54 protein-coding genes and 1 tRNA gene are annotated in these 55,111 nt (G+C 61.3%); 29 read left to right on the forward strand and 26 right to left on the reverse strand.

Features of this window, described 5'->3' with window-relative positions; all coding sequences use genetic code 11:
- Positions 1-164: 164 nt before the first annotated feature.
- Positions 165-1,127 (reverse strand): thioredoxin-disulfide reductase, encoded by a 963-nt coding sequence (trxB, locus tag ACIPQ1_RS16035; RefSeq protein WP_207964420.1) that lies wholly within the window; start codon positions 1,125-1,127, stop codon positions 165-167.
- Between the two features lie 311 nt (positions 1,128-1,438).
- Between trxB and cysZ the strand changes: the two genes are divergently transcribed.
- Positions 1,439-2,194, forward strand: coding sequence for a sulfate transporter CysZ (gene cysZ, locus ACIPQ1_RS16040; protein WP_186729782.1), 756 nt, complete (start codon positions 1,439-1,441; stop codon positions 2,192-2,194).
- A gap of 40 nt (positions 2,195-2,234) precedes the next feature.
- Positions 2,235-3,434 carry a glycosyltransferase family 4 protein gene (locus tag ACIPQ1_RS16045; protein WP_411385607.1) on the forward strand — a complete coding sequence of 400 codons (1,200 nt, stop codon included), beginning with the start codon at positions 2,235-2,237 and terminating at the stop codon, positions 3,432-3,434.
- A 137-nt stretch (positions 3,435-3,571) separates the two neighbouring features.
- Here ACIPQ1_RS16045 and ACIPQ1_RS16050 read toward each other — a convergent pair whose 3' ends face one another.
- The 3 genes from ACIPQ1_RS16050 to ACIPQ1_RS16060 form a co-directional block, all read right to left on the reverse strand.
- The gene (locus ACIPQ1_RS16050; RefSeq protein WP_446534427.1) at positions 3,572-4,675 is read right to left on the reverse strand and encodes an NADH:flavin oxidoreductase; all 1,104 of its coding nucleotides are present in this window, start codon (positions 4,673-4,675) and stop codon (positions 3,572-3,574) included.
- 259 nt (positions 4,676-4,934) lie between these two features.
- Positions 4,935-5,417: a glutathione peroxidase gene (locus ACIPQ1_RS16055; protein WP_186705041.1), complete on the reverse strand. Its 483-nt coding sequence runs from the start codon at positions 5,415-5,417 to the stop codon at positions 4,935-4,937.
- A gap of 113 nt (positions 5,418-5,530) precedes the next feature.
- Positions 5,531-6,016, reverse strand: coding sequence for an FKBP-type peptidyl-prolyl cis-trans isomerase (locus ACIPQ1_RS16060; RefSeq protein ID WP_018612607.1), 486 nt, complete (start codon positions 6,014-6,016; stop codon positions 5,531-5,533).
- Between ACIPQ1_RS16060 and ACIPQ1_RS16065 the strand changes: the two genes are divergently transcribed.
- The 3 genes from ACIPQ1_RS16065 to ACIPQ1_RS16075 are packed head-to-tail and all read left to right on the forward strand — an operon-like array spanning position 5,985 to position 9,386.
- Positions 5,985-6,323: a DUF3565 domain-containing protein gene (locus ACIPQ1_RS16065; RefSeq protein ID WP_250964045.1), complete on the forward strand. Its 339-nt coding sequence runs from the start codon at positions 5,985-5,987 to the stop codon at positions 6,321-6,323. The two genes, ACIPQ1_RS16060 and ACIPQ1_RS16065, sit on opposite strands and share 32 nt — an antisense overlap.
- 54 nt (positions 6,324-6,377) lie before the next feature.
- Positions 6,378-8,477 (forward strand): phosphate acetyltransferase, encoded by a 2,100-nt coding sequence (pta, locus tag ACIPQ1_RS16070; RefSeq protein ID WP_053125134.1) that lies wholly within the window; start codon positions 6,378-6,380, stop codon positions 8,475-8,477.
- On the forward strand, positions 8,478-9,386 hold the full coding sequence (locus tag ACIPQ1_RS16075; protein WP_446534428.1) for an acyltransferase: 909 nt from the start codon (positions 8,478-8,480) through the stop codon (positions 9,384-9,386). It abuts the gene before it with no gap.
- Positions 9,387-9,570: 184 nt separating this feature from the next.
- On the opposite strand, the gene cysN is transcribed toward ACIPQ1_RS16075, so the two are convergent.
- The 3 genes from cysN to ACIPQ1_RS16090 all read right to left on the reverse strand — a co-directional run bounded on the left by cysN (position 9,571) and on the right by ACIPQ1_RS16090 (position 13,422).
- Positions 9,571-11,469, reverse strand: a complete 1,899-nt coding sequence (gene cysN, locus ACIPQ1_RS16080; protein ID WP_411385610.1) for a sulfate adenylyltransferase subunit CysN — start codon at positions 11,467-11,469, stop codon at positions 9,571-9,573.
- 9 nt (positions 11,470-11,478) lie between these two features.
- Complete coding sequence (gene cysD, locus ACIPQ1_RS16085) at positions 11,479-12,396, reverse strand: sulfate adenylyltransferase subunit CysD (RefSeq protein WP_003178041.1); 918 nt, start codon at positions 12,394-12,396, stop codon at positions 11,479-11,481.
- 267 nt (positions 12,397-12,663) lie between these two features.
- The gene (locus ACIPQ1_RS16090; protein WP_411385612.1) at positions 12,664-13,422 is read right to left on the reverse strand and encodes a Nif3-like dinuclear metal center hexameric protein; all 759 of its coding nucleotides are present in this window, start codon (positions 13,420-13,422) and stop codon (positions 12,664-12,666) included.
- 104 nt (positions 13,423-13,526) lie between these two features.
- On the opposite strand from ACIPQ1_RS16090, the gene algW reads away from it, so the two are divergent.
- The 3 genes from algW to ACIPQ1_RS16105 all read left to right on the forward strand — a co-directional run bounded on the left by algW (position 13,527) and on the right by ACIPQ1_RS16105 (position 17,768).
- Positions 13,527-14,687 (forward strand): Do family serine endopeptidase AlgW, encoded by a 1,161-nt coding sequence (gene algW / locus ACIPQ1_RS16095; protein ID WP_411385613.1) that lies wholly within the window; start codon positions 13,527-13,529, stop codon positions 14,685-14,687.
- A 245-nt stretch (positions 14,688-14,932) separates the two neighbouring features.
- On the forward strand, positions 14,933-17,038 hold the full coding sequence (locus ACIPQ1_RS16100) for a TonB-dependent siderophore receptor (RefSeq protein ID WP_446534429.1): 2,106 nt from the start codon (positions 14,933-14,935) through the stop codon (positions 17,036-17,038).
- Between the two features lie 10 nt (positions 17,039-17,048).
- Positions 17,049-17,768: a DUF4198 domain-containing protein gene (locus tag ACIPQ1_RS16105; RefSeq protein ID WP_250964052.1), complete on the forward strand. Its 720-nt coding sequence runs from the start codon at positions 17,049-17,051 to the stop codon at positions 17,766-17,768.
- 306 nt (positions 17,769-18,074) lie between these two features.
- On the opposite strand, the gene ACIPQ1_RS16110 is transcribed toward ACIPQ1_RS16105, so the two are convergent.
- The 3 genes from ACIPQ1_RS16110 to ACIPQ1_RS16120 are packed head-to-tail and all read right to left on the reverse strand — an operon-like array spanning position 18,075 to position 19,192.
- Positions 18,075-18,698 carry an SOS response-associated peptidase gene (locus ACIPQ1_RS16110; protein WP_207964445.1) on the reverse strand — a complete coding sequence of 208 codons (624 nt, stop codon included), beginning with the start codon at positions 18,696-18,698 and terminating at the stop codon, positions 18,075-18,077.
- A 39-nt stretch (positions 18,699-18,737) separates the two neighbouring features.
- The gene (locus ACIPQ1_RS16115; RefSeq protein WP_186705031.1) at positions 18,738-18,998 is read right to left on the reverse strand and encodes a putative signal transducing protein; all 261 of its coding nucleotides are present in this window, start codon (positions 18,996-18,998) and stop codon (positions 18,738-18,740) included.
- 11 nt (positions 18,999-19,009) lie between these two features.
- The gene (locus ACIPQ1_RS16120; protein WP_250964054.1) at positions 19,010-19,192 is read right to left on the reverse strand and encodes a CPXCG motif-containing cysteine-rich protein; all 183 of its coding nucleotides are present in this window, start codon (positions 19,190-19,192) and stop codon (positions 19,010-19,012) included.
- 139 nt (positions 19,193-19,331) lie between these two features.
- On the opposite strand from ACIPQ1_RS16120, the gene ACIPQ1_RS16125 reads away from it, so the two are divergent.
- Positions 19,332-20,498, forward strand: coding sequence for a 1-acyl-sn-glycerol-3-phosphate acyltransferase (locus tag ACIPQ1_RS16125; protein ID WP_060740673.1), 1,167 nt, complete (start codon positions 19,332-19,334; stop codon positions 20,496-20,498).
- A gap of 237 nt (positions 20,499-20,735) precedes the next feature.
- Here the strand turns inward: ACIPQ1_RS16125 and ACIPQ1_RS16130 are convergent, their stop codons facing one another.
- Positions 20,736-21,017 carry a hypothetical protein gene (locus tag ACIPQ1_RS16130; RefSeq protein WP_411385615.1) on the reverse strand — a complete coding sequence of 94 codons (282 nt, stop codon included), beginning with the start codon at positions 21,015-21,017 and terminating at the stop codon, positions 20,736-20,738.
- A 225-nt stretch (positions 21,018-21,242) separates the two neighbouring features.
- Here ACIPQ1_RS16130 and ACIPQ1_RS16135 point away from each other — a divergent pair, with 225 nt between their 5' ends.
- Positions 21,243-21,449, forward strand: coding sequence for a hypothetical protein (locus ACIPQ1_RS16135; RefSeq protein ID WP_058544127.1), 207 nt, complete (start codon positions 21,243-21,245; stop codon positions 21,447-21,449).
- Between the two features lie 239 nt (positions 21,450-21,688).
- Here ACIPQ1_RS16135 and ACIPQ1_RS16140 read toward each other — a convergent pair whose 3' ends face one another.
- Entirely contained in the window at positions 21,689-22,273 is a 585-nt protein-coding gene (locus ACIPQ1_RS16140; RefSeq protein ID WP_003205489.1) for a YajG family lipoprotein, read from the reverse strand.
- 364 nt (positions 22,274-22,637) lie between these two features.
- Between ACIPQ1_RS16140 and ACIPQ1_RS16145 the strand changes: the two genes are divergently transcribed.
- Together ACIPQ1_RS16145 and mqo are read left to right on the forward strand one after the other, a co-directional pair.
- Positions 22,638-22,871 carry a hypothetical protein gene (locus tag ACIPQ1_RS16145; RefSeq protein ID WP_014340171.1) on the forward strand — a complete coding sequence of 78 codons (234 nt, stop codon included), beginning with the start codon at positions 22,638-22,640 and terminating at the stop codon, positions 22,869-22,871.
- A 738-nt stretch (positions 22,872-23,609) separates the two neighbouring features.
- Positions 23,610-25,115, forward strand: coding sequence for a malate dehydrogenase (quinone) (mqo, locus tag ACIPQ1_RS16150; protein WP_446534430.1), 1,506 nt, complete (start codon positions 23,610-23,612; stop codon positions 25,113-25,115).
- A 63-nt stretch (positions 25,116-25,178) separates the two neighbouring features.
- Here the strand turns inward: mqo and ACIPQ1_RS16155 are convergent, their stop codons facing one another.
- The 3 genes from ACIPQ1_RS16155 to ACIPQ1_RS16165 all read right to left on the reverse strand — a co-directional run bounded on the left by ACIPQ1_RS16155 (position 25,179) and on the right by ACIPQ1_RS16165 (position 26,661).
- Positions 25,179-25,637, reverse strand: a complete 459-nt coding sequence (locus ACIPQ1_RS16155; RefSeq protein WP_446534431.1) for a hypothetical protein — start codon at positions 25,635-25,637, stop codon at positions 25,179-25,181.
- 189 nt (positions 25,638-25,826) lie between these two features.
- Positions 25,827-26,114: a PA4642 family protein gene (locus tag ACIPQ1_RS16160; RefSeq protein WP_411385618.1), complete on the reverse strand. Its 288-nt coding sequence runs from the start codon at positions 26,112-26,114 to the stop codon at positions 25,827-25,829.
- Between the two features lie 61 nt (positions 26,115-26,175).
- A complete protein-coding gene (locus ACIPQ1_RS16165) occupies positions 26,176-26,661 on the reverse strand; it encodes a hypothetical protein (RefSeq protein WP_411385619.1) in 486 nt (161 codons plus the stop codon).
- Between the two features lie 329 nt (positions 26,662-26,990).
- Between ACIPQ1_RS16165 and dauA the strand changes: the two genes are divergently transcribed.
- Entirely contained in the window at positions 26,991-28,733 is a 1,743-nt protein-coding gene (gene dauA, locus ACIPQ1_RS16170) for a C4-dicarboxylic acid transporter DauA (protein WP_411385620.1), read from the forward strand.
- Between the two features lie 173 nt (positions 28,734-28,906).
- Here the strand turns inward: dauA and ACIPQ1_RS16175 are convergent, their stop codons facing one another.
- Together ACIPQ1_RS16175 and ACIPQ1_RS16180 are read right to left on the reverse strand one after the other, a co-directional pair.
- Positions 28,907-29,380: a WbuC family cupin fold metalloprotein gene (locus ACIPQ1_RS16175; RefSeq protein WP_446534432.1), complete on the reverse strand. Its 474-nt coding sequence runs from the start codon at positions 29,378-29,380 to the stop codon at positions 28,907-28,909.
- Between the two features lie 3 nt (positions 29,381-29,383).
- On the reverse strand, positions 29,384-29,941 hold the full coding sequence (locus ACIPQ1_RS16180) for a hypoxanthine-guanine phosphoribosyltransferase (protein ID WP_053125250.1): 558 nt from the start codon (positions 29,939-29,941) through the stop codon (positions 29,384-29,386).
- A 162-nt stretch (positions 29,942-30,103) separates the two neighbouring features.
- Between ACIPQ1_RS16180 and upp the strand changes: the two genes are divergently transcribed.
- Positions 30,104-30,742 carry a uracil phosphoribosyltransferase gene (gene upp / locus ACIPQ1_RS16185; protein ID WP_186705021.1) on the forward strand — a complete coding sequence of 213 codons (639 nt, stop codon included), beginning with the start codon at positions 30,104-30,106 and terminating at the stop codon, positions 30,740-30,742.
- A gap of 2 nt (positions 30,743-30,744) precedes the next feature.
- Positions 30,745-32,019, forward strand: a complete 1,275-nt coding sequence (locus tag ACIPQ1_RS16190; protein ID WP_411385621.1) for a uracil-xanthine permease family protein — start codon at positions 30,745-30,747, stop codon at positions 32,017-32,019.
- 144 nt (positions 32,020-32,163) lie between these two features.
- Here ACIPQ1_RS16190 and hemH read toward each other — a convergent pair whose 3' ends face one another.
- Together hemH and ACIPQ1_RS16200 are read right to left on the reverse strand one after the other, a co-directional pair.
- Positions 32,164-33,189, reverse strand: a complete 1,026-nt coding sequence (gene hemH / locus ACIPQ1_RS16195; protein WP_411385622.1) for a ferrochelatase — start codon at positions 33,187-33,189, stop codon at positions 32,164-32,166.
- Positions 33,190-33,202: 13 nt separating this feature from the next.
- Positions 33,203-34,102: a TIGR01777 family oxidoreductase gene (locus ACIPQ1_RS16200; RefSeq protein WP_446534433.1), complete on the reverse strand. Its 900-nt coding sequence runs from the start codon at positions 34,100-34,102 to the stop codon at positions 33,203-33,205.
- A 196-nt stretch (positions 34,103-34,298) separates the two neighbouring features.
- On the opposite strand from ACIPQ1_RS16200, the gene ACIPQ1_RS16205 reads away from it, so the two are divergent.
- From ACIPQ1_RS16205 to ACIPQ1_RS16230, 6 genes are all read left to right on the forward strand, one after another.
- Positions 34,299-35,285, forward strand: a complete 987-nt coding sequence (locus tag ACIPQ1_RS16205) for an NAD(P)/FAD-dependent oxidoreductase (protein ID WP_186705017.1) — start codon at positions 34,299-34,301, stop codon at positions 35,283-35,285.
- Positions 35,286-35,461: 176 nt separating this feature from the next.
- Positions 35,462-36,424 (forward strand): YbgA family protein, encoded by a 963-nt coding sequence (locus ACIPQ1_RS16210; protein WP_411385624.1) that lies wholly within the window; start codon positions 35,462-35,464, stop codon positions 36,422-36,424.
- Positions 36,424-37,368, forward strand: coding sequence for a MerR family transcriptional regulator (locus ACIPQ1_RS16215; RefSeq protein WP_411385625.1), 945 nt, complete (start codon positions 36,424-36,426; stop codon positions 37,366-37,368). The genes ACIPQ1_RS16210 and ACIPQ1_RS16215 overlap by 1 nt, the downstream gene beginning before the upstream one ends.
- A gap of 12 nt (positions 37,369-37,380) precedes the next feature.
- Positions 37,381-38,832 carry a deoxyribodipyrimidine photo-lyase gene (gene phrB, locus ACIPQ1_RS16220; RefSeq protein WP_446534434.1) on the forward strand — a complete coding sequence of 484 codons (1,452 nt, stop codon included), beginning with the start codon at positions 37,381-37,383 and terminating at the stop codon, positions 38,830-38,832.
- Between the two features lie 121 nt (positions 38,833-38,953).
- On the forward strand, positions 38,954-39,727 hold the full coding sequence (locus ACIPQ1_RS16225; RefSeq protein WP_250964069.1) for an SDR family NAD(P)-dependent oxidoreductase: 774 nt from the start codon (positions 38,954-38,956) through the stop codon (positions 39,725-39,727).
- A gap of 27 nt (positions 39,728-39,754) precedes the next feature.
- The gene (locus tag ACIPQ1_RS16230) at positions 39,755-40,060 is read left to right on the forward strand and encodes a YkgJ family cysteine cluster protein (RefSeq protein ID WP_250964070.1); all 306 of its coding nucleotides are present in this window, start codon (positions 39,755-39,757) and stop codon (positions 40,058-40,060) included.
- A 134-nt stretch (positions 40,061-40,194) separates the two neighbouring features.
- Here the strand turns inward: ACIPQ1_RS16230 and ACIPQ1_RS16235 are convergent, their stop codons facing one another.
- The 6 genes from ACIPQ1_RS16235 to hemA form a co-directional block, all read right to left on the reverse strand.
- Entirely contained in the window at positions 40,195-40,713 is a 519-nt protein-coding gene (locus ACIPQ1_RS16235) for an acyloxyacyl hydrolase (RefSeq protein WP_186705011.1), read from the reverse strand.
- A gap of 114 nt (positions 40,714-40,827) precedes the next feature.
- Complete coding sequence (gene murI, locus ACIPQ1_RS16240; RefSeq protein ID WP_411385627.1) at positions 40,828-41,619, reverse strand: glutamate racemase; 792 nt, start codon at positions 41,617-41,619, stop codon at positions 40,828-40,830.
- Positions 41,612-42,367: a molybdopterin-synthase adenylyltransferase MoeB gene (locus tag ACIPQ1_RS16245; protein WP_186705009.1), complete on the reverse strand. Its 756-nt coding sequence runs from the start codon at positions 42,365-42,367 to the stop codon at positions 41,612-41,614. Before ACIPQ1_RS16245 ends, murI begins: the two co-directional genes overlap by 8 nt.
- Positions 42,361-43,191, reverse strand: a complete 831-nt coding sequence (prmC, locus tag ACIPQ1_RS16250) for a peptide chain release factor N(5)-glutamine methyltransferase (RefSeq protein ID WP_411385628.1) — start codon at positions 43,189-43,191, stop codon at positions 42,361-42,363. Before prmC ends, ACIPQ1_RS16245 begins: the two co-directional genes overlap by 7 nt.
- Positions 43,192-43,205: 14 nt before the next feature.
- On the reverse strand, positions 43,206-44,288 hold the full coding sequence (gene prfA / locus ACIPQ1_RS16255) for a peptide chain release factor 1 (protein ID WP_250964074.1): 1,083 nt from the start codon (positions 44,286-44,288) through the stop codon (positions 43,206-43,208).
- Positions 44,285-45,574 (reverse strand): glutamyl-tRNA reductase, encoded by a 1,290-nt coding sequence (gene hemA, locus ACIPQ1_RS16260; RefSeq protein ID WP_186705006.1) that lies wholly within the window; start codon positions 45,572-45,574, stop codon positions 44,285-44,287. Before hemA ends, prfA begins: the two co-directional genes overlap by 4 nt.
- A 172-nt stretch (positions 45,575-45,746) precedes the next feature.
- Between hemA and ACIPQ1_RS16265 the strand changes: the two genes are divergently transcribed.
- The 8 genes from ACIPQ1_RS16265 to ychF all read left to right on the forward strand — a co-directional run bounded on the left by ACIPQ1_RS16265 (position 45,747) and on the right by ychF (position 52,664).
- Positions 45,747-47,471 carry a tetratricopeptide repeat protein gene (locus ACIPQ1_RS16265; RefSeq protein WP_186705005.1) on the forward strand — a complete coding sequence of 575 codons (1,725 nt, stop codon included), beginning with the start codon at positions 45,747-45,749 and terminating at the stop codon, positions 47,469-47,471.
- Between the two features lie 4 nt (positions 47,472-47,475).
- Positions 47,476-48,093: a lipoprotein insertase outer membrane protein LolB gene (gene lolB, locus ACIPQ1_RS16270; protein ID WP_186705004.1), complete on the forward strand. Its 618-nt coding sequence runs from the start codon at positions 47,476-47,478 to the stop codon at positions 48,091-48,093.
- A 1-nt stretch (position 48,094) separates the two neighbouring features.
- A complete protein-coding gene (ispE, locus tag ACIPQ1_RS16275) occupies positions 48,095-48,946 on the forward strand; it encodes a 4-(cytidine 5'-diphospho)-2-C-methyl-D-erythritol kinase (protein ID WP_446534435.1) in 852 nt (283 codons plus the stop codon).
- A gap of 37 nt (positions 48,947-48,983) precedes the next feature.
- Positions 48,984-49,058, forward strand: a tRNA-Gln gene (locus ACIPQ1_RS16280).
- Positions 49,059-49,105: 47 nt separating this feature from the next.
- Positions 49,106-50,047: a ribose-phosphate pyrophosphokinase gene (locus tag ACIPQ1_RS16285; RefSeq protein WP_003171603.1), complete on the forward strand. Its 942-nt coding sequence runs from the start codon at positions 49,106-49,108 to the stop codon at positions 50,045-50,047.
- A gap of 140 nt (positions 50,048-50,187) precedes the next feature.
- The gene (locus ACIPQ1_RS16290; protein WP_060740648.1) at positions 50,188-50,790 is read left to right on the forward strand and encodes a 50S ribosomal protein L25/general stress protein Ctc; all 603 of its coding nucleotides are present in this window, start codon (positions 50,188-50,190) and stop codon (positions 50,788-50,790) included.
- Between the two features lie 166 nt (positions 50,791-50,956).
- Positions 50,957-51,541: an aminoacyl-tRNA hydrolase gene (gene pth, locus ACIPQ1_RS16295; RefSeq protein ID WP_003185374.1), complete on the forward strand. Its 585-nt coding sequence runs from the start codon at positions 50,957-50,959 to the stop codon at positions 51,539-51,541.
- Positions 51,542-51,563: 22 nt separating this feature from the next.
- On the forward strand, positions 51,564-52,664 hold the full coding sequence (ychF, locus tag ACIPQ1_RS16300) for a redox-regulated ATPase YchF (protein ID WP_411385630.1): 1,101 nt from the start codon (positions 51,564-51,566) through the stop codon (positions 52,662-52,664).
- A gap of 94 nt (positions 52,665-52,758) precedes the next feature.
- Here the strand turns inward: ychF and ACIPQ1_RS16305 are convergent, their stop codons facing one another.
- Positions 52,759-54,822: a calcium-binding protein gene (locus ACIPQ1_RS16305; RefSeq protein WP_446534436.1), complete on the reverse strand. Its 2,064-nt coding sequence runs from the start codon at positions 54,820-54,822 to the stop codon at positions 52,759-52,761.
- Positions 54,823-55,111: the final 289 nt, after the last annotated feature.

A 55,111-nucleotide genomic window follows, 5' to 3' on the forward strand; every position in this document is an offset into this window, starting at 1 on the left:
GCCGGTGGGGGCGGGGCGCAGGCCCCCGGCGGGTGTTTGTATCACACCCCCCCCCCCCCCCCCCCCCCCCCCCCCCCCCCCCCCCCCCCGCTCCCACAGGGTCCACCGGCAGATATCCAAGCACAAAAAAACCGGCCGAAGCCGGTTTTTTTGTACCCGATGAATCAGAACGATGCGTTCTGCAGGCCATCCAGGTAACGCTCGGTGTCCAGGGCTGCCATGCAACCGGCACCGGCCGAGGTGATCGCCTGGCGGTAGACATGGTCAGCCACGTCGCCGGCCGCGAAGATGCCTTCGACACTGGTGGCGGTGGCATTGCCGTCGCGGCCGCCCTTGACTACCAGGTAGCCGTCCTTGAGTTCCAGTTGGCCTTCGAACAACGAGGTGTTCGGGGTGTGGCCGATGGCGATGAAGACGCCGTCCACTGTGATCTCGTCAAAGCTGCCGTCGTTGTTCTTCAGGCGGGCACCGGTCACGCCCATGTTGTCGCCCAGCACTTCGTCCAGGGTCGCGTTGAGCTTGAGGATGATCTTGCCTTCGGCGACGCGGGCGTTGAGCTTGTCGATCAGGATCTTCTCGGCGCGGAAGGTTTCGCGACGGTGGATCAAGGTGACCGTGCTGGCGATGTTGGCCAGGTACAGGGCTTCCTCGACGGCGGTGTTGCCGCCACCGACCACAGCCACTGGCTTGTTGCGGTAGAAGAAGCCGTCGCAGGTGGCGCAGGCCGAAACACCTTTGCCCATGAACGCTTCTTCCGACGGCAGGCCCAGGTAACGAGCGCTGGCGCCGGTGGCGATGATCAGGGCATCACACGTATAGGTCGCGCTGTCGCCGGTCAGGGTGTACGGCTTGGCGGCGAAATCCACGGCATTGATGTGATCGAAGACGATCTCGGTCTCGAAGCGCTCGGCGTGTTCCTTCATGCGCTCCATCAGGGCCGGGCCGGTCAAGCCGTGGACGTCGCCCGGCCAGTTGTCGACTTCGGTGGTGGTGGTCAATTGACCGCCGGCCTGCATGCCGGTGATCAGCAACGGCTTGAGGTTGGCACGGGCCGCATAGACCGCAGCGCTGTAACCGGCAGGGCCGGAACCAAGGATAATCACTCGCGAATGACGCACTTCAGACATGACCTGCTCCTGTTGACCGGACCTTGCGGGCCGGAACGCCGGGTGAGCGGCGCGAATAAAAAAGGACCGTTGACGCACTTGGGGAAGGCTTGGGTTCGACAGTCCTGGAAAAGAATGGGTGCAGCGTATCGAGGGAGCGAAGATTAAGGAAATACGGTTTAACAATCCAGCTCATAGGTGAGCTCTATCCCCGGCGGTCCTTTTAATAGGCGCCTTCGCCTCAAGAAACGTTGTTACACGCCATGTCGCCGCTTTCCCGGGCGGGGCAAAGCCGGTAAGGTCGGCGCGTTCATCTTCGCTCGGAGCCACCTATGCCCGCCCCCGTCCTGTCCGGCCCGCAATATCTGCGAGAAGGCCTCAAGCTGGTCTTGAGCCCGGGCCTGCGCCTGTTCGTCCTCTTGCCCCTGGCGATCAACCTGGTGCTGTTCGTCGGATTGATCTACCTGGCCGGCCATCAGTTCAGCCTGTGGGTCGATACGCTGATGCCGTCGCTGCCGGAATGGCTGAGTTTCCTCAGCTACGTGCTCTGGCCATTGTTCGTGGTGCTCGTCGTGTTGATGGTATTTTTCACCTTCACCATGCTCGCCAACATCATCGCGGCGCCGTTCAACGGTTTTCTCGCGGAAAAGGTCGAGGTGGTCATCCGTGGCACCGACGATTTTCCGGCCTTCAGCTGGGCCGAGTTGATCGCCATGATCCCCCGGACCCTCAGCCGGGAGGCGCGCAAGCTGGGTTATTTCCTGCCCCGCGCCCTGGGGCTGTTCGTGCTGTCGTTCATCCCCGTGGTCAATCTGGTGGCGGCGCCACTGTGGCTGCTGTTCGGCGTGTGGATGATGGCGATCCAGTACATCGACTACCCGGCGGACAACCACAAGTTGGGCTGGAACGAAATGCTCGCCTGGCTGCGGGAAAAACGCTGGCAGAGCCTGGGCTTTGGCGGCAGCGTCTATCTCGTGCTACTGATCCCGGTGGTGAACATCCTGATGATGCCGGCGGCGGTGGCTGGGGCGACATTATTCTGGGTGCGCGAGCAAGGCGCCGAGACCGCGTTGGCCCGTCAGGGCTGAGCCGGTCACAAATCCATCATCCAGGCGTCACAATGACGAAATGGCCCCGGTCGACACTGGGGTCATGACCACACCCCTGCACATTACCCTGATCACCGAAACCTTCCCGCCGGAAATCAACGGCGTGGCCAACACCTTGGGCCGCCTGTACGACGGCTTGCGCGCCCGCGGGCATCAGGTCGAGCTGATACGACCTCGCCAGGCCGACGACCCGCGCCAGGCCAGTGACGACCAACTGCTGCTGTGCCGGGGCTGGCCGCTACCGGGTTATCCGGGCTTGCAGTGGGGCCAGGCGTCGATGCACAAACTCCTCCGGCGCTGGAAACGCCATCGTCCGGACGTGCTGTACATCGCCACGGAAGGGCCGCTGGGTTTGTCGGCACTGCGGGCGGCGCGTCGCCTGGGCATCTCGGTGGTCAGTGGTTTCCACACCAATTTCCAGCAATACACCCAACAGTACGGCCTCGGGCTGTTGAGTCGCGGGCTCACCCATTACCTGCGCTGGTTTCACAACCGCTCCAGCCTGACCCTGGTGCCCAGTCTCAGCCAACGCCTGGAATTGGAGCGGCGCCATTTCGAGCGGGTGGCGTTGTTGTCCCGGGGCGTGGACAGCCAACTGTTCCATCCAATCAAGCGCTCGGCGAGCCTGCGCGAAGCGTGGGGCCTGGGTGACGATGACATCGCCGTGATCCATGTCGGACGCCTGGCACCGGAGAAAAACCTCGGGCTGCTCAAGCGCAGCTTCGACACGCTGTGCAGCGCTTTCCCGGGGCGCCGGATGAAACTGGTGGTAGTCGGCGACGGCCCGCAGCGGTCCGCATTGGAGCAGGCATTGCCCGAGGCGATCTTTTGCGGTTCGCAACGCGGCGAGGCGCTGGCCAGCCACTATGCGTCCGGGGATGTGTTTGTCTTTCCGAGCCTGACCGAAACCTTCGGCAATGTGGTGCTGGAGGCGCTGGCGTCCGGGCTCGGGGTGGTGGCCTACGACCAGGCCGCCGCGGCGCAACATATTCGCCATGGCTACAACGGCGTGCTGGCGATGCCGGGGGATGAAGAGGCGTTCTGCGATGCTGCCCGTTGGCTGCTGGAAGAGCGCGAGACCTTACGTTGCGTGCGACTCAATGCGCGCCAGCATGCCAGTCGCCAAGGCTGGGCGTCGGTGATCGAGCAATTTGAAGCGCAGTTGCGAGGGGTTTGCGTGGGTGAGCAGGTGATGCCTGCTGCGCCGACTGTGCGCTGATTGTTTGGTGATGCTGAGGCCGCCATCGCGAGCAAGCTCGCTCCCACAGGGGTTCTCGGCTAAACACAAAATTTGTGCGCGCTGAAGATCAAATGTGGGAGCGAGCTTGCTCGCGATGGCGTCGGATCAGGCGCCGCTTAGACCAGGGTCATCAACGCCTCGCGACTGAACGGCAAGATCTCTTGCTCCCGCCCTTCACGGACTTTTTGCGCCCAGTCCGGATCCACCAGCAGCGCACGCCCCACCGCCACCAGATCGAACTCATCGTTGTTCAAGCGCTCCAGCAGCTTTTCCAGGCTGGCCGGTTGCGCGACTTTGTCGGTGTTGACCATGAACTGCAGGAACTCGCCATCCAGGCCGACGCTGCCGACGGTGATGGTGGGCTTGCCGGTGAGCTTGCGGGTCCAGCCGGCCAGGTTCAGCTCGGAGCCTTCGAATTCCGGCTCCCAGAAACGTCGCGTCGAACAGTGGAAAATATCCACGCCCGCTTCGGACAACGGTTTGAGGAATTCGCCCAAGGCTTCAGGCGTCTGCACCAGGCGCGCGGCGTAATCCTGCTGTTTCCATTGGGAGAAGCGGAAAATGATCGGGAAGCCCTCGCCCACCGCCGCACGCACGGCACGGATCAATTCGATCGCAAAGCGCGAACGGTTGGCCAGGCTGCCGCCGTAGCCGTCGGTGCGCTGGTTGCTGCCTTCCCAGAAGAACTGGTCCACCAGGTAACCGTGGGCACCGTGGATCTCCACTCCGTCCATGCCGATGCCCTGGGCGTCTTTTGCCGCTTGGGCGAAGGCCGCGATGACATCGTCGATGTCCGCCTGGGTCATGCCGTGGACCACCACCTGGCCGTCCTTGAGCTTTTCGGTCGGACCGTAACCCGGCACGCTGGCGTCCGGCTCGGTGCCGATGCGTCGCACGCTGCCCACGTGCCACAACTGTGGAACGATCTTGCCGCCTTCGGCATGCACCGCATCGACCACCTGCTTCCAGCCGGCCAACGCTACATCGCCGTAGAAATGCGGCACGTTCGGGTAGCCGTTGGAGGCCTTGTGCCCGACCGTCGTGCCCTCGGTGATGATCAGGCCGACCCCGGCCGCCGCGCGACGACGGTAGTACTCGATCACCTTGGCGTTCGGCACGCCGCCCGGCGAAAAGGAACGGGTCATCGGCGCCATCACCACCCGGGTCGGCAACTCGAACGCGCCGAGGTGGAAGGGTTTGAACAGGGCTTTTACAGGCATGGGGCACTCCACGGAACGAAGTCACAGGTCGGATATGACGACGATAATATGGAGCACGAGGGGCGCTGGACAGCACTATTGATTTGAATGATCAAGGATCAAAAGGGAGCGGTGAGTACCACAGCCTCAAGCACGCTCCCTGTGGCGAGGGTGCTTGCTCCCGCTCGGTTGCGCAGCAACCGCAAAAAGCCAGGGCCGCTTCGCAGCCCAGCGGGAGCAAGCTCCCTCGCCACAAAGGGACCGCCATACATTATTGGGATCAAGCCAGCGCTTTTTCGATCGCCTGGATCACGGAAGGATCATCCGGCGCCGTGCGCGGTGAGAAACGCGCCAGCACCCTGCCGTCCTTGCCGAGCAGGAATTTTTCGAAGTTCCAGGTGATGTCCCCGGGGAACTCGGCCCCCTCGCCCGCCAGCAGGCGGTACAACTGATGACGATCATGACCATTCACGTCCAGCTTGCTGGACAGCGGGAACGTCACGCCATAGTTGAGGCTGCAGAACTCCTGGATTTCCTGCTCGGTCCCCGGCTCTTGCCCGGCGAACTGATTGCAGGGCAGGCCCAGCACGCTGAAACCCTTGTCCTTGTATTGCTGATAGAGATTTTCCAGCGCCGCGTACTGAGGCGTAAGGCCACATTTGGAGGCGACGTTGACCACCAGCACGACTTGCCCCTTGAAAGGCGCCAGAGGAAGCTCCTGACCATCCAGGGCTTTCAGTTTAAGGTCGTGGAAAGCACTCATGACGAACTCCAGGTTTGCGGATCTTTTCGAAACAGCCATGGGTGATGCTAACAGCAGCGACTAAAAAGGCGCCATAGGGCGCCTCTCCAGTCAACTTGAGCGTAGCGCAGAAATCAATGGTGATGGCCGCCTTCACCATGGACGTGACCATGGGCGATTTCTTCCTGGCTGGCGTCACGGATGTCAACGATCTTGACTTGGAAGTTCAAGCGCTGACCGGCCAACGGGTGGTTGCCGTCAACGGTGACGTCGTCGCCTTCCAGGTCGCGAATGGTGACGATCTGCATCTGGCCATCGGGCGCCGAGGCGTGGAACTGCATGCCCACTTCCAGCTCATCCACGCCTTCGAACATGCTGCGGCTCAAGGTGCTGACCAGTTCAGCGGAATATTCGCCATAGGCGTCTTCCGGCTCAACGGCGACTTTCAGCTCGTCACCGACGGCTTTGCCTTCCAGGGCCTTCTCCAGGCCTGGAATGATATTACCCGCGCCTTGCAGGTAGACCAGCGGAGCGCCGCCGGCAGAGCTGTCGATGACCTCACCAGCGTCGTTGGTCAGGGTATAGTCGATGGAGACAGCCTTATTGGCGGCGATCAGCATGGGGCGAGACCTTTTGCATAAGAATGAAGAACGGACAAGTCTAAACAAGGATTTGCCCGAAAGCGAACGGAACCCGGACAAACGGGCTAGCTCGAACAGACCGACGGTCACCGGTTTCCATCAGGACGAGGACGGACACTGGGTGGCCGAGCTGTCCTGTGGCCACACCCAGCACCTGCGTCACCAACCGCCGTGGCAGTCTCGGGCCTGGGTGCTGGACCCTGCGCAACGTATTGGAAAAATAGGCCAGCCCTTTGATTGCGGCTGGTGCGCTCAAGGCCCGGTTAGCGATAACCTTGGCGACTGAATCGTGGGTAGACGGCCAGTCATAGGTCGCGCCATTCCCCCTTAGAGAATTCGCATGCAAACTTTTTTTATCGCGCCCACCGATTTTGGGGTGGGTCTGACCTCCATCAGCCTCGGGCTGGTGCGTACCCTTGAACGGGCCGGGCTGAAAGTCGGCTTTTTCAAACCTATTGCCCAGCCGCATCCCGGCGACACCGGGCCAGAGCGCTCCACCGAGCTGGTGGCCCGCACCCATGGTCTCAAGCCGCCGCAACCCCTGGGCCTGGCCCATGTGGAGCGCATGCTCGGCGATGGCCAGCTCGATGAACTGCTGGAAGAAATCATCACCCTTTACCAGCAAGCGGCCATCGGCAAGGACGTGCTGGTCGTCGAGGGCATGGTCCCGACCCGCAACGCCAGCTACGCCGCCCGGGTCAACCTGCACCTGGCCAAGAGCCTCGACGCCGAGGTCATCCTGGTGTCGGCACCGGAAAACGAAGTGCTGACCGAGCTTTCCGGGCGGGTGGAGTTGCAAGCGCAGTTGTTCGGCGGGCCGAAGGACCCGAAAGTCCTCGGGGTGATCCTGAACAAGGTCCGCACCGACGAAAGCATGGAAGCGTTTTCCGCACGGCTCAAGGAGCACTCGCCCCTGTTGCGCAGCGGCGATTTCCGCCTGCTCGGTTGCCTGCCGTTTCGCCCCGAACTCAATGCCCCGCGCACCCGCGACGTGGCCGACCTGATGGGCGCACAGGTGCTCAATGCCGGCGACTACGAAACCCGGCGCATGAGCAACATCATCATTTGCGCCCGCACCATGCGCAACACAGTGGAACTGCTCAAGCCCGGCGTGCTGGTAGTGACGCCTGGCGATCGCGACGACATCATCCTTGCCGTGAGCCTGGCGGCAATCAACGGCGTGCCACTGGCCGGCCTGTTGCTGACCAGCGACACGCTGCCCGACCCACGCATCATGGACCTGTGCCGCGGCGCCTTGCAGGCAGGGTTGCCGGTGCTGTCGGTGAGCACCGGCTCCTATGACACCGCCAACCTGCTCAACGGCCTGAACAAGGAAATCCCCATCGATGACCGCGAACGTGCGGAGATCATCACCGATTTTGTCGCCAGCCACCTGGACGCCAAATGGTTGCACCAGCGCTGCGGCACGCCACGGGAAATGCGCCTGTCGCCAGCGGTGTTCCGCTATCAGTTGATCCAGCGCGCCCAGGCCGCCAACAAACGCATCGTCCTGCCCGAAGGCAGCGAACCGCTGACCGTCCAGGCCGCCGCCATCTGCCAGGCCCGGGGCATTGCCCGTTGCGTGTTGCTGGCCAAGCCGGCCGACGTCGAGGCGGTGGCCCGCGCCCAAGGCATCGAACTGCCGCCAGGGCTGGAGATCCTCGATCCGGACTCGATCCGCGAGCGCTACGTCGAGCCGATGGTGCGATTGCGCAAGAGCAAGAGCCTGAACGCGCCGATGGCCGAGCAGCAACTGGAAGACACCGTGGTTATAGGCACCATGATGCTGGCCCTGGATGAAGTGGACGGACTGGTCTCCGGGGTCATCCACTCCACCGCCAACACCATCCGCCCAGCCTTGCAACTGATCAAGACCGCGCCAGGCTGCTCGCTGGTGTCCTCGGTGTTTTTCATGTTGTTTCCCGAAGAAGTGCTGGTCTACGGCGACTGCGTGATGAACCCGCACCCCAGCGCTGCGGAGCTGGCGGAAATCGCCCTGCAAAGCGCCGACTCGGCCGCCGCGTTCGGCATCACCCCACGGGTGGCGATGCTCAGTTATTCCAGCGGCGAGTCGGCCAGTGGCGAAGAAGTGGAAAAAGTCCGCGAAGCCACCCTGCTGGCCCACGAAGCCCAGCACGGCTTGCTGATCGACGGCCCGCTGCAATACGACGCCGCCGCCAACGAAACCGTGGCCCGGCAACTGGCGCCCAACAGCCAAGTGGCCGGCCGGGCGACGGTGTTCATCTTCCCGGACCTCAACACCGGCAACACCACCCACAAGGCCGTGCAGCGCAGCGCCGATTGCGTCAGCCTCGGGCCGATGCTGCAAGGCTTGCGCAAACCGGTGAATGACTTGCCCCGTGGCGCCCAGGTCGACGACATCGTGTACACCATCGCCCTGACTGCGATCCAAGCCGCCAACCGACCTTTGGATATTTAAATGCTGGACTTCCTGCCTGCCCCCTTGCGCGGCGTCATTGCTTCGCTGCTGTTGGCCCTGAACACCATCGCCTGCTGCACACCTCTGTTCATCGTGGCGATCTTCAAGCTGGTGCTGCCCTTCCCCGCCGCCCAGCGCTTCACCGACTGGCTGATGAGCCACATCCATGAAGCCTGGATCAGCAACAACAAGGCCTGGATGAACCTGGTGCGGCGTACCCGCTGGCACCTCAGCGGCTTGGAGGGCCTGGATTACCAGCACTCGTACCTGATCACCAGCAACCACCAGAGCTGGGTCGACATCATGGTGTTGCAGTACGTGTTGAACCGGCGCATCCGGCCGTTGAAGTTTTTCCTCAAGCAAGAGCTGATTTGGGTGCCGGTGATCGGCCTGGCCTGGTGGGCCCTGGGTTTCCCGTTCATGAAGCGCTACTCCAAGGCTTACCTGGAAAAGCATCCGGAGAAGAAAGGCAAGGACCTGGAAACCACCCGCAAAACCTGCGCGAAGTTTCGCGACAACCCCGTGGGCATCTTCAACTTCGTCGAAGGCACGCGTTTTACCGAAGGCAAGCACGCCCAGCAGCAGTCACCGTTTCGCTACCTGCTCAAGCCCAAGGCCGGTGGCATCGCGTTCGTGCTCGATGCCATGGGCGAACAATTGGAGTCGATCATCAACGTGACCATCCATTACCCGGGCGGACGTCCTGGGTATTGGGATTTGCTCTGCGGCAACGTTGGCGAGGTGGTGGTGCATTGCCAGGCGCTGACGATCCCGCCGCAGTTCATTGGTAAAAGCTACGACCAGGACGGTGCCTATCGCCTGGAGTTCCAGGGCTGGATCAATCAGTTGTGGCAGGACAAGGATGCGTTGCTTGCGCAGATGCATCGGGAGTATCCCGCCAAGTCTTGAGGTGGCTGCACCGGCCTCATCGCGAGCAAGCTCGCTCCCACAGGTATTTGCCTCAGCGCTGACCATTGTGGGAGCGAGCTTGCTCGCGATGGCGCCCCTCCAGACAACAAAAAAGCCCGCCGATGATCACTCATCGGCGGGCTTTTACTTGCCGCTTGAAGCTAGAAGCTTGCAGCTGTTTCCCTTAGATCGCCCCACGCTTGCGCAACAGATCCAGCACCTGCTTGACGCTTTCTTCCAGGGTCAGCGCCTGGGTGTCGATCACCAGGTCGGCATCCAGCGGCACGTCATACGGGAAGGACTCGCCCGGGATGTTGTCGCCGGCCGCGGCATAGAGCCCTTGCGGATCACGCTGGGCACACACCGTTGGCGAGGCCTGGACGTAGACCGTCAGCAGACGCTCACGGCCGATCAGGTCCTTGGCCTGCTCGCGCCCTTCGGCACTCGGCGCAACGAACGCGGCCAAGGTCAGCAGCCCCGCTTCGTTGAACTGACGAGCGACATGCGCCGCACGGCGCCAGTTCTCGGTCCGCCCGGCACGATCCTGCGGCAAGCCCTTGTTCAGGTCATGACGCAGGTTCTGGCCATCGAGGACAAAGACCGCACGGCCCGAGTCGAACAACTTGCGCTCGACCGCATAGGCCAGCGTGCTCTTGCCAGCGCCCGACAGGCCACTGAACAAGATTGTCGCCGGCTGCTGGCCGAAACGCTGGGTGCGTTCTTCCACCGACACATGGGCCAGTTTGCCGTGGTGCGTGCTGCTGCCGTGGGTCAGCGGCTGGGCGACGATCATGCCGGCGCCGACCGTACCGTTGGTCAGGCGATCGATGACGATGAACGCGCCAGTGGTGCGGTTGCTCTCGTAACCGTCCAGGGCGATCGGCGCATCCAGGGCGATCCTCACCTTGCCGATTTCGTTGAGCTGCAACGCGCTGGCCGGACCTTCTTCCAAGGTGTTCACATCGACCTTGTTGACGATGCTGGCAATCGAGCCCGGCACGTAGCTGGTGGCACGCTTGATGTCATATTTCTTGCCCGGCAGCATCGGCTCTTCGGCCATCCACACCAGCATCGCTTCGAAGCTGTCGGTGACCGGCGGCACGTTGTCGGCATGCACCAGCAGGTCGCCACGGGAGATGTCGATCTCGTCTTCCATGGTCAGCGTCACTGCCTGGCCTGGACCGGCGTGTTCCAGCTCGCCTTCGAAGGTGACGATGGATTTCACGCGGCTGCTCTTGCCTGACGGCAGCACCACCACTTCGTCGCCCTTGTGCACGATGCCGCTGGCGAGGGTGCCGGCGAAACCGCGGAAGTTGAGGTTCGGACGGTTGACGTACTGCACCGGGAAACGCAGGTCGGTGAAGTTGCGGTCGCCCGCCACTTCCACGGTCTCGAGGATTTCCATCAGCGACTGGCCGGTGTACCACGGCGAACGCTCGGACTTGTTCACCACGTTGTCGCCCTTGAGGGCGGACATCGGCACGAAGTGCATGCTGGTGGGCTTCATCTTCAAGCCTTCGGCGAACTTCAGGTAGTCGGCCTTGATTGACTCGAACACGCCCTGGTCGAAGTTCTTGAGGTCCATCTTGTTGATGGCCACGACGATGTGCTTGATGCCCAGCAACGAGGCGATGAAGCTGTGGCGACGGGTCTGGGTCTGCACGCCGTAGCGGGCGTCCACCAGGATGATCGCCAGGTCACAGGTGGAAGCACCGGTGGCCATGTTGCGGGTGTACTGCTCATGGCCTGGGGTATCGGCGATGATGAATTTGCGCTTGGCGGTGGAGAAATAGCGGTACGCGACATCGATGGTGATGCCTTGTTCGCGCTCGGCCTGAAGGCCATCGACCAGCAACGCCAGGTCGATGTCGTCACCGGTGGTGCCGACTTTCTTCGAATCGCGGGTGATAGCTTCCAGGTGATCTTCGTAGATCATCTTGGAGTCGTGCAGCAGGCGCCCGATCAGGGTGCTCTTGCCGTCGTCGACGTTACCGCAGGTCAAGAAGCGCAGCAGCTCTTTACGCTCGTGCTGGCCCAGGTAGGCGAGGATGTCCTCGCTGATCAAATCAGATTGATGCGACATGACAGCCCCTTAGAAATAACCTTGACGTTTTTTATCTTCCATCGAGCCTGCGCCATCGTGGTCGATGACCCGGCCCTGGCGCTCGGAAGTTCGCGTCAGGAGCATTTCCTGGATGATGTCCGTCAGGCTTTCGGCCTCGGACTCCACCGCGCCCGTCAACGGGTAGCAGCCAAGGGTACGGAAACGCACTTTCTTCTTGACGATACGGGCCTTGTCTTCGTCGGACAGGTGCTCGAGGATGCGCTCGTCGTCGATCATGATCAGCGTGCCGTTCTTCTCGATCACTTCACGCTCGGCGGCGAAGTACAGCGGCACGATCGGGATGCCTTCGAGGTAGATGTACTGCCAGATGTCCAGCTCGGTCCAGTTCGACAGCGGGAAGACGCGGATCGACTCGCCCTTGTTGACCTTGCCGTTGTAGACGTTCCACAGCTCCGGGCGCTGGTTCTTCGGGTCCCAGCGGTGCTTGCTGTCACGGAACGAGTACACGCGCTCCTTGGCGCGGGATTTCTCTTCATCGCGACGGGCACCGCCGAACGCAGCATCGAAACCATACTTGTCCAAGGCCTGCTTGAGGCCTTCGGTCTTCATGATGTCGGTGTGCTTGGCACTGCCGTGGGTGAACGGGTTGATGCCCTGCGCCACGCCGTCCGGGTTCACATGAGTGATCAGGTCCAGGCCCAATTCCTCGACCATGCGGTCGCGGAACTTGTACATTTCCTGGAATTTCCAGCGGGTGTCGACGTGCATCACCGGAAACGGCAGCTTGCCGGGGAAGAACGCCTTGCGTGCCAGGTGCAGCATCACGGCGGAGTCTTTACCGATGGAGTACAGCATCACCGGGTTATCGAACTCGGCGGCCACCTCGCGGATGATGTGGATGCTTTCCGCCTCCAGCTGTTTCAGATGCGTCAGTTTGTCGACCATGGCTACTCACGAAAACTTTCTTATGAACGGCCAGCGGGCCGTGTTCGAGCGGGGAATCCTAGCACAGCGACCTCTTCTAATCAGGGCGCCAACTAGATCGAAACAGCATATGGATATGCCCAGTGGTTCGGGCCCCGCACCGGTCTTTTTGTGGGAGCGAGCTTGCTCGCGATAGCGGTGTGTCAGCCACATTAATGTCGACTGATCCGCCGCCATCGCGAGCAAGCACGCTCCCCACGGGGTTAGTTACCAAAGGGTTATAAAAAGTCAGATCGGATTCGGGCAATCGATGAAGATGTGTTCCAGGGCAAAGCGTCGCGCCAGGTAGTCACCCAGCGCCTGGACGCCGTAGCGCTCAGTGGCATGATGCCCGGCGGCAATGAAGCTGATGCCGTTCTCCCGGGCGCTGTGGAAGGTCTGCTCCGAGGCCTCGCCGCTGAGGTAAAGGTCGACACCTGCCAGCACCGCCTGATCGATATACCCCTGGCCGCCACCGGTGCACCAGCCGACCCGGCGGATCATCTGCTCGCCTTCGATCAGCAAGGGCTCGCGGCCCAAGGCTTCCTGGACCTTGCGCGCGAAATCCCGGGCCGTCATCGGTTCGGACAGAGAGCCGACCAGGCCGACGATCTTGGGATTATCCGGATCCAGCGGCCCCTCGACGGTGATGTCCAACTGGCGGGCCAACTGCACGTTATTGCCCACTTCGGGGTGCAGGTCCAGGGGCAAGTGGTAAGCCAGCAGGCTGATGTCATGCTTGAGCAACGTCTTGAGACGACGCTGTTTCATACCGGTGATACAAGGGTTCTCGCCCTTCCAGAAATAACCGTGATGCACCAGCACCAGGTCGGCCCCGGCCTCGACAGCCGCATCGAGCAAGGCCTGGCTGGCGGTGACGCCGCTGACGATGCGCATCACCTGGGGCACGCCTTCGACCTGCAGGCCGTTGGGGCAATAATCGGCAATCCGGCTGCTGGCCAGGTAACGGTCCGCTTCTTCTACCAGGGTGTTCAGGGCGACGGCCATGAAAAGACTCCTAAATATCCCGTTCAGAGGCGCGCGCGGCCTCGTATAATGCGCGACATTATGGGCGGTCTCATACCGCCTGCAACCTTTGTAGGACGTGCTTAATGCTCAAGGCGCTGCGTTTTTCCGGCTGGCCGCTATTGGCCGGTGTGCTTGTCGCTCTACTGATTATCCAGCGCTACCCGGAGTGGGTTGGCCTGCCGAGCCTCGACGTCAACCTGCAGCAGGCGCCGCAAACCAAAGCGGTGATGCAGGGGCCGGTGTCCTATGCCGACGCCGTGACCACCGCCGCGCCGGCCGTGGTGAACCTGTACACCACCAAGGTCATCAACAAACCCAGCCATCCGCTGTTCGAAGATCCGCAATTCCGGCGCTTTTTCGGCGACAACTCGCCCAAGCAGAAGCGCATGGAGTCGAGCCTGGGGTCGGGCGTGATCATGAGTCCGGAAGGCTACATCCTGACCAACAACCACGTCACCAGCGGTGCCGACCAGATCGTGGTGGCCCTCAAGGACGGCCGTGAAACCCTGGCCCGGGTGATCGGCAGCGACCCGGAAACCGACCTGGCGGTACTGAAGATCGATCTCAAGAACCTGCCGGCCATCACCATCGGCCGCTCCGACAGCATCCGCATCGGCGACGTGACCCTTGCCATCGGCAACCCGTTCGGCGTTGGCCAGACCGTGACGATGGGCATCATCAGCGCCACCGGGCGCAATCAGTTGGGCCTGAACAACTACGAGGATTTCATCCAGACCGACGCCGCGATCAATCCCGGCAATTCCGGTGGCGCGCTGGTGGATGCCAACGGCAACCTCACCGGGATCAACACGGCGATCTTCTCCAAGTCCGGCGGCAGCCAGGGCATCGGTTTCGCCATTCCGGTGAAACTGGCGATGGAGGTGATGAAATCCATCATCGAACACGGCCAGGTAATCCGCGGTTGGCTGGGGATTGAAGTCCAGCCGCTGACCCAGGAACTGGCGGAATCCTTCGGCTTGTCCGGGCGGCCCGGCATCGTGGTGGCGGGGATCTTCCGCGACGGTCCGGCGCAGAAGGCCGGCCTGCAACTGGGCGATGTGATCCTGAGCATCGATGGCGAACCGGCCGGCGATGGCCGCCGCTCGATGAACCAGGTGGCGCGGATCAAGCCCACCGACAAGGTGACGATCCAGGTCATGCGCAACGGCAAGGAGCTCAAGCTCACCGCCGAAATCGGCCTGCGCCCACCGCCGGCGCCGGTGGCGGTCAAGGAAGAACAATAACCGCGCAGCACCGTGGCGAGGGAGCTTGCTCCCGCTGGGCTGCGAAGCAGACCCAACAGGATTGAATGCAATCGGTCTGGTGTTTTTGAGGTGGCAGGTTTAGGGCTGCTGCGCAGCCCAGCGGGAGCAAGCTCCCTCGCCACAAAAACGGCGTTCGGCTCCACGTTTTCAGAGAAAGATAAATAGCATAAATTCTCATTAGTAGTGTTATATTGTTTCAATCTCAAGGTTTGGAACAACATAACATGTCATCCCTGAAACGGATTTCCATCGCCAGCCTCACCCTGGGCCTGCTCGGCGATCCGACCTACGCCGAAGAAATCCAGCCGCTGGAGCTGGACGCCATCACCGTAACGTCCGACTACGAATCCGCCACCGGGCCTGTCACGGGCTATCGCGCCACCCGCTCCGCCAGTGCAACCAAGACCGACACGGCCCTGCGTGACATCCCGCAATCGATCAGCGTGATTCCCGCCAGCGTGCTCAAGGACCTGGGCAGCACCAACGTCGAACGGGCATTGGAATATGCCGGCGGCGTGTCGAAGCAGAACAACTTCGGTGGCCTGACGCTTTACGAATACAGCGTGCGCGGTTTCACCACCTCGGAGTTCTACAAGGACGGTTTCAGCGCCAACCGCGGTTATCCAAGCACCCCGGACGCCGCGAACATCGAACGCATCGAAGTACTCAAGGGCCCGGCGGCCAGCCTGTATGGCCGAGGCGACCCTGGCGGCACGGTGAACATCGCCACCAAGAAACCGCAACCGGAAGCCTTCACCACGCTGCAAACCAGCGCCGGAAGCTGGGATCGCTACCGAACCGCGCTGGACGTCAACACGCCACTGGACGCCGAAGGCAACGTGCTGTCACGGGTCAATCTGGCGGTCGAGGACAACAATAGCTTTCGCGACCATGTCGGCAGCAAACGTGTTTTCGTTGCGCCTTCCATCAGTTGGCAACTGAGCCCCGATACGCGGTTGCTGGTGGAAAGCGAAATCGTGCGCCACAGCTCGACGTTCGACCGCGGCATCGTCGCTCCGAACAATCGCTGGAGCGGGGTTTCCCGCTCGACTTTCCTGGGCGAGCCCAACGACGGCGACATCGACAACCACAACAACATGCTCCAGGCCGCCCTCGAGCATCAGCTCAACGACGCCTGGCAACTGCGCCTGGCCAGCCACTACAAGCAGGGTGAGCTCTGGGGTTTCGCTTCCGAAGCGCAGCCGTTGAACGCCGATGGCCGCACGGTGAACCGCCGCTACCGCGAACGCGACAACAACTGGCACGACAGCATCACTCAGTTTGAATTGCGTGGCCTGTTCGACCTCGGACCCTGGCAGCATGAACTGCTGATCGGCAGCGAATACGAGGACTATCGCAAGAACGAGCGCGTGACCAGGATCCTCGGTGGCAGCTACCCCATCGACATCTATCAGCCGGTCTACGGCCAGCCGAAACCCAATGGTGATCGGATCGGCACGGATTTCTTCGAGCGAGTGCAAAGCCGCGCGCTGAACCTGCAAGACCAGATCGTCTTCACCGACAAGCTGCGGGGCATGCTTGGCGTGCGCTACGAGCATTTCGAGCAGAGCATCGAAGACCACAACACCAATCTCACCAGCCGCCAACGCCACGACGCCCTGACCCAGCGGGCCGGCCTGCTGTATCAATTGACGCCCGAGGTCGGCCTGTTCGCCAACGCCTCCACCTCGTTCAAGCCCAACAACGGCCTGGATGCCGGCGGCAAGACTTTCGATCCCGAGGAAGGGGTCGGCTATGAAGTTGGGATCAAGAGCGAGTTGTTCGACGATCGCCTGAGCACCACCCTGGCGGCGTTCCGTATAGAAAAGGAAAACGTTCTGGCTCAGACCGCAGGGACTGATTTCTACAGTGCCATTGGCAAGGCCCGCAGCCAGGGTATCGACTTGCAACTGACCGGGCAGGTGACCGACGCCGTGCGGGTGATCGGCGCCTATGCCTACATCGACGCCGAAGTGACCAAGGGTGACCCGGGAAATCCCACCGGCAGCCGGATCCTCGGCGTCGCCAAACACAGCGGCAGCCTACTGGGGGTCTACGAATTCCAGGATGGGCACCTGCGCGGCTCGGATGTTGGCGCGGCGTTTACGTACGTCGGTGATCGCTCGGGCGAAGCCGGCAAGGATTTCGAACTGCCGGCCTACCACACCGTGGACCTGCTGGCCCATTACAAGGCCAGCGATGACGTCACCGTGGGCCTGAACCTGAATAACGTCTTCGACGAAAAATACTACGAACGCTCCTACAGCAATTACTGGGTCACTCCCGGCGATCCGCGCAACTTCACTGTCAGCCTCACCCTCGATCTATAAGGAAGTCAGCATGAAATACCCCAAGACCTTCGCCCTGCTTGGCCTGCTCCTGGCCGCGCAGGCCTCGGCCCATGGCCTGTGGACCGAACAGCGTCGCGGCAACATCGAAGTGATCTACGGCCACGGTGCCGAAGACAATGCCTTCAAGGCGCAGAAAATCAGCGGTGCCTGGGCCTATGACCTGGGCGGCAAGATGATTCCGGTCACCGTAGAACGCCTGCCGGACCACGCCCGCCTGCAACCGCTCAAGCCGCCAGCCGTATTGGCGGTGGCGCTGGACAACGGCATGTGGTCCCAGACGGCGGACAAGAAGTGGATCAACGAAGGCCGCAGCAAAGTGCCCGGGGCGGTCGAAGCGACCCAGACGTTCAAGTACAGCCTGGCGATCTATGAGCCTGGGGCGAAACTGCCAGCGCTGGAACCGATCAAGTTCGTGATCCTGCCGGAAGTCGACCCGCTGACCGTAGGCCCAGGCCAGCCATTGCCGGTCCGGGTGCTGCTGGACGGCAAACCGGCGGCCGGGGTGAAACTGGTGGGCGACTACCGCAGCGCGCCGAACACCGTCTCGACGGAAACCGACGCAGAGGGCCGGGCCAAGGTACTGGTGCGCAACGAAGGCCTGAATGTGATCGCGGCGCACATGGAAATCAAGCTCAAGGACAACAAGGACGTGGACACCCGTGGCGTGTTCACCTCGCTGACGTTCCTGGGTGAGCCGCATCACGAGTAACCTCAGAACCTATGGGAGCAAGGTTGACTGACACGATGCCATCGCGAGCAAGCTCGCTCCCACAGGGGATTGGCGGGGACCACACTTTTGTGAACACCCGCAGCCTAGTGTGGGAGCGAGCTTGCTCGCGAAAGCGGTGGGTCAGTTTGCATGAATGTTGGATGTCACGCCCCTTTCGCGAGCAAGCCCGCTCCCACAAGGGATGGTGGGTGTACGAGAAATTTGAATACACCTGTAATCCACTGTGGGAGCGAGCCTGCTCCGGGCGGCGATCCGACTATGGGGCCAATACAAGCGCCGCAAAACTCAAGCCGGCGTCAAGCACTCCGGCCCATTGAGCTTCGGATCATTGACCATGTTGGCCAACACCCGCTCGCGCAGTGGCGCCGGCTCGCTGGCCAACAGCCCTTGCAAGGCATGCAGCGGGGTCTCGGGGTCGAGCCACAGGCGCTGGCCTTCTTCGTCCAGGATCAACGGCCGGCGTTGACCCGCCGCCGGTTGGGTGATTACCGCCGTGCTCAACCACACCTGTTCCTGCACCGGATACGCTTCCCAGATCGCGGCAAAAAACAACGACGAGCCCTCTCCCGGCGTCAGCCAGTACGGACGCTTGCGCGTGCCCCCGCGCCACTCGTAGAAGCCGTTGGCCGGCAGCAGGCAGCGGCGCAGGCGCAAGGCCTCGCGGAACATCGGTTGCTCGGCCACGGTTTCGGCCCGGGCATGGGCCGGGGTGCGGGACAGGTCGGTCAGCCACGGCGGCGTCAGGCCCCAGCGCGCCCGGGCCAGCTCGCGCTGCCCCTCGGCGCCGGCCCGCAGCATCAGCACCGAATCGTTGGGCGAAATATTCCATTGGGCCTTCTGATCGGCGGGAAAACCGGGCAGGGCCGCGAAGGCGGGGTTCCAGCGAAACAGGGCATAACGTCCACACATGGGGCAACACGACTCTTGATCGAACGAACGACCGCCAGCCTAACAGACCAGCGTGCCGGGATAACTGTCCGGTTCGTCACCCGGCAGCGGCAGCGCCGCATTGTACGCGGCGATCAACTCCCGGGCGTATTGCGCCTGGTCGTCTTCCACCGCCAGCCCGAGCAATCCATGCATCGGCAACTCCCCCACGCCGCCGACCAGGTCACGCCCCACCAGGTGCGCGGTGACGCCTTCGCTGGCGAGCATGCCTTGCAGCAACTCACCTTCCATCAAGTTGTCCAGCTCGTAGATTCGCTGCATGGGCGCCCCCTTCACTCGTTTTCGCTGAAGACTTCGAGATGCCACTCTTCTTCATGGACTTGCAGTACAAAGGTGATCGGCCGACAACACACCTGACAGTCCTCGATGTAGGTCTGGTCACCGCCGGACAGGTCCACGGTTGTCTCTATTTCCTCCCCACAATAGGGACAATCATAACTAGCCTCTTCCAGCATCGCGGTCTCCCAAGTGACTTGTGCGTATAATCGCCGGTCTATTTGCAGGGCTATTTTCGTCTGGCTTATCTTCCAGGCCGTGCCCCGTCGTTTTTTCGATCGAACCTTTACTTACCCTAGCCGTTTCCAACAAGAGAGCATGATGGGCGAATTCGATGCCATCCGACCTTACGACGACAGCGAAGTCCCAGCGGTGCTGGCACGGCTGCTCGGCGACAAGGCGTTTCTAGATATCCTCACCCACTTCCGCTTCCCACGCCTGGCCGGCGCCTTCGGCTGGATGCTCAAACCCCTTATAGCGCAAAGATTGCGCCGTGAGTTCGCCGGTGTGACCTCGGTCGCTACGTTGCAGGACAAGGTGGAGTTCTACGTCGACCACACCATCGAGCGCGCCACCGATGGCGTGACCTACACCGGGGTGGAGCAATTCAAGTCCGGCAGTGCCTACCTATTCATCGCCAACCACCGCGATATCGTGATGGACCCGGCCTTCGTCAATTACGCCGTGTACCACGCCGGCCTGCCGACGCCGCGCATCGCCATTGGCGACAACCTGCTGCAAAAGCCCTTTGTCAGCGACCTGATGCGCCTGAACAAGAGTTTCATCGTGCACCGCTCCATCACCGGGCGGCGGGAAAAAATGGCGGCGTACCAGTTGCTGTCGGCGTATATCAACCATTCGATCCGCAACGACTGCGCCTCGATCTGGATCGCCCAAGCCGAAGGGCGGGCCAAGGACGGTGACGACCGGACCGAATCGGCGATCCTCAAGATGTTCCACATGAGCCGCAAGGACGAGCCGTTCGGTGAGGTGATCCAGTCACTGAACCTCACGCCGGTATCGATCAGCTACGAATACGACCCGTGCGACCAGGCCAAGGCCCGCGAGTTGTACATCCGCGCCACCACCGGCACCTACACCAAGGCCCCGGGCGAAGACGACGTGAGCATCGCCAAGGGCATCACCGGCTACAAGGGCCGGGTCCATGTGAACTTCGCGGCGCCCATCACCGAGCTGTTCGAGGACACCAAGCAATTGGCCCTGGAAATGGACCGGCAGATTCTCGGCGGCTATCGGCTGTTCCCGGTGCATTACCTGGCCTACGCCCAATGGGCCGACGCCGACCCGCAGTTGCAGGTGCCGACGGCGGCCGAGGTGTTTGGTGCTGATGAGTTGGCCAAGGCCCAGGAAGAATGGCAACGCCGACTGGACGCATGCCCGCCGGAACACCGACCGTTCCTGGTGCTGCAATATGCGACGCCGGTGCGTAACCAGTATCGGGTCAAGGCCGGGTTGGCGCTTTAAAGCCGGGCTTGCGAGGGCCTGGTTTGGCCTCTGTGGCGAGGGAGCTTGCTCCCGCTCGATTGCGCAGCAATCGCAAAACGGGCTTGCAGTGATTTGAGTTGACCTTCGACGGGGGCTGCTTCGCAGCCCAGCGGGAGCAAGCTCCCTCGCCACAAAAGCACTTTTGCCAGGCAACCCTCATTTGCCCTGCAAACACTTTTGCAAAGCGATCCTCGATTGCCTTGCAAGGCTACTGCGTTAGAACTGCGTGCTGATCCACGACACCAGCAACGCCAGCGCCAGGCAGCCGAAGCCAAACCGGTAGAAAAACCGGTTCATGCGCTGGGTGGCCAGGTCCAGCAATGCTTCGAAGCGTTCCTCGCCATTGCCACTGCGTGCTTGCAGGCAGGCCCGCGCCCGTTGTTCCCGGCGACGCGTCGCATGCAGCACCCAGCCGCCCGGGCAGGCAAACAGCAGCGCGAGCAGGTTGATCAGTTTGGCGGGGTGGGCGGCGAACAGCGAAAACAGATGCGACGACATCACGAACCTCAAGGGAAAAACGGACAGGACATGCCCGTGGCCTACGAACAGGGCGCGGATTCTACCGAAAGCCTGTCGCCCTGCGCCGTTTTTTCCGACCAGTAACGATCCCATCGCGGCGCTGGGTTCCTTTGTGGCGAGGGAGCCAAGATTAATTTCCCCCGTCACCGTTTCGTCATCTGATTAGGCCACTCTGTCGCCCTTCAAACCTTCACGGAACCCGTCATGCTGCACGCCGAAAACCAGGATCGCCTCTATCTCATCAGCCCGAGCGACGAACAACAGAACCTCGTCGACAGCTTGTCCTTCAATGTGCAGGACCGCCATTGGCTGGTGTATTGCGCCCTCGGCGGCCATCCACACGCCGACCTGCCGGAGACAGACCTGCTGACCGGGATCAGCGTGCTGGAGTTCTATTCCCAGGCAGCCTGAGAATTTCGCCCATAAAAAACCCCTGTGGGAGCGAGTCGGGGGGGGGGGGGGGGGGGGGGGGGGGGGGGGGGGGGGGGGGGGGGGGCGGACGCCCACACAACACCCCGCCCACACCCACACCCCGCCCCCCCCCCCCCCACCCACCCCCCCCCCCACCCCCCCCCCCCCCCCCCCCCCCCCCCCCCCCCCACCCCCGCTCCCACACAAGCTCGCTCCCACAGGGGATAGGGGTTCGTTACTTACTCAGCCAGCACCTGGCCAATGGTCGGGTCCTTGAACAGCCGGGTCAGGGCATCGCTCAAGACATCGCTGACCAGCTTGGTATTGGTGTCCTGGTTCGGTGCCATGCCGAAGCGCTGGTCCAGGGACGCACCGTAGCGACCGCTGTAGCGCCGGTTGGCGTTCTGCACGTCGGAGCGGAAGGTCGCGCCGATGGTGGCTTCGGTCACGTACATGCCTTCCTTGGGCGATTGGTACTTGAGCTCGGCCAAGGTCACGGTCAGTTGCGGTGCATTCAAGGCATTGGCGGTCGGCGTGAAGCCCAGCAGACGTACTGCGGCTTCAGCCTGGGCCTGCAACTTGGGCAGGATCTGCGCGCCCTGCACCGTGATCACGCTGGTTTCCGGGTACAACCCGCCGCGGGTGCCGAGTGTCGGCGACGGACGACCGTCCACGACCCGCACCACCACCGGCTGGCCACGCCCCACAGGGGCCAGTTGGGCATTGAGCTTGGGCTCCGGGTTAAGTTGTTGCGGGCTGTGGGCGCAGCCGACAAGGGTCAGACTGGTCACAGCGATCAAACCGAACAACAGGCGTTGCAACATGCTCTTCTCTCCAGAATCGGGCACAAACAGGCCGGCAGTATAGCGGTGCGCCATCGCGGTGAACTAGTGGCCTGTACGGTTAATTCGAGTACTCAAATTCGAGTGCCAGGGCTTGCCAGGCAAGGCGCCATGACGAGTCGTAGCCCGCTACGGCGAGGAATGGCAACGCAGGCTGGCAAGTTCTGGCGCCGAAGTTGAGTGCACGAATTAGCCACACAGGCCACTAAGACTTGCGATGGATACTGAAATGTCTGACACGAGCCGTGATTGGCGGTTCCTGTCACCCCATTGTCACGATCCTTACACCGGTATGTCATGGCTCGCTGTCAGGCTTGCTTCAAGCTTCCTGACCCGGTATCCGCTCATGCGCTTCCTCATTTCGCTGTTCACCCCGCGCCCTCATCACCGCAGCTTCGCCCTGCTCGATCGCAACGGCCGTTGCCAGGCGTTCAAGCAGTGCAGCCTGCAACCCATGGGCGAAGGCTGGGTGGAAATCGATGAGATCCGTCTCAACTGGTTGCACCAGCCATTGCCCGCCAGCGCCCGCGTGCAACCGCTTCGTGCCCGCGCACGCAACCGGCAACTGTTGACCATCTGACCGGACGGCTAATAAAAGTCATTAAACACGACCATTTCCCTGCGTTTCTTCGATACAATCTCCCCCCGATTATAAGGACGTCTCCTGATCGGGCCGCGCAACACCGCTGATGCGCTGGTATTGGCACCCCGCACCGCCCACAGAGAGCCGCCCACACAGATCGAGTGAAGCTGGCGCGCTTGCTGTTCCTCCAGGCAAATCACCACTTTTCGCGAATCTGCAGAGCTGTCATTACGCTCGGTCACTGAGCTGTCTGCCCGTTTTGCCTGTCATGTATTCCATGGGGGCAACCAAACCGGGCGCAGTGCCAGGCTGGGACAGCCCTTTTTTGAGGTTCACGTCTTCAAAAGAGCGTGAAAAAACGGGTTTTCACAACTTCACGAGAGTGTGGCGAGCAAATGAAGAGTTTTGCGTCTGAACAAGCACCATTGGCGTCTGAAACAGCCCAACGACACAGGACCGGATATCGCTCAAGAACCGGCGCCTGAAGCCTGTCCGCTACGGATTTGGTTGCACGAACGGATGTCTCGGCCATAAGTCGAATTGCCCGCCCGGCGCTTAAATGAGTTCATGTGACTCTTGAGGCCAGGCTGCATGCATCCGCAGTAGGTGCGAAAAATTGCGAAGATTCGGACATGGCGATCCTGGCCATGGATCACTGGGGCGCAACTGACCTGCCCCGCCACTCCTGGCCGCTATGCCGACAATTTGGTGCTGCAGATTTTGGAGACGCGTTAAATGGCGCATAACGAAGCAGTCGATGTAGTTCTGGTAGGGGCCGGCATCATGAGTGCCACCCTGGCCGTGCTGCTCAAGGAGCTCGACCCCGCGATCTCGCTGGAAGTCGTCGAGTTGATGGATTCCGGTGCCGCGGAGAGTTCCAACCCGTGGAACAACGCCGGTACCGGCCATGCCGGGCTGTGTGAGCTCAACTACACGCCCCAGGCGGCCGACGGCACTGTCGACATCAAGAAAGCCGTGCACATCAACACCCAGTTCGAGGTGTCGAAACAGTTCTGGACGTACCTGACCAAAAAAGGCACGTTCGGCTCCTCCAAGTCTTTCATCGCCCCGGTGCCACACCTGAGCTTCGTGCAAGGCGAGAAAGGCGTGGCGTTCCTGAAGAAGCGTTTCGAGTTGATGCACCAGCATCACGCCTTCGCCGACATGGAATACACCGAAGACAAGGCCAAGATGGCCGAGTGGATGCCGTTGATGATGCCTGGCCGGCCAGACGATGAAGTCATCGCCGCCACCCGTGTCATGAACGGTACCGACGTCAATTTCGGCGCGCTGACCAACCAATTGCTCAAGCACCTGACCAGCGCCCCGGACACCCAAGTCAAATACTGCAAGCGCGTTACCGGGCTCAAGCGCAACGGCAGCGGCTGGACCGTGAGCATCAAGGACGTCAATTCCGGCAGCACCCGCGAAGTCGACGCCAAGTTTGTATTCCTCGGTGCCGGCGGCGCGGCGCTGCCGCTGCTGCAAGCCTCGGGCATCGAGGAAAGCAAGGGCTTCGGCGGCTTCCCGGTCAGCGGCCAGTGGCTGCGTTGCGACAACCCGGAAGTGGTCAAGCACCACCAGGCCAAGGTCTACAGCCAGGCCGCGGTGGGTTCGCCGCCCATGTCGGTGCCGCACCTGGACACCCGCGTGGTCGACGGCAAGAAATCCCTGCTGTTCGGACCCTACGCCGGTTTCACCACCAAGTTCCTCAAGCACGGCTCGATCATGGACTTGCCGCTGTCGGTACGTGCCGGCAACATCGGCCCGATGCTGGCCGTGGCCCGGGACAACATGGACCTGACCAAGTACCTGATCAGCGAAGTGATGCAGTCCATGGAACAGCGCCTGGAATCCCTGCGCCGCTTCTACCCCGAGGCGAAAGCCGAAGACTGGCGCCTGGAAGTGGCCGGCCAACGGGTGCAGATCATCAAGAAAGACCCAAAGAAAGGTGGCGTCCTGCAATTCGGCACCGAACTGGTGGCAGCCAAGGATGGCACCCTCGCCGCCCTGCTCGGCGCATCGCCGGGTGCATCGGTGACCGTGTCGATCATGCTGGAACTGATCGAACGTTGCTTCCCGGACAAGACCAAGGGCGAGTGGGCTACCAAGCTCGCGGAGATCTTTCCGGCTCGGGAAAAAGTGCTGGAAACCGACGCGGCGCTGTATCGCAAGATCAATGCGCAGAACAACATTGCGTTGGAGTTGGTCGAAGACAGCAAGGCGCACAGTTACGCCTGATACCTTGCCGTCAATATAAAAAGCCTCCCGTGCAAAACGGGAGGCTTTTTATTTTCCGCGGCGTTATTTCATGGTGAATTTGATGCGTGTTCCGCCGTTACGAACATAGTCGTCATCATCTTCTACATCAATCAATTGAGCGACACAATAATCCGTCGGCTCCGCGTTGACCCAGCGACGAAAAGGCATTGCCCCTTCGCTGATCGGTCTTCGTGCGACATGTCCAAAACTGAAATGGCAGATGCGACTGTCTTGCGTGTAGCTAAAAGCCTCTTCCTTGGAGCGTGACTGAGGCAGGTAGTACGTCAGCTCCTGGCTCTCACTCGGACTTATCCAAAAGTTGTGGCCCGAACCGGCCCAATAATCAGTCCAGCTAAAGCCGCTCCCAGGAACAATATCGTCTACCGTGGCATTGTGAATCTCGACATTGACAACTTCATCCCGCGCACAGGCCGCGGAACTTGCCAGACACGCCGCCAAGGACAATAGCACGCTTGCGATACACTTTTTTTGATCTTCCATGACCAATACAACTCCATTAAGACAATAACGTAAAAGCCACTTGGCTTCGAACGCAAAAGTAATGGAATTTCAAATAAAACAGAACAGCCCGAATGGTGACATAACCTTTCAGAGCGATGTAAAAAAGAAGAAGTTAATTGCGTTCAAGCGGAGTATTCAACGCTCCGAAGAGCGTTGATAGACGTTGATTCAGCCGCGCGCCTTGTTGATCAACGCGATGTATTCTTCGGCATTACGCTGGTCCTTGATCAGCGCAACGAAATCGTTGCCGTGCTCATCCTTGCCGTTGAGGTCATGGCCGGCCTCGACGAAGAACGTCAGGAAGCGCTCGAAATCGTCGACCCGCAGGCCACGGTAGGCCTTGATCAGTTTGTGCAGCGACGGCGAAGTGGCATCGACCGGTTCGAAATCGAGGAACAGCTTGATCTGTTCATCGCCAATCTCGTCGCCAATCACTTGTTTCTTGTCTTTACGCATTGCCGGCTCCAACTCGCACAATTCACGGGGCGGGCAGTTTACCCCCGGCAGGCCCCGGGGCTCAACGCGGGCGTTCGGCGCCGGTGTGCAGGTCGGCCCAGATATGGCCGTTGGCGTAAGTGAGGAACTGCACATAGACCGTGTTGTTGCGCAACAGATCGATGACCACCCGGTACTGGGCCTGTGGATAAGACAGCGTCAGGGTCTTGCTCGCCTCGTCGAAGGCCGGTTTTTTCAGGCTTTTGCTTTCGCCGTCGAAGTTGAGGATCACCTGGCTGACGGTCGCTCCTTTGTTCAAGGGCTTGCCCTTGAGACGGACCAGCAGGGGCGAAGTGACCGGGATCGGTTGCTGGTTGGACTGGCGCTGGTTACCCAGCACCACCGAATATTCGGTCACTTGCAGCAACTGCTGCTGTTCAGGTTGTTCCTGGCGCACCACCAGGTCATCCGGTGGCAGGAACTGGCTGTGCATCGGCGCGGCCACGGCCGTCAAAGGCAGACTGGCGATCAACAACAAAATGGCGCAACGGCGGATCGATACACGCATGGCAAGCTCCAGGGTCTTGGCCGGGCACTCTAGCATGAGCACCGACGGTAAAAATAAGCGATCCGGATCAATACATCCGGGCAGCGGGCGCGGCATACTCAAAGAGCCATCAGCGTCGATCTCACTGGCGCATGCCTGTGTGGCGAGGGAGCTTGCTCCCGCTGGGTGGCGCAGCCGCCCCAACAACAGGCGACTGCGATTCCCCTGGCAAACCGCGTCGACCCGTTTTACGACGGCTGCGCCGCCGAGCGGGAGCAAGCTCCCTCGCCACAGGGATCGTTGTTCGGCAGGTCCAGATGTAACGCCCGTTCATTTTGTGTGGAGTGCCCATGTCCTTCTCCGCCCCACCGCTGTTCGCCGCCTGGCGCCAAACCTGGCGGGCCGGTTACACCCTCGAACGCCTGCGCGGCGATCTGGTGGCCGGGCTGACCGTCGGCATCATCGCCATCCCCCTGGCCATGGCCCTGGCGATTGCCGTCGGCGTGCCGCCGCAGCACGGCCTGTACACGGTGTTGGTGGCAGCGCCGCTGATCGCCCTCACCGGCGGCTCACGCTTCAACGTGAGCGGGCCGACAGCGGCGTTCGTGGTCATCCTGCTGCCCATCACCCAGCAATACGGCCTGGGCGGCCTCTTGTTGTGCACCATGCTCGCCGGCCTGATCCTGATCGCCCTGGGCCTGATCCGCGCCGGCCGCTTGATCCAGTACATTCCCTACCCGGTCATCCTCGGTTTCACCGCGGGCATTGGCGTGGTCATTGCTACCCTGCAACTGAAGGACCTGCTGGGGCTGACCACCGCAGGCCAAGCCAAACACTACATCGAACAACTGGGGGAATTGATCGTGGCGCTGCCCGGTGCCCGTCTCGGCGATGGGCTCATCGGCGCCGCGTGCCTGGCGGTACTGATTGCCTGGCCGCGCTGGGTGCCCCGGGTGCCCGGGCATCTGGTGGCCCTGCTGGTGGGTACGCTGCTGGGGCTGGCGATGGAACGCGGCGGATGGCCGATCGCGACGCTTGGCGAACGGTTCAGCTACGTTGTCGATGGCATCGCTCACCCGGGCATTCCGCCCTTTCTACCGAGCTTCGACTGGCCCTGGAACCTGCCGGACGGCCAGGGGCATCGGTTGATCCTGTCCTATGACCTGATCCGCCAACTGCTGGCGCCCGCCTTTGCCATCGCCATGCTCGGCGCCATCGAATCCTTGTTGTGCGCGGTGGTGGCGGATGGCATGACCGGCAGCAAGCACGACCCCAACGCCGAGCTGCTGGGCCAGGGCCTGGGCAATTTGGTGGCGCCGCTGTTCGGTGGCATCACCGCCACCGCCGCCATTGCCCGCAGCGCCACCAATGTGCGCAGCGGCGCCTCTTCACCGCTGGCCGCGATCATCCACAGCCTCGTGGTGCTGGTGGCGATTGTGCTGCTGGCGCCGCTGTTCAGTTACTTGCCCATGGCCGCACTGGCCGCGCTGTTGGTGATGGTCGCCTGGAACATGAGCGAAGCCGGGCATGTGCTGCACACCCTGCGCATCGCCCCGCGCAGCGACGTACTGGTGCTGCTGACCTGCCTGGGCCTGACGGTGCTGTTCGACATGGTCCTGGCCGTCGCCGTCGGCCTGCTGCTCGCCGCCGGGCTGTTCATCAAGCGCATGAGCGAACTGACCGACAGTGCCGAACTGCCGCGCCACTTCCACCAGGCCCTGCTGGACATGCCCGAACATGTACGCTGCTACGGGATTCGTGGGCCGCTGTTCTTCGGCGCGGCGGAAAAGGCCCTGGATGTGCTGCGCCGGTTCGACCCGGGCGTTCGTGTAGTGGTCGTGGACATGAGCGCCGTGCCGATGCTGGACATGACCGCCCTGGCCGCGCTGGAAAATATCCTGAAGGATTACCGCAAGCACGGCATCGGCCTGATCCTGGTCGCGACCGCACCCCGGGTACGCCTGAAATTGCGACGCGCCGGCATTCATCGCGAACAGCGGCAATTGGCGTATGTGCAGACTTTGGAGCAAGCGCGGGTCAAAAGCGAAAAATGGCTGGCTGCTGGCAGCACGGCCCATGCAAGACTGGCTTGATCGGTGGTCAGAGATTGCACGCACCAAGGGCGGATACGCCAACAACTGTGGGAGCGAGCTTGCTCGCGATGACGTCGGCACGTTCGACATCCAAGTAATCTGACACTCCGCTATCGCGAGCAAGCTCGCTCCCACCCAAGCGGGAGCAAGCTCCCTCGCCACAAAAGCAGGTGCTAGTCGAACTGGGCGCGCATCCAGCCGTGGTATTGCGCCGCGCCGGCCTCGCCTTCGCGGGGCGCCCAGTGAGCCAGTTCGCCCTCGCCCACGGGCCGGTAAGGGCCGGCCTTGCATTCGAACATCAGGCTGTCGGCTTCCAGCACCACCAAGCCGTGATACACGCCAGCCGGCAAGTCGACACCGAGGCAATCGCCGCCGGCCTGCAGGATGCGCTTGTCCACCACCGCACCGGCCTCGTCAAAAATCAACACCCCCAATCGGCCCTTGAGCACCAGCAAGGTTTCCGCCTTGTCGGCGCTCAGGTGACGGTGCGGCGGGATGTAGGTCGAAGGCTGCAGCCCCACCGCCATGCGATGGCACGGCTCATCCATCCCATGGAAATTATGGTGCTGCCGCCCGCGAGGATTGGCCGCGGCTTTCTCGGCCAACTCATCGAACAGCGCTTGTTCCAGAAAGCTTGGCCGAGTCATCGATTACATGCCCTTGACGGCGAAGATGCCATTGGCGTTGCGCCAGTAACCTTTGTAGTCCATGCCGTAGCCGAAGATGTAGCGGTCGATGCACGGCAGGCCGACGAAATCGGCTTTCAAGTCCGGCCGCGCCTTGCGGTCATGGTCCTTGTCGATCAGCACGGCGGTGTGCACGGCACGGGCGCCGGCGTGTTTGCAGAAGTCGATGATCGCGCCCAGGGTGTGCCCTTCGTCGAGGATGTCGTCGATGATCAGCACGTCGCGGTCGATGAACGAGACTTCTGGCTTGGCTTTCCAGAACAAGTCACCACCGCTGGTTTCGTTGCGATAACGAGTGGCGTGCAGGTAGGACGCTTCCAGGGGGAAGTTCAGGTAGGTCAACAGCTTGCCGGAGAAAATCAGCCCGCCGTTCATCACGCAGAACACCACCGGATTGGCATCGGCCAGTTGCTCGTTGATTTGCGCACCGACACGGGCGATGGCCGCTTCGACTTCGGCTTCGGTGTACAGGCAGTCAGCCTCTCGCATGATTTGACGGATATGCTCGAGATCAGCGGACATGGCGCTCTCCAAGGGGCAGGGTTCGGAAAAGCCGGCAAAGGTACGCATCCCGCCCGGCCAGATCAAGCGTTTGTGGACTAACGTTCTGTATTGTCTATAGGACAACACCCTCGGATAGATTAATCTAGGCCGGTTTTTTTGCCCGCCGCCGGAGCCTTCCCCATGCCCATCCTCGAGATCCGCCACCCGCTGATCAGACACAAACTCGGCCTGATGCGCCGCGCCGACATCAGCACGAAGAACTTCCGTGAACTGGCCCAGGAAGTCGGTGCCCTGCTCACCTACGAAGCCACCAAGGACCTGCCGCTGGAATCCTATGACATCGACGGTTGGGCCGGGACGGTCCAGGTCGAGAAAATCGCTGGCAAGAAAATCACCGTGGTGCCGATCCTGCGCGCCGGCATCGGCATGCTCGAGGGCGTCCTGAGCCTGATCCCCGGGGCCAAGGTCAGCGCCGTGGGCGTGGCTCGCAACGAGCAGACCCTGCAAGCGCACACCTACCTGGAAAAACTGGTGCCGGAAATCGACGAGCGCCTGGCGATGATCATCGACCCGATGCTCGCCACTGGCAGCTCCATGGTCGCCACCATCGACCTGCTGAAAAAAGCCGGTTGCCGGGACATCCGCGCCATGGTGCTGGTCGCGGCCCCCGAAGGCATCAAGGCCGTGCAGGACGCCCACCCGGACGTGACCATCTACACCGCGTCCATCGACCAGAAACTCAACGAACATGGCTACATCATCCCGGGCCTGGGCGATGCCGGCGACAAGATCTTCGGCACCAAGCAGAAGGACGCTTGAGCATGCAAGACGAGTTCAACGATCCGCTCTGGCGCCAGATCCTGTCCGGTGCCCAGATGCTGTTCGTCGCCTTCGGCGCGCTGGTATTGATGCCGCTGATCACCGGGCTGGACCCTAACGTGGCGCTGTTCACCGCCGGCCTGGGAACGATCCTGTTCCAGGTCGTCACTGGGCGCCAGGTACCGGTGTTCCTGGCCTCGAGCTTTGCCTTCATCACCCCGATCATCCTCGCCAAGGGCCAGTTCGGCCTGGCCGCGACCATGGGCGGCGTGATGGCGGCGGGTTTCGTCTACACCTTCTTGGGCCTGGCGGTGAAGATCAAGGGCACCGGGTTCATCGATCGGCTGCTGCCGCCGGTGGTGATTGGCCCGGTGATCATCTCCATCGGCCTGGCCATGGCGCCGATTGCCGCCAACATGGCGATGGGCAAGGCCGGCGACGGCACCGAGCTGATTCATTATCAGACCGCGATGATGATTTCGATGCCGGCCCTGCTCACGACCTTGATCGTCGCGGTGTTCGGCAAAGGTATTTTCCGCCTGGTGCCGATCATTTCCGGCGTGCTGGTGGGCTTTGCCATGGCGTTTTTCTTCGGCGTCGTGGATACCGCGAAAATCGCCGCCGCGCCATGGTTCGCCCTGCCGGCCTTCACCGCGCCGGAGTTCAACTGGCAGGCGATCCTGTTCATCGTGCCGGTCGCCCTGGCACCGGCCATCGAGCACATCGGTGGGGTGATTGCCGTGGGCAGCGTGACCGGTCGCGACTACCTGAAAAAACCCGGCCTGCATCGCACGTTGCTAGGTGACGGCATTGCCACCACCGCCGCCGGCCTGTTCGGCGGCCCGCCCAACACCACCTACGCCGAAGTGACCGGCGCGGTGATGCTGACCAAGAACTACAACCCGAAGATCATGACCTGGGCGGCGATCTTTGCCATCAGCCTGGCGTTCATCGGCAAATTCGGCGCGCTGCTGCAAAGCATTCCGGTGCCGGTGATGGGCGGGATCCTGTGCCTGTTGTTCGGTTCGATTGCGGCGGTGGGCATGAACACGCTGATCCGCCACAAGATCGACCTGGGCGAGGCACGCAACCTGGTGATCGTTTCGGTGACGCTGGTGTTCGGCATCGGCGGCGTGCTGGTGGGCACCGGCACCGGCCCGGACGACTTCGGCCTCAAAGGCATCGCGCTGTGCGCGGTGGTGGCGATCGCGCTGAACCTGCTGCTGCCGGGTAATGACGGTTGGAAGCAAAAGAAGGTGGATGAGCCGCTGATCTGACTCAAGCTTGAAGGCTTTGTTGTCAGTCAGATAGCCATCGCGAGCAAGCTCGCTCCCACAAGGGGATCTGTTGTGAACACAAATTTTGTGACCACTCGAGATCCACTGTGGGAGCGAGCTTGCTCGCGATGAGGCCCTAGAACCTCACAAAGCTATCGGCGCCCGTTCACAGAGGGTGCTCAACGCCTTCGCCCACTGCGGCTCATCATTGAGGCAAGGCACCAGCACCAACTCCTCCCCTCCCGCTTCGCGGAACTGCTCGCGGCCGCGATCGCCGATTTCCTCCAGGGTTTCAATGCAGTCGGCGACGAACGCCGGGCACATCACCAACACTTTCTTCACGCCGCTTTTAGCCAGTTCTTCCAGGCGCGCCTCGGTGTAGGGTTCGATCCACTTGGCCCGTCCCAAGCGCGACTGGAACGACACCGACCATTTGCCGTCCGCCAGCCCCATGCGTTGGGCGAACAGTTCGGCGGTGCGGATGCATTGCGCGCGATAACAGGTTGCCATCACCTCCGGCGGCGCGTTCTTGCAGCAATCAGCATCCTTGAAGCAATGGAACCCCGTTGGGTCGAGCTTGGTCAGGTGCCGTTCCGGCAGGCCGTGGAAACTCAACAACAGATGATCGTGTTCCTGCATCAGGTACGGCTTGGCGCTGGTCACCAGGGCGTCGAGGTATTCCGGCTGATCGTAGAACGGCTGGAGGATCGAAAACTGCACATCGAGTTTCTTTTCCCGCACGACCCGCTTGGCCTCCTCGATCACCGTGGTCACGGTGCTGTCGGCGAACTGCGGGTACAACGGCGCCAAGGTGATCTTCTTGTGTCCCTGGCTCGCCAGCCGCACGAGCGCCGATTCAATGGACGGCTCGCCATAACGCATCGCCAGTTCCACCGGACCCTGGGTCCACTGCGCGGTCATGGCCTGTTGCAGCCGGCGACTGAGCACCACCAGCGGCGAACCCTCCTCCCACCAGATCGAGGCGTAGGCATGGGCCGACTGCTCGGGACGCTTGATCAGGATCAGCGATACCAGCAAGCGCCGCACCGGCCATGGCAGGTCGATGACATACGGATCCATCAGGAATTGATTGAGGTAGCGGCGCACATCGGCCACCGAGGTGGAGGCAGGCGAACCCAGATTCACCAGAAGCAACGCGTGATCGGTCATGCAACGTCCTATTTCAAAGGCGGCTGGACAAGTCTTCCAGGGCCGCAGGCAAATCAGTGAACCGGAATGTGAAACCCGCCGCCTGCAATCGGGCCGGCGTGGCGCGCTGGCCGCCGAGCAACAGCAAGGACAACTCCCCCAGCGTGACCTTCAGCGCAAGCTCTGGCATCGGCACCACGGCCGGCCGATGCAAGACGCGCCCCAGGGCCTTGGCAAAATCGCGGTTGCGCACCGGGTTCGGCGCGCACGCATTATAAGGACCGCTGGCATCGGTGCGGTGCAGAAGAAAATCAATCAGGGCGATTTGATCGTCAATGTGAACCCACGGCATCCACTGCCGACCATTGCCGATACGCCCGCCCAACGCCAGTTTGAACGGCAGCAACAGCCGCGACAAAAAGCCGCCCTCGGCAGACAGGACCAGGCCGGTACGCACCAGCACCACGCGCAGGCCCAAGGCCTCGGCCCGTTGCGCGGTTTCTTCCCAGGCGATGCACAACTGGCTGGCGAAATCTTCGCTCACCGGTCCCGACTCCTCGGTCAACTCACGCTCGCCACCGTCGCCGTACCAACCCACCGCGGAACCGGAAATCAACACCTGCGGTTTCTGCTCGCAACGCTCCAGCCACGCCAGCAAAACTTCGGTCAACGTGATGCGACTGCTCCACAACAACATCTTGCGTTTGTGGCTCCAGGGACGGTCGGCAATCGGCGCCCCCGCAAGGTTGACCACTGCATCCACCGGCTCGTCAATTTCGTCCAGCCTGGCAATACCTCGCACCGATGTCCCGCAGATTTTTGCCACCTCTTCGGGTCGGCGACTCCATACCGTCAAGCGATGTCCCTGCTGCAACCAGAGGCGGCAGAGCTGACCTCCGATCAAACCAGTACCGCCGGTCAGCAATATGTGCATGAGATGTTCCTCGCATCGCGTTTTACCCGGCCCATTAGTCTATTTTTATAGGTAGGGATTTTTCGTATCGGACAGGGTCTGTGTTTAACAATAGGACAACCTGTCCAAACGCGAACGGTAAAACTTATACCAAAAACCCAGATCGTACAGGTTTAAACGACGGCGTAGTCTGTACAGAAAGGTAAACGAGGCCCTCATGACTGTACCTATCGCAATCATCGGCACCGGCATCGCCGGACTTTCAGCCGCCCAGGCCCTGACGGAGGCCGGGCATGTCGTTCAACTCTTCGATAAAAGCCATGGCAGTGGCGGACGCATGTCGAGCAAGCGCAGCGATGCCGGCGCGCTGGACATGGGCGCGCAATACTTCACCGCCCGTGACCGCCGCTTTGTCACGGAGGTCCAGCGCTGGCAAGCCAACGGCTGGGCCGCGGAATGGAACCCGCAGCTCTACAACTTCCAGAATGGACAACTGAGCCCATCGCCGGACGAGCAGACCCGCTGGGTCGGCACCCCGCGCATGAGCGCCATCACCCGCGCTTTGCTCGACAAGTTGCAAGTGCAGTTTTCCTGCCGGATCACCGAGGTGTACCGCGGCCAGGAACATTGGCATCTGCAGGACGCGGAAGGTTTCACCCATGGCCCCTTTGGCCAAGTGGTGATTGCCACACCCGCGCCCCAGGCCACCGCATTGCTGGCGGCCGTACCGAAACTGGCCGCGGTGGCCGCCGGCGTGAAGATGGACCCGACCTGGGCCGTGGCGCTGGCTTTCGAAGCACCGCTGGATACGCCCATGGAGGGCTGCTTCGTGCAGGACAGTCCGCTGGATTGGCTGGCACGCAACCGCAGCAAACCGGGACGCGACAGCAAGCTCGACACTTGGGTGCTGCACGCCACCAGCGACTGGAGCCGGCAGCACATCGACCTGTCCAAGGAAGCGGTGATCGAACACCTGCACGGCGCGTTCGCTGAACTGCTGCACAGTGCGATGCCCGCCCCGAGCTTCAGCGTGGCCCATCGCTGGCTCTACGCCCGCCCCGCCGGCAGCCATGAATGGGGCGCCCTGGCCGATGCCGACCTGGGCCTGTATGTATGCGGCGACTGGTGCCTGTCCGGCCGGGTCGAAGGCGCATGGCTCAGCGGCCAGGAGGCAGCACGCCGCCTGCATGCCAGCCTGCAGTAAGATCGCGCGTTAACGCTCATCATCCGCTGCTGTCGAACGAGACAGCAGCCTGCCTGCGACACTCATTGCGTCACCCCCTTGGATAAATCCGGTTGACTTGCACACATTCGGACCTATGATGAAAATATTGTACAGATCAAATAATTTGTACAAGATTTAGCTATCAGAGGTCGCCCATGTCCAAAGCAGCCATCGCCAAACCCAGAATCGCCATCAGCGCCTGCCTGATGGGGGCTGAAGTTCGCTTCAATGGCGGGCACAAGCAATCGCCATTGTGCAGCCGCACCCTCGTCGAGTATTTCGATTTCGTGTCGGTGTGCCCTGAAGTCGCTATCGGCCTGGGCATTCCTCGGGAACCGATCCGCCTGGTGGGCGACCCCGAACACCCCGAGGCGCTCGGCACGGTGAATCGCGACCTCGACGTGACCCGACCACTGGCCGACTACGGGCGGCAGATGGCGGGTGAACTGGAGGACATCTGCGGCTACATCTTCATGCAGAAATCGCCCTCCTGCGGACTGGAGCGGGTCAAGGTCTATGACCACAACGGCGTGACCCAGGACGGCGGCGGGCGCGGCATCTATGCCAAGGCCTTTTGCGAACGCCATCCCGACCTGCCGGTGGAGGAAGACGGTCGCCTCAACGACCCGGTACTACGGGAAAACTTCCTGACCCGGGTGTTTGCCTATGCCGCTTGGCAATCCTTGCGCCGCCAGGGCCTGACCCGTCGCGACCTGATCGAATTTCACTCGCGCTACAAATACCTGCTCATGGCCCACAACCCGGAGCAGTACAAAGCCCTGGGCAAACTGCTGGGCACCATGGGCAAGGCCGATGCCAACGAGCTAGGCCCACGCTATTTCAGCGCATTGATGGCCGCCCTGAAGAAGTGCGCCACCCGCCGCACCCACACCAATGTGCTGCAACACCTGAGCGGGTATCTCAAGCGCGACATCGACGCCGAGGACAAACAAGAGGTGCAGCACCTCATCGGGCAATATCGCCTCGGCATCGTGCCCTTGGTGGTGCCGCTGACGTTGCTCAAGCATCACCTGCGCCAGCACCCCGATCCTTACCTGGCGCAGCAGGTCTACCTGCAACCGCACCCGGAAAACCTCAGCTTGCGAAACGCTATCTAATGAAGCACGACCCCGACGCCAGCGCCCGCGAAGACCTGGGGGCCGATTTTGCCAAGGCCTTGGCCCAAGGCTGGCTGCCCATTCGCGAAGTCGCCCGGCAGACCGGGGTCAACGCCATCACGCTACGGGCCTGGGAGCGCCGGTACGGCCTGATCGTGCCGCACCGCACACCCAAGGGTCACCGACTGTTCAATGCCGAGCATGTACAACGGATCCGGCACATCCTCACGTGGATCGATCGTGGCGTTGCGGTGAGCAAGATCAAGCCGTTGCTGGACACGCCAGCGCCGACCGAAACCACACAGCCGGCAGAGAACGACTGGCAGCGTCAGCGCCACGCCCTGGTGCTGGCGGTGACGCAACTGGCCGAGCGCCAGATCGACGACCTGGTCAACCAGGCGATGGCGCTGTATCCGCCCTGGACCGTGTGCGAGCAATTGCTCCTGCCATTGCTGGCCGACCTGCACCTGCGCTGGCAAGGCCAGTTCGGCGCGCAGTTGGAACGCGTCTTCCTGTACTCGTGGCTGCGCAGCAAGTTCGGCAGCCGGATCTATCACAACAACCGCCAGCTGCACGGCGCGCCCCTGTTGCTGGTCAATCAATCGGACGTACCCCTGGAGCCGCACCTGTGGCTCACCGCCTGGCTGGCCAGCAGCGCCGACTGCCCGGTGGAAGTGTTCGACAGCCCGCTGCCGGCGGGTGAGCTGGCCTTGGCGGTCGAACGCCTCAAGGCCCGTGGCGTCCTGCTGTATTCCAGTCACGCCCTCAATCTGTCCCAACTGCCCAGGCTACTGGGCGCAATTGATTGCCCTATCATCATTGCCGGCCCGGCCGCGTCGATCCACCACGCCCGGCTATCCACAGGCGTCTCGATGATCGAGGTGTCCTGGGCCGAAGACCCGCTATCGGCTCACCGCGAACTGAGTCGCCGAGAACTCCTTTAGATGAAAAACAGCATGCGATTGATCTGGCTGCGCAGCGACTTGCGCCTGCGCGACAACACCGCCCTGGCGGCCGCCGCAGCCCAAGGGCCCTGCGTGGCGGTGTACCTGACCAGCCCCGAGCAATGGCGCGCCCACGACGACGCACCGTGCAAGATCGATTTCTGGCTGCGCAACCTCGGCGCGTTGAGCGCGGCCCTGGATGAATTGAACGTCCCACTCTTGATCCGCGAGGCAGCGCATTGGCACCAGGCGCCACACGTATTGCTCACGCTATGTCGCGAACTGAATGTGAGCGCCGTGCATGTCAATGAAGAGTACGGCGTGAATGAAACGCGACGCGACGCCGAGGTCGCCCATGCCTTGAATGACCAGGGCATCGAGTTTCACAGTCACCTCGATCAACTGCTGTTCAAGCCCGGCAGCGTACTGACCAAGACCGGCAATTATTTCCAGGTGTTCAGTCAGTTCCGCAAGGTCTGCTACAACCGCCTGCATTTCTCATTGCCGAGCCTGGTCGCCACTCCGCCGAGGCAGGCGCCCACCGGCATTGCCCGCGACCCGGTGCCGATGCAAGTCGATGGATTCGCCCCGCCCAGTGAAGCATTGCGAGCCCTCTGGCCCGCCGGTGAAACCGAGGCCCGGCGGCGCCTGGACAGTTTTGTCGACCAGCACCTCGACGATTACCAGCACGAACGGGACTTCCCGGCCCGGCCCGGCACCAGCCAACTCTCGGCGTACCTGGTGGCTGGGGTGATGTCGCCGCGTCAGTGCCTGCATGCCGCGCTGCAAGCCAACCAGGGAGAATTCGAAAGCGGAAGTGCCGGTGTTGTGACCTGGATCAATGAATTGCTCTGGCGAGAGTTCTATAAACACATTTTGGTGGGTTACCCCCGGGTATCACGCCACCGAGCGTTCCGCCCGGAAACCGAGGCGCTGGCCTGGCGCAAGGCTCCTGCGGAACTGGAGGCCTGGAAACAGGCACGCACCGGCTTGCCGATCATCGATGCGGCCATGCGTCAATTGCTGGAGACCGGCTGGATGCACAATCGCTTGCGGATGGTGGTCGCCATGTTCCTGACCAAGAACCTGTTGATCGATTGGCGCGAAGGCGAGCGCTTTTTCATGCGGCACCTGATTGATGGCGACTTGGCCGCCAACAATGGCGGCTGGCAGTGGAGCGCCTCCACCGGCACCGATTCGGCGCCCTGGTTCCGTATCTTCAACCCGTTGAGCCAGTCGGAAAAGTTCGACCGCGACGGGCTTTTCATCAAGCGCTGGTTACCCGAACTGAACGACCTCGATAAGCAAAGTGTCCACCACCCTAATGTGCAAGGCGAATTGTTTGGCAATACAACGTACCCGGCACCGATTGTTGATCTGGCCCAATCCCGGGCACGTGCGCTGGCAGCGTTCAGAAACCTGCCGACGCGACAGGACGCAGCCCTTGAAGGGACCGGCGATTAGCGAACATTAAATTGCTGGCCTCCTGGATGCATTATTCGCCCGATGACATATAGTCCTACTAATCGCAGGAGCTCGACTGAAGCAGTGTATCCAAGCCCTGCGCAAGCGAAAGGAGCATGAAATGGGTCTACGACCGCCACGGCGCTATTGGCTTACCGGGGCAAGCAACGGAATCGGCGCTTCGTTGGCTGAAGCGATACTCGAGTCAGGTGCCTACCTGGCAGTCAGTTCGTGCTCGGCCCGATCGTGCGAACCCCTTTCGATACGTTATCCAGGACAAGTGCTGGCAGTGCCCGGCAATTTGACCGACAGCCAGACCGTGCGCGAGATCGGCGAACACATCACTCGACAATGGGGCGCCCTGGATCAGGTGATCCTCAATGCCGGGACCACTGAGTACGTTGACGGGCAAGCCGCCGATCACCTATCGATCGAGCATATCGTGCGCAGCAACCTGCTCGCCGCCAGTTTCTGCATCGAAGTGGCAATGCCCTTGTTACGCGCCGGGATCGAACCTCACCTGGTGGGTATCGCCAGCCCGGCAACCTACCTGGCGCCTTCGCAAATCGAAGCGGGGGGCAACGGGATGCGTCATCTGTTTGAGTCGGCCCGGGCAGAACTGGCCCCCGCCGGCATCGATGTGACGTTGGTGCACCCGGGGTTCGACGGCCCATCGCTGGAGCCCGACGATTGCTTCCCGGCCCCGCGCCACTGGTCGCCAGAGGAAGCGGCGCGACAGGTGCTGAATCATTTGGTCGAACGCCCCCGGGAAGTTGCGCTCCCCATTGCCTCCATGACCGCGCTCTGGCCCCTGCCTTCATCCACCGACCCCCTGCCGGCCGACTCGGACTCATGCCAGGCAAAAAACGGCTATCCGATCAAGGGACGCCCCTGAGCCGCCGATTGCCTTACACTGCGCGCCATGAAAACCATCCCCCTCCGTGAAATCCAGGCACCGGCGGTTACGTGCTCGACGTGCGCGGCGTGCTGCTGTCAGTTGGAAGTGATGCTGATCACCGACACCGGGGTCCCGGAGCGTTTTATCGACACGGACGATTGGGGTGGGGAAGTGATGCTGCGGCTTGACGACGGATGGTGCGCGGCCCTGGATCGCGACAGCATGATGTGCACCATCTACGAAAAGCGCCCGCTGATCTGCCGCGAGTTCGAGATGGGCGCACCGGAATGCCTGGAAGAACGCCAGGGCATTGCGACGGCGTATCGATAACAGAATGATCTGACTGATTTCTGCTGGATATCACTGTGGGAGCGAGCTTGCTCGCGATGACGGTGGACCAGGCACTACAGGGTGGCTGGTCGATCGCTATCGCGAGCAAGCTCGCTCCCACAGTTTTTCTGCTGTTACAACGGCATCGTGTAATGCAGCGCGTAACTTTCCACACCGTCGTTGGTCGACTTGATACCCGCGTTGGAGTAGTGAGTGGCGCGAATGCCCACTTCATGCCCACCATTGAAGCGCAGGCCGAACCCGATGCGATCTTCGAACTGGAAGGCCGTGCCGAGCTTGTTGTCTTCCACTTGGGTATTGGCGAACAACGCCACACCGACACCCGCCTCGATATAAGGCTTCACGTTCTGGCCGGAAAATTCATACACGAACACGGGCGAGAACGACAGGCTGTGGTTGCTGGATGCTTCGTCCCCGTCCCAATAGGTATAGGCGCCGCTCCAGTAGCCGGTCAGGCGGCCGACGTCACTTTGCAACCAACTCTTGTCCCAGTCGAACTGCATGCCCAGGCGATAGGTCATGGTCGAGTCGCTGGTCTGGCCCACCCCAAACTCCACACCCGCTGCCTGCGCAGTGTAAGTGTGCCCCAACAACGCAGCCGCAAACGCGGCAAAGCAGAATAAGCGCTTCATTAGAAACATCCTTTTCCGAACAGACTTAGTAGATTTTGTTACAAACACTCAAAGCTATAGAAATCCACGCTAAAACAGAAGTTCAGCAGGAATTACATAATTTTCACGTTTTTTTTACAGATCGAAGCTTCGCACAACGCCAGACGAATGCCATAGCGTTGGTAGGATTTTTCTTAGATGTATCGGATCGGCACTCGTCCAGAAGTGCGTTTCACTGGCAGGTCCTTCAGCCAGCAGACCTCGTTCAATCAACAGGCGTTGAAGTTGCCGGGCCACCGCCGCCCCCGTGTCGATGAGGCTGATATGTTCAGGAATCATCCTCTCGAGCAATGGCTTGAGGAACGGATAGTGCGTGCACCCCAGGATCAGCGTATCGCAGCCGGCCGCCAGCAACGGCTCGATGTACTGTTGCAGCAGTTGATACAGGGCCGTGCTTTGCAGGTCACCCGTTTCGATCAGTTCCACCAAACCCGGACACGGCTGCGTGATGACCCGCACATCGTTGGCGAAACGGTCGAGCAACGCGGCGAACTTGGCGCTCTGCAAAGTGCCGGTGGTGGCCAATACGCCGACGATACCGCTGCGGGTCGCGGCGGCCGCCGGCTTGACCGCCGGCTCCATGCCAACGATGGGCCAATGGGGAAAATCACGGCGCAGGTCGGCAACGGCAGCCACCGTTGCGGTGTTGCAGGCAACAACCAGCGCCTTGGCGCCCTGGCCCAGGAGAAAGTCAGCAATGATCGCGCAGCGTTGTCGGATGTATTCCGGAGTCTTCTCGCCGTAGGGAATATGCCCACAGTCTGCCACGTACAACAGCGATTCATTGGGCAGCAGTCGACGGATCTCCCCCAGCACCGACAGCCCGCCGACACCCGAGTCGAGCACACCAACCGGCGCTTCACTCATGTGGATCACCGCAGACGCTGCAACCTGGGTCACGCTTGACCCGCAGTTCACGGAACCGTGTACCCAAGGCATCGATCAACAGCAGGCGCCCCACCAGCGGCTCACCGAAGCCGGCGAGCAACTTCAAGGCTTCAAGGGCTTGCAAGCTGCCCACCAAGCCCACCAGCGGCCCGATCACACCGGCTTCGCTGCAGGTCAGCTCGGCTTCGCTGCCGTGGCCGTAGAGGCAGTGGTAGCAAGGGCTTTCGGGGCGGCGCGGGTCGAAGACCGACAACTGCCCTTCCAGGCGAATCGCCGCACCGCTGACCAGCGGCTTGCCCGCCGCGACACAGGCCGCGTTCACCGCTTCGCGGGTCGAAAAATTGTCCGAGCAGTCGAGCACCACATCCACCGCCCCGACCGCCGCGGCCAGGCTGTCTTCGTCCATGGCCGCTCGGTGAGGCACCAGCCGAACCTCGGGATTGATCGCCCCCAGGCGCCGCATCGCCGAATCGACCTTGCTCAGGCCGACGCTGTCGGTGTCGTGGATGATCTGGCGTTGCAGGTTGGTCAGGTCGACGCTGTCGAAATCCGCCAGGTGCATCTCGCCCACGCCAGCGGCAGCCAGGTACAACGCCACCGGGGCGCCGAGCCCGCCGAGCCCGATGATCAACACCCGGCTTTGCTTGAGACGCAACTGGCCGTCGATGTCGACGTGCTGCAACAGAATCTGCCGGCTGTAGCGCAACAGCTCCTGATCGTTCAGCACGGCAGGCACCCCAGGCTGATGCGCTCATGAGCGCCGAGGTCCTTGCGGCTGTGGACTTGCGTGAAACCTTGGGCGCTCAGCAAATCGCGCACCGCTTCGGCCTGATCGTATCCGTGCTCTAGCATCAGCCAGCCACCCGGTTCCAGGTGAGCCGGGGCCTCGGCCACGATCTGGCGTAGATCATCGAGCCCGTCGGGCCCGGCCACCAAGGCACTGGCCGGCTCGAAACGCACGTCGCCCTCGGCCAGGTGCGGATCGCTGGCCGCGATGTACGGCGGGTTGCTGATGATCAACTGGAAACGCTCGCCTTCCAAAGCACTGAACCAGTGGCTGCTCAACACCGTGACGTTGCGCAGGTCCAGGCGCTGGCGATTGCGTTCGGCCAGGGCTACGGCTTCCAACACCCGGTCGACCGCCGTGACCTTCCAGGCCGGGCGCTCGCTGGCCAAGGCCAGGGCAATCGCGCCGCTGCCGGTGCCCAGGTCCAGGACCCGGGCCGGTGTCGCCAGCAACAAGGCCAACGCGGTTTCCACCAGCAGCTCGGTGTCGGGACGCGGGATCAGGGTATGGGGCGCGACTTCCAGGTCGAGCTTCCAGAAGCCCTGTTGCCCGAGAATGTAGGCCACCGGCTCGCCGGAACGCCGCCGCCGCAAGTATTCGGAGAACAGCAACGCTGCCTCGCTGGGCACGATCCGCTCGGGCCAGGTGTGCAGGAAGCTGCGGGACTTGCCCAGGGCAGCGGCCAGCAACAACTCGGCGTCCAGCCGTGGCGTGGGTGAATCCGGCAGTTCGGCGGCGCGTAACAGACTGGCGATGATGGTCATTTATTCACCTGTGCTTACTCGCCAATCGCCGCCAATTGGTCGGCCTGGTATTCGGCCAACAACGGCTCGATCACCGCATCGACACCACCGGCAAGTATCTCGTCCAGGGAATACAGGGTCAGGTTGACGCGATGGTCGGTGACCCGGCCCTGGGCGAAGTTGTAGGTACGGATCCGCTCGGAACGATCGCCCGAGCCCACCAGCAACTTGCGCTCGCTGGCGATGGCGTTGGCGGCGGCACTGGTCTGTTGGTCGTTGAGCTTGGCCGACAACCAGGCCATGGCCCGCGCACGGTTCTTGTGCTGGGAACGTTCTTCCTGGCACTCGACCACGATGCCCGAGGGCAAGTGCGTGATACGGATCGCCGAGTCGGTCTTGTTGACGTGCTGGCCGCCCGCGCCGGAGGAACGGTACGTGTCGACCCGCAGGTCCGCCGGGTTGATCTCGATGGCTTCCTGCTCGTCCGGCTCAGGCAATACCGCCACGGTGCAGGCAGAGGTGTGGATGCGTCCCTGGGATTCGGTGGCCGGCACGCGTTGCACGCGGTGGGCGCCGGATTCGAACTTCAGCTTGCCGTAGACATTGTCGCCCTCGACCCGGGCGATGACTTCTTTATAGCCGCCGTGTTCGCCCTCGTTCTCCGAGAGAATTTCCACCCGCCAACCGCGACGCTCGGCATAACGCGAATACATGCGGAACAGGTCGCCAGAAAAAATCGCCGCCTCGTCGCCGCCGGTGCCGGCACGGATCTCCAGGAACACGTTGCGCCCGTCATTCGGGTCCTTGGGCAGCAACATGCGTTGCAGGCTGCTTTCCAGTTCGAGCAGTTGTTCCTTGGCTTCGCGGACTTCCTCCACGGCCATTTCGCGCATGTCCGGGTCGCTGTCCTTGAGCAGCGCCTGGGCGCCTTCGAGATCGCCCTGCACTTTAAGCAGCTGTTTATAGGTGGCGACAATCGGCTCGACTTCCGCGTATTCCTTGGAATAGGTGCGGAATTTGTTCTGGTCGGAAATAACTTCGCCATCGCCCAGCAAGGCGGTCAGTTCTTCGAAACGGTCCTGGAGGATGTCCAGCTTGTTGAGCAGTGACGCTTTCATTGCGGTTTTTTATCCGAAAAGCTATCCGGTGAGCCCTCACCGAGGGCAAAGAGTTCCTGGGCCATGGCCAGCGCATCGAGGCGGCCCTCGGCGGTCAGCTTCTTGAGCTGGACACTGGGGGCATGGAGCAACTTGTTGGTAAGGCCGCGGGCCAGTTGCACCAGCACCTCTTCGGCACTGCCGCCGTTGGCCAGCAGGCGCTGGGCCTTTTGCAGTTCCTCGTCGCGCAGGCGCTCGCTCTGTTGACGATACGCCTTGAGCACATCCACCGCAGCCAGCTCGCGCAGGCGCACCATGAAGTCCTCGGCGCCGACACTGATCATCTCCTCCGCCGCCTGGGCCGCGCCCTGCCGGCTCTTGAGGTTCTCGGCGACCACCTCGTGCAAGTCGTCGACGCTGTAGAGGTAAACGTCGTCCAACTCGCCGACTTCCGGCTCGATGTCCCGGGGAACGGCGATGTCCACCATGAAAATCGGCTTGTGCTTGCGCAGCTTCAGGGCACTTTCCACGGCGCCCTTGCCAAGAATCGGCAACTGGCTGGCGGTGGAACTGATGACGATGTCGCTGTGCACCAACTCGGCGGGAATGTCCGACAGCAGCACCGCATGGGCACCGAACTGTTCGGCCAGGGTACTGGCCCGTTCCAGGGTGCGGTTGGCAACGACGATACGTTTCACACCCAGGTCATGGAGATGGCGAGCGACCAGGGTGATGGTCTCGCCGGCGCCGATCAGCAGCGCCTGGCTGCGTTGCAAATCACTGAAAATCTGTTTCGCCAGGCTGACCGCGGCAAACGCCACGGACACCGGGTTCTCGCCAATGGCGGTGTCGGTGCGCACCTGTTTGGCGGCGTTGAACGTTGCCTGGAACAGGCGCCCCAGCAGCGGGCCGACGGTGCCGGCCTCGCGGGCCACGGCGTAGGCCGACTTCATCTGGCCGAGAATCTGTGGCTCGCCCAGCACCAGCGAATCGAGCCCCGAGGCAACGCGCATCATGTGACGAACGGCCGCATCGTCTTCATGCACATAGGCGCTGGCGCGCAGCTCTTCAAGGCTCAAATCATGGTATTCGGCCAACCAGCGCAGCACTGAATCGGACGAAACGTGATCCTGTTCTATATAGAGCTCGCTGCGATTGCAGGTGGAGAGGATCGCAGCTTCGCGGCTGTCGGTCAGTCGGCAGAGCTGCTGCAAGGCCTCGACCAGCTGCTCAGGCGTAAAGGCCACGCGCTCGCGGACGTCTACTGAAGCAGTCTTGTGGTTGATACCGAGTGCAAGGAAGGCCATTCAAGGTCGCTGATGGTGACGTGAAGCCGGCAATTGTCCTACTTCGTCAGATCCAGAACAACTACTCCATCTCTATCGCCTGGCCCTGGAGGGTAAATCGACGGGGCGGTTATGTTTGCCCCAAGGCTTGTGTCATGATGATCCGACCGCAGGTTAGTCGTCCTCTTCCTATATGAATAGATCTTCCGCGTTGCTCCTCGCCCTCGCCGTGCTCAGCGGCTGCCAGTCCATGGCCCCCGTTTCGACGGACGGTACGCCGCCCGTCGAAGACAGCGTGCAGGCCCCTGAAAAACCCAAGGTCTACGGCTCCTTCAGCGAAGAAACCATCTTCAGCCTGTTGAGCGCCGAACTGGCAGGCCAGCGCAATCGCTTCGACATTGCGCTGGACAACTACGTGACCCAGGCCATCAATACCCAGGACCCGGGCATCTCCGAGCGGGCATTTCGCATTGCCGAATACCTGGGCGCCGACCAACCCGCGCTCGATACGGCGCTGATCTGGGCCAGGAATGCCCCCGACGACCTCGAAGCGCAGCGCGCCGCCGCCGTGCAACTGGCCAGGGCCGGGCGCTACGACGACTCCATGGTGTATATGGAGAAAGTCCTGCTGGGCAAGGGCGACACTCATTTCGATTTCCTGGCGCTGTCCGCCGCCGATACCGACCAGGAAACCCGCAACGGCCTGATGAAAAGCTTCGATCGCCTGTTGCAGCGCCACCCGAACAACGGCCAGCTGATTTTCGGCAAGGCCCTGCTGTTGCAACAGGACGGTGACGCCCAGGGTGCCCTCACCCTGCTGGAAGACAACCCGCCGGAAGCCGGCGAAGTGGCGCCTATCCTGTTACGGGCACGCCTGCTGCAAGGCTTGAACCGTGGCGACGAAGCGCTGCCGCTGCTGCAAAAAAGCATCAAGAAGTATCCGGACGACAAGCGCCTGCGCCTCACCTACGCCCGCATGCTGGTGGAAAACAACCGCATGGACGACGCCAAGGTGGAGTTCTCCAGCCTGGTCCAGCAATACCCGGAAGACGACGAGTTGCGCTATTCCCTGGCGCTGGTCTGCCTGGAAGCCAAGGCCTGGGAAGAGGCCAAGGGTTACCTGGAAGACCTGATCGCCCGGGAAAGCCATGTCGACTCGGCCCACCTGAACCTGGGTCGCATCGCCGAGGAACGCAACGACCCCGAGAGCGCACTGATCGAGTACGCGCAGGTCGGCCCGGGCAACGATTATCTGCCGGCGCAGTTGCGCCAGGCCGATATCCTGATCAGCAATGGCAAGACCGCCGATGCCCAGAGCCGCCTCGCGGTACAACGTGATTCCCAGCCCGACTACGGGATCCAGCTGTACCTGATCGAAGCCGAAACCCTGTCGGCCAACAATCAGGGCGACAAGGCCTGGAACGTACTGCAACAAGCCTTGAAGCAATACCCGGACGATCTGAACCTGCTGTATACCCGTGCCATGCTGGCGGAAAAACGCAATGACCTGGCCCAGATGGAAAAAGACCTGCGCCTGATCATCCAGCGTGACCCGGACAACGCCATGGCCCTTAACGCCCTGGGCTATACGTTGTCGGATCGCACCACCCGCTACGACGAGGCCAAGCTGCTGATCGAACAGGCCCACCAGATCAATCCGGAAGACCCGGCGGTACTCGACAGCCTTGGCTGGGTGAATTACCGCCTGGGTAATCTCGACGAAGCCGAACGCCTGTTGCGCCAGGCCCTGGAGCGCTTTCCCGACCAGGAAGTCGCCGCTCACCTGGGCGAGGTCCTGTGGGCCAACGGCAAACAACGCGAAGCCCGGCAGATCTGGAGCCGATTCCTCAAGGATCAGCCCGACAGCCCTATCTTGCGCAGCACCATCAAACGCCTGACCGGATCCGAGACTCTTTAAGATTATGTTTTTGCGCCATCTCATCGTTTTCAGTTTCATTGCCCTGCTCGCCGGTTGCGCGGGCTTCGGCGCCCGTGAATCCGTCCAAGGCCAGGGCAACCAGGCCCAGTGGCGCGAGCACAAGCAGCAACTGAGCGGCCTGGACGGCTGGCAGATCGACGGCAAGATCGGCATCCGCGCCCCGAAAGACTCGGGCAGTGGCACGCTGTTCTGGCTGCAACGCCAGGACTATTACGATATTCGCCTGTCGGGCCCGCTGGGTCGCGGTGCGGCCCGCCTGACCGGCCGGCCGGGCCAGGTTTCGCTGGAAGTCGCCAACCAGGGGCGCTACGAGGCGCCCAGCCCCGAAGCGCTGCTGGAAGAACAACTGGGCTGGAAACTGCCGGTTTCCCACCTGACCTGGTGGGTTCGTGGATTGCCGGCACCGGACAGTAAAAGTCGCCTGACACTCGACGCCGACAGCCGCCTGTCCAACCTGGAACAGGACGACTGGCAGATCGAATACCTCAGTTATGCCCAGCAGAACGGCTACTGGCTGCCCGAACGCATCAAGCTGCACGGCAGCAACCTCGACGTCACACTGGTGATCAAGCAATGGCAGCCGCGCAAGCTGGGGCAATGACATGACCGCTGCACGCCTGACCCTGCCCTCTCCGGCCAAGCTCAACCTGATGCTGCACATCCTCGGCCGCCGCCCGGACGGCTACCACGAGTTGCAGACGATTTTTCAGTTCCTGGACTACGGCGACGAGATCACCTTTGCCGTGCGCGACGACGGCGTGATTCGCCTGCACACCGAATTCGAAGGCGTCCCCCACGACAGCAACCTGATCGTCAAGGCCGCGCAAAAACTCCAGGCGCAATCCGGTTGTGCGCTAGGCATCGATATCTGGATCGAAAAAATCCTGCCCATGGGCGGCGGCATTGGTGGCGGCAGCTCGAATGCGGCGACGACTTTACTGGGCCTCAATCACTTGTGGCAGTTGGACTGGGACATCGATCGCCTCGCGGCGCTGGGCCTTTCCCTGGGCGCCGACGTGCCGGTTTTCGTGCGTGGCCACGCCGCTTTTGCCGAAGGCGTTGGGGAAAAACTCACCCCCGTGGAACCCGAAGAACCCTGGTACGTGGTGCTGGTGCCGCAAGTCTCTGTAAGTACAGCAGAAATTTTTTCAGATCCACTGTTGACACGTAACTCTCCTCCCATTAAAGTGCGCCCCGTTCCCAAGGGAAACAGTCGAAATGACTGCTTACCGGTGGTAGCAAGGCGTTATCCAGATGTTCGTAACGCTTTGAATTTGTTAGGTAAATTTACCGAAGCAAAACTCACCGGAACTGGAAGTTGTGTGTTTGGGGGCTTCCCAAGCAAAGCTGAAGCTGATAAAGTCTCGGCCCTTCTGACAGAGACCCTTACAGGGTTTGTAGCAAAAGGAAGCAACGTTTCGATGTTGCATCGCAAGCTGCAAGACCTGCTCTAAAAGGAATCGAGTGCTGGGCACTCGCAGCAACAGATACAGGGGCGTCGCCAAGCGGTAAGGCAGCAGGTTTTGATCCTGCCATGCGTTGGTTCGAATCCAGCCGCCCCTGCCATTTTCCTATACTCATCCAGGTATACCCTCAGCCTTCAGGTACTGCGCGTGTCCAAGATGATGGTCTTTACGGGGAACGCTAACCCCGATCTGGCTCGGCGTGTCGTACGTCAGCTGCATATCCCTCTCGGTGACATTTCTGTCGGTAAGTTCTCCGACGGCGAAATCACTGCCGAGATCAATGAAAACGTTCGCGGTAAAGACGTCTTCATTATTCAGCCGACTTGCGCTCCGACCAACGATAACCTGATGGAACTCGTCGTGATGGCTGATGCCTTCCGCCGCTCCTCGGCTACTCGTATCACTGCTGTTATTCCTTACTTTGGTTATGCCCGTCAGGATCGCCGTCCGCGTTCCGCACGTGTGGCGATCAGCGCGAAAGTCGTGGCTGATATGCTGACCGTAGTCGGCATCGACCGTGTCCTCACGGTTGATTTGCATGCTGACCAGATCCAGGGTTTCTTCGATATCCCCGTGGATAACATCTACGGTTCCCCGGTCCTGGTGGATGATATTGAAGATCAGCGCTTCGAAAACCTGATGATCGTGTCCCCGGACATTGGTGGCGTCGTGCGTGCACGGGCTGTTGCCAAATCCCTGGGAGTGGATCTGGGTATCATCGACAAACGTCGTGAGAAAGCCAATCACTCCGAAGTGATGCATATCATCGGCGACGTCGAAGGGCGCACCTGTATCCTGGTCGATGACATGGTCGATACCGCCGGCACCCTGTGCCACGCGGCCAAGGCCCTGAAAGAGCATGGCGCTGCCAAGGTCTTTGCCTACTGCACACACCCTGTGCTGTCGGGTCGAGCGATCGAGAACATTGAAAATTCCGTGCTGGACGAGCTGGTGGTGACCAACACCATCCCGCTGTCCGCTGCAGCACAAGCCTGTGCGCGTATCCGCCAACTGGATATCGCACCGGTAGTTGCCGAAGCGGTTCGCCGCATCAGCAATGAAGAATCGATCAGTGCGATGTTCCGTTAAGGGCCCTGCCCTTTCCAGAAGATCTCGTTGACGAAAAGCGCCCCGCCCCAACACTCATGTTGGGGCGGGGCTTTTTTGCCCATACCGCTTTGGCGTCGGTCGCAGACGTCATTCGGAAATGGCTATTTTGGAGATACAACATGAACGATTTTACTCTGAATGCTGAAGTGCGTTCCGACCTGGGGAAAGGTGCGAGCCGCCGCCTGCGTCGTCTCGCAAGCCTGGTTCCAGCTGTAGTCTACGGTGGCGACAAAGCCCCTGAGTCCATCAGCATGCTGGCCAAAGAAGTTGCCAAACTGCTCGAAAACGAAGCGGCCTACAGCCACATCATCGAGCTGAACGTTGGCGGCACCAAGCAAAACGTCGTGATCAAAGCCCTGCAGCGTCACCCGGCCAAAGGCCACGTGATGCACGCTGACTTCGTCCGCGTTGTTGCCGGTCAGAAGCTGACTGCTGTTGTTCCAGTGCACTTCATCAACGAAGCTGCCCCGGTCAAGAAAGGCGGCGAGATCTCGCACGTGACTTCCGAGCTGGAAGTGTCCTGCCTGCCGAAAGACCTGCCTGAATTCATCGAAGTCGACCTGGCTGACGCCGAAGTCGGCACGATCATTCACCTGTCCGACCTCAAGGCCCCTAAAGGCGTTGAGTTTGTTGCTCTGGCACACGGCGATGACAAGGCTGTTGCCAACGTCCACGCTCCACGTGTTGCTCCAGAAGCCACTGAAGAAGGCGCTGCAGAGTAATTTCACTCTGTCGCCGGAGTGACCGGAAACATCGCGGACTGGAACGTAGCGAGACAGCGGGCGAGAACGCGAAGTTTACTTAACGGTAGATCCGCCATTTTCGTCCACTGTCGCAACACCGCCTGATTGCGACATTGTTATCCACACTCCAGGAAGGGCCCCTATCGTGACTGCCATTAAACTGATCGTTGGCCTGGGAAATCCAGGCGCTGAATACGAACAGACCCGGCATAACGCAGGGGCCCTTTTTGTTGAGCGCATCGCGCACGCACAAGGCGTCAGCCTGGCCGCCGATCGCAAGTATTTCGGCCTGACCGGGCGCTTCTCGCACCAGGGTCAGGATGTTCGCCTGTTGATTCCCACCACCTACATGAACCGCAGCGGCCAGGCCGTGGCGGCATTGGCCGGTTTCTTCCGCATCAAGCCTGAAGAAATCCTGGTGGCCCACGACGAACTCGACCTGCCTCCGGGCGTTGCCAAGCTCAAGCAAGGCGGCGGCCATGGCGGTCACAACGGCTTGCGCGACATCATCGCGCAACTGGGTAATCAGAATACCTTTCACCGCCTGCGGCTCGGCATTGGCCACCCGGGCGTTGCCAGTATGGTTTCAAACTTTGTCCTGGGTCGTGCGCCTCGCGCCGAACAGGAAAAACTCGATGCCAGCATCGACTTTGCCCTCGGCGTGCTGCCGGATATCCTCGCCGGTGAATGGAACCGTGCGATGAAAAACCTGCACAGCCAGAAGGCCTGACACTTATCCGAGGGGAAACACCATGGGATTCAATTGCGGCATCGTCGGCCTGCCTAACGTCGGCAAGTCCACCCTGTTCAACGCCCTGACCAAATCCGGTATCGCGGCCGAGAACTTCCCCTTCTGCACCATCGAGCCGAACAGCGGCATCGTACCGATGCCCGATCCGCGCCTGGAAGCCTTGGCGGCGATCGTCAACCCCAAGCGGATCCTGCCGACCACCATGGAATTCGTCGACATCGCCGGCCTCGTGGCCGGTGCGTCGAAAGGCGAAGGCCTGGGTAACAAGTTTTTGGCCAACATCCGTGAAACCGATGCCATCGCCCACGTCGTGCGCTGCTTCGAAGACGAGAACGTGATTCACGTCTCCAACAGCGTCGACCCGAAACGCGACATCGAAATCATCGACCTGGAACTGATTTTCGCCGACCTCGACAGCTGTGAAAAACAACTGCAGAAAGTCGCCCGCAACGCCAAGGGCGGCGACAAGGACGCGGTCGTCCAGAAAGGCCTGCTGGAGCAGTTGATCGCCCACTTCACCGAAGGCAAGCCTGCACGCAGCCTGATGAAGAACATGAGCACTGACGAGAAGTTGGTGATCAAGGGCTTCCACCTGCTGACCACCAAACCGGTCATGTACATCGCCAACGTCGCTGAAGACGGTTTCGAGAACAACCCGCACCTGGACGTGGTCAGGGCCATCGCCGAAGAAGAAGGCGCCATGGTCGTGCCGGTCTGCAACAAGATCGAAGCGGAAATTGCCGAGCTGGACGACGGTGAAGAGAAAGACATGTTCCTCGAGGCCCTCGGCCTGGAAGAGCCTGGCCTGAACCGCGTGATCCGCGCGGGCTACGAGATGCTCCACCTGCAGACCTACTTCACCGCTGGCGTTGAAGAAGTCCGCGCATGGACCGTCCGCGTCGGTGCTACTGCACCGCAAGCCGCTGGCGTGATCCATACCGACTTCGAGAAAGGCTTCATCCGCGCCGAAGTCATCGCCTACTCGGATTTCATCCAGTACAAGGGCGAAGCAGGCGCCAAGGAAGCGGGTAAATGGCGTTTGGAAGGTAAGGAATACATCGTCAAGGATGGCGACGTTATGCATTTCCGCTTCAACGTCTGACGTTTTTTCGCATCAGGTTATTGGAGGCGATCAAAGTCCTCAGCCCCCATCGCGTGGCAGCTACTCGCTGCCACGCGACCGTCTGGAGCCGACGTCAGGTCAATAAATGCCCTGGATCGGCCTCGGGCGCTACCCCGATCAGCCCTATCTCGGCGTCGGGAGCAAAGATCATGTCATCCTCATCAAGGCTTTCTCGCCAGTCCCCAGCAAGCCCGACCTGGAATCGGTGGCCTTGTGCATCCGCCTCCACATCCCTCAGGTAAGTGCGGTCCAGTTCGTTGTTATAAACCATCTCCAGCGTAGTACCCGTACCCTCTCCGAAGCCGGTATAGCCCAGGGCCGATACATCGATCTTGTCGTCAACGGTAAAGCCTTCGATAAGATCGGCAAAGCTATGGCTGTCCGTACGATAGCTGTCCTCGGTAGAGAGATAGCGGAACACGTCGGCGTTTTCACGGTTATCTGTCCACAACGAAATGTCGGTTCTATCTCCGCCGTTGAGACGGTCTGCGCCCGCGCCACCGATGATGACATCAGCGCCAGCACCGCCGTTGATACGGTCATTGCCATCCAGGCCATAGATGATTTCCGACAAGGCAGAACCGGTCATCGTGTCTTTACCAGACGTCCCTTCGACAGTGGGTGCGGTGAACACCACGTTAGAGCTGTCCAATTGCCCCGACAGGTTGCCGTCCAAGATCAGTTCAAACCGCTGTCCAGAGCCATCCGCGTCGTAGTTCTTGAGGTAGGTGCGAGTGCCGTCTGAGCTTGCCATGACAGCCAAGGTGCCGCCATGGCCGTCGCCAATGCCGGTGAAGCCCAGGCCAATCAGGTCGATGCGGTCCTGAGAGGCGTCGAAGTCCATGACCCGGTCGCTGTTGTTTTGCGTGGTCGTGCGGAAACTGTCGTTCAGTTCGGTGAAGCGGAAAATGTCAGCGCCAGCGCCTCCCTGCAGAACGTCGCGTCCGCCGTTGCCTTGGAGCACATCATCACCCGCCAAGCCGTGGATGATTTCAGCGGCATCGCTCCCCTGCAGGATTTCTTCGCCGGCGTATCCGTCCACATGGAGTTTGCCATCCTGGCTGCCGAAGCCGGTATCCACACTGCCATCCGCGTTCAAACGGATGACGCTGAAATCTCCGTTGCTCGTGCCCGCGGCGAGGATCTTGCCATCGTCTTGTACCGTCAACGCCACAGGCGTGTCGGCCTCGAAGGTCACCCTACCCATGGAGCCAAAGCTGGCATCGAAGGAGCCATCAGCGTTAAGCCGTGCGAGAGTAACCAAAGCCTCGCCTTCGCCATGACCCATCACGATAATCTTGCCGTCAGCCTGTACGGTGACCACGGAGTCTTCGCCAAAACCCATGGCAGCGTTCAAGGAGAGGACACCATCATCACCGAAGCGGGTATCCAGCTGACCGTCGGGGTTGAAGCGCTGTAGGGTGTACGTCGGATCACCCACGCCGGCGGCATTGTATGCAGCCCCGACCACAACACTTCCATCTGCCTGCACCGCAGTAGAAATCCCTCCGTTGTAGTAAGCGTCTTCGGGAATCTTGACAGTCAGCACGCCATTTTCGCCAAAGCCATCGACGAAAGTGCCGTCATTGCCGATCCTTGTCACTGTGGCCTGATCAAATCCACGGGCGCTGACCTGGAATGTGCCATCCGTATTCGCCGTCAGGTCGATGTCCTTGAAGTCGTGGCTGATGTCGACCGTAATAGCGCCATTTTGGCCAAAGCTGGCATCGCGCGTCCCGTCGCTGTTGAAGCGCTCCACCTGTACGCCGGTGTTCAACGCAACGGCGACAAGCACCTTGCCATCGGTCTGCACCGCCGTCAGCTCGTAGCGCGACGCCGGGGCTATCGCAGCAGGTACGATGTCGATGCCACCTTCATGGAAGCTGGTGTCCAGGCTACCATCGGCGTTTAGCCGGACAACGGAATGCTTCTGTTCGTAACCGTAGCTTTCCTCACCTGGCGCTCCGGGGTATCCCCATGCCAGGTACTCGGTATAGCCTCCAACCAATATCTTGCCGTCCGGTTGGATAATGATGCTCTGGTTATTATCGAACTGGCCGGTGAGGTCGACCTGGACAGTGCCCGGGCCAGTTATCACGGTATGGGTATTTGCCATCGTGCTATCGCTGGTTGCCATGGGTTAATCCTTTAACGGGTGTTGGATTCGTCACTCTAGTAGAGCAGTAAGGATTTGCACGCCGCCCCAGCGTTGGCATGAGCAGAGTTCGACCGGTGGTTTGTGGAAGCCGAAGGAAAGGGGCACTTCCGCTTTAACGTCTGAGTTGTATAAGACGGTGTTGGTGATGGTGGTGATGGTGGTGGTGATGGTGGTGATGGTGGTGATGGTGTGTATATCCGTTATTCAGGTAACGGCTACTTATGGTTCCGCTCTTACAGCGGGTCACTTTTGAGAAGCGCAAAAGTAA

The sequence above is a fragment of the Pseudomonas sp. LARHCG127 genome (assembly GCF_052871455.1).

What these genes read in the sequence shown, in the direction of transcription:
- trxB (WP_207964420.1), bottom strand. Translation starts at nt 1,127, where the DNA reads ATGTCTGAAGTGCGTCATTCGCGAGTGATTATCCTTGGTTCCGGCCCT.
- cysZ (WP_186729782.1), top strand. Translation starts at nt 1,439, where the DNA reads ATGCCCGCCCCCGTCCTGTCCGGCCCGCAATATCTGCGAGAAGGCCTC.
- ACIPQ1_RS16045 (WP_411385607.1), top strand. Translation starts at nt 2,235, where the DNA reads ATGGCCCCGGTCGACACTGGGGTCATGACCACACCCCTGCACATTACC.
- ACIPQ1_RS16050 (WP_446534427.1), bottom strand. Translation starts at nt 4,675, where the DNA reads ATGCCTGTAAAAGCCCTGTTCAAACCCTTCCACCTCGGCGCGTTCGAG.
- ACIPQ1_RS16055 (WP_186705041.1), bottom strand. Translation starts at nt 5,417, where the DNA reads ATGAGTGCTTTCCACGACCTTAAACTGAAAGCCCTGGATGGTCAGGAG.
- ACIPQ1_RS16065 (WP_250964045.1), top strand. Translation starts at nt 5,985, where the DNA reads ATGGAGACAGCCTTATTGGCGGCGATCAGCATGGGGCGAGACCTTTTG.
- ACIPQ1_RS16060 (WP_018612607.1), bottom strand. Translation starts at nt 6,016, where the DNA reads ATGCTGATCGCCGCCAATAAGGCTGTCTCCATCGACTATACCCTGACC.
- pta (WP_053125134.1), top strand. Translation starts at nt 6,378, where the DNA reads ATGCAAACTTTTTTTATCGCGCCCACCGATTTTGGGGTGGGTCTGACC.
- ACIPQ1_RS16075 (WP_446534428.1), top strand. Translation starts at nt 8,478, where the DNA reads ATGCTGGACTTCCTGCCTGCCCCCTTGCGCGGCGTCATTGCTTCGCTG.
- cysN (WP_411385610.1), bottom strand. Translation starts at nt 11,469, where the DNA reads ATGTCGCATCAATCTGATTTGATCAGCGAGGACATCCTCGCCTACCTG.
- cysD (WP_003178041.1), bottom strand. Translation starts at nt 12,396, where the DNA reads ATGGTCGACAAACTGACGCATCTGAAACAGCTGGAGGCGGAAAGCATC.
- ACIPQ1_RS16090 (WP_411385612.1), bottom strand. Translation starts at nt 13,422, where the DNA reads ATGGCCGTCGCCCTGAACACCCTGGTAGAAGAAGCGGACCGTTACCTG.
- algW (WP_411385613.1), top strand. Translation starts at nt 13,527, where the DNA reads ATGCTCAAGGCGCTGCGTTTTTCCGGCTGGCCGCTATTGGCCGGTGTG.
- ACIPQ1_RS16100 (WP_446534429.1), top strand. Translation starts at nt 14,933, where the DNA reads ATGTCATCCCTGAAACGGATTTCCATCGCCAGCCTCACCCTGGGCCTG.
- ACIPQ1_RS16105 (WP_250964052.1), top strand. Translation starts at nt 17,049, where the DNA reads ATGAAATACCCCAAGACCTTCGCCCTGCTTGGCCTGCTCCTGGCCGCG.
- ACIPQ1_RS16110 (WP_207964445.1), bottom strand. Translation starts at nt 18,698, where the DNA reads ATGTGTGGACGTTATGCCCTGTTTCGCTGGAACCCCGCCTTCGCGGCC.
- ACIPQ1_RS16115 (WP_186705031.1), bottom strand. Translation starts at nt 18,998, where the DNA reads ATGCAGCGAATCTACGAGCTGGACAACTTGATGGAAGGTGAGTTGCTG.
- ACIPQ1_RS16120 (WP_250964054.1), bottom strand. Translation starts at nt 19,192, where the DNA reads ATGCTGGAAGAGGCTAGTTATGATTGTCCCTATTGTGGGGAGGAAATA.
- ACIPQ1_RS16125 (WP_060740673.1), top strand. Translation starts at nt 19,332, where the DNA reads ATGATGGGCGAATTCGATGCCATCCGACCTTACGACGACAGCGAAGTC.
- ACIPQ1_RS16130 (WP_411385615.1), bottom strand. Translation starts at nt 21,017, where the DNA reads ATGTCGTCGCATCTGTTTTCGCTGTTCGCCGCCCACCCCGCCAAACTG.
- ACIPQ1_RS16135 (WP_058544127.1), top strand. Translation starts at nt 21,243, where the DNA reads ATGCTGCACGCCGAAAACCAGGATCGCCTCTATCTCATCAGCCCGAGC.
- ACIPQ1_RS16140 (WP_003205489.1), bottom strand. Translation starts at nt 22,273, where the DNA reads ATGTTGCAACGCCTGTTGTTCGGTTTGATCGCTGTGACCAGTCTGACC.
- ACIPQ1_RS16145 (WP_014340171.1), top strand. Translation starts at nt 22,638, where the DNA reads ATGCGCTTCCTCATTTCGCTGTTCACCCCGCGCCCTCATCACCGCAGC.
- mqo (WP_446534430.1), top strand. Translation starts at nt 23,610, where the DNA reads ATGGCGCATAACGAAGCAGTCGATGTAGTTCTGGTAGGGGCCGGCATC.
- ACIPQ1_RS16155 (WP_446534431.1), bottom strand. Translation starts at nt 25,637, where the DNA reads ATGGAAGATCAAAAAAAGTGTATCGCAAGCGTGCTATTGTCCTTGGCG.
- ACIPQ1_RS16160 (WP_411385618.1), bottom strand. Translation starts at nt 26,114, where the DNA reads ATGCGTAAAGACAAGAAACAAGTGATTGGCGACGAGATTGGCGATGAA.
- ACIPQ1_RS16165 (WP_411385619.1), bottom strand. Translation starts at nt 26,661, where the DNA reads ATGCGTGTATCGATCCGCCGTTGCGCCATTTTGTTGTTGATCGCCAGT.
- dauA (WP_411385620.1), top strand. Translation starts at nt 26,991, where the DNA reads ATGTCCTTCTCCGCCCCACCGCTGTTCGCCGCCTGGCGCCAAACCTGG.
- ACIPQ1_RS16175 (WP_446534432.1), bottom strand. Translation starts at nt 29,380, where the DNA reads ATGACTCGGCCAAGCTTTCTGGAACAAGCGCTGTTCGATGAGTTGGCC.
- ACIPQ1_RS16180 (WP_053125250.1), bottom strand. Translation starts at nt 29,941, where the DNA reads ATGTCCGCTGATCTCGAGCATATCCGTCAAATCATGCGAGAGGCTGAC.
- upp (WP_186705021.1), top strand. Translation starts at nt 30,104, where the DNA reads ATGCCCATCCTCGAGATCCGCCACCCGCTGATCAGACACAAACTCGGC.
- ACIPQ1_RS16190 (WP_411385621.1), top strand. Translation starts at nt 30,745, where the DNA reads ATGCAAGACGAGTTCAACGATCCGCTCTGGCGCCAGATCCTGTCCGGT.
- hemH (WP_411385622.1), bottom strand. Translation starts at nt 33,189, where the DNA reads ATGACCGATCACGCGTTGCTTCTGGTGAATCTGGGTTCGCCTGCCTCC.
- ACIPQ1_RS16200 (WP_446534433.1), bottom strand. Translation starts at nt 34,102, where the DNA reads ATGCACATATTGCTGACCGGCGGTACTGGTTTGATCGGAGGTCAGCTC.
- ACIPQ1_RS16205 (WP_186705017.1), top strand. Translation starts at nt 34,299, where the DNA reads ATGACTGTACCTATCGCAATCATCGGCACCGGCATCGCCGGACTTTCA.
- ACIPQ1_RS16210 (WP_411385624.1), top strand. Translation starts at nt 35,462, where the DNA reads ATGTCCAAAGCAGCCATCGCCAAACCCAGAATCGCCATCAGCGCCTGC.
- ACIPQ1_RS16215 (WP_411385625.1), top strand. Translation starts at nt 36,424, where the DNA reads ATGAAGCACGACCCCGACGCCAGCGCCCGCGAAGACCTGGGGGCCGAT.
- phrB (WP_446534434.1), top strand. Translation starts at nt 37,381, where the DNA reads ATGCGATTGATCTGGCTGCGCAGCGACTTGCGCCTGCGCGACAACACC.
- ACIPQ1_RS16225 (WP_250964069.1), top strand. Translation starts at nt 38,954, where the DNA reads ATGGGTCTACGACCGCCACGGCGCTATTGGCTTACCGGGGCAAGCAAC.
- ACIPQ1_RS16230 (WP_250964070.1), top strand. Translation starts at nt 39,755, where the DNA reads ATGAAAACCATCCCCCTCCGTGAAATCCAGGCACCGGCGGTTACGTGC.
- ACIPQ1_RS16235 (WP_186705011.1), bottom strand. Translation starts at nt 40,713, where the DNA reads ATGAAGCGCTTATTCTGCTTTGCCGCGTTTGCGGCTGCGTTGTTGGGG.
- murI (WP_411385627.1), bottom strand. Translation starts at nt 41,619, where the DNA reads ATGAGTGAAGCGCCGGTTGGTGTGCTCGACTCGGGTGTCGGCGGGCTG.
- prmC (WP_411385628.1), bottom strand. Translation starts at nt 43,191, where the DNA reads ATGACCATCATCGCCAGTCTGTTACGCGCCGCCGAACTGCCGGATTCA.
- prfA (WP_250964074.1), bottom strand. Translation starts at nt 44,288, where the DNA reads ATGAAAGCGTCACTGCTCAACAAGCTGGACATCCTCCAGGACCGTTTC.
- hemA (WP_186705006.1), bottom strand. Translation starts at nt 45,574, where the DNA reads ATGGCCTTCCTTGCACTCGGTATCAACCACAAGACTGCTTCAGTAGAC.
- ACIPQ1_RS16265 (WP_186705005.1), top strand. Translation starts at nt 45,747, where the DNA reads ATGAATAGATCTTCCGCGTTGCTCCTCGCCCTCGCCGTGCTCAGCGGC.
- lolB (WP_186705004.1), top strand. Translation starts at nt 47,476, where the DNA reads ATGTTTTTGCGCCATCTCATCGTTTTCAGTTTCATTGCCCTGCTCGCC.
- ispE (WP_446534435.1), top strand. Translation starts at nt 48,095, where the DNA reads ATGACCGCTGCACGCCTGACCCTGCCCTCTCCGGCCAAGCTCAACCTG.
- ACIPQ1_RS16290 (WP_060740648.1), top strand. Translation starts at nt 50,188, where the DNA reads ATGAACGATTTTACTCTGAATGCTGAAGTGCGTTCCGACCTGGGGAAA.
- ychF (WP_411385630.1), top strand. Translation starts at nt 51,564, where the DNA reads ATGGGATTCAATTGCGGCATCGTCGGCCTGCCTAACGTCGGCAAGTCC.
- ACIPQ1_RS16305 (WP_446534436.1), bottom strand. Translation starts at nt 54,822, where the DNA reads ATGGCAACCAGCGATAGCACGATGGCAAATACCCATACCGTGATAACT.